42 protein-coding genes and 3 tRNA genes (1 of these 45 only partly in view) are annotated in these 57671 nt (G+C 57.8%); 21 read left to right on the plus strand and 24 right to left on the minus strand.

All coding sequences use genetic code 11. From position 1 onward, the window contains the following. Positions 1–2622, plus strand: partial view of a beta-glucosidase gene (locus RYC18_RS22910; RefSeq protein ID WP_316886895.1) — the 3' portion only. It extends 69 nt beyond the left edge of the window; only the last 2622 of its 2691 coding nucleotides appear in the window; its start codon lies off the left edge, out of view; its stop codon occupies positions 2620–2622. A gap of 74 nt (positions 2623–2696) precedes the next feature. Here RYC18_RS22910 and RYC18_RS22915 read toward each other — a convergent pair whose 3' ends face one another. Further along, on the minus strand, positions 2697–3350 hold the full coding sequence (locus RYC18_RS22915) for a TetR/AcrR family transcriptional regulator (protein ID WP_039847339.1): 654 nt from the start codon (positions 3348–3350) through the stop codon (positions 2697–2699). A gap of 342 nt (positions 3351–3692) precedes the next feature. Here RYC18_RS22915 and RYC18_RS22920 point away from each other — a divergent pair, with 342 nt between their 5' ends. From RYC18_RS22920 to RYC18_RS22945, 6 genes are all read left to right on the plus strand, one after another. Next, positions 3693–6563, plus strand: a complete 2871-nt coding sequence (locus RYC18_RS22920) for a PAS domain-containing protein (protein WP_044317495.1) — start codon at positions 3693–3695, stop codon at positions 6561–6563. A 106-nt stretch (positions 6564–6669) separates the two neighbouring features. Further along, complete coding sequence (locus RYC18_RS22925) at positions 6670–7278, plus strand: TetR/AcrR family transcriptional regulator (protein WP_005744274.1); 609 nt, start codon at positions 6670–6672, stop codon at positions 7276–7278. Between the two features lie 355 nt (positions 7279–7633). Then, positions 7634–9265, plus strand: coding sequence for a methyl-accepting chemotaxis protein (locus RYC18_RS22930; protein WP_080164716.1), 1632 nt, complete (start codon positions 7634–7636; stop codon positions 9263–9265). Between the two features lie 103 nt (positions 9266–9368). Continuing rightward, the gene (locus RYC18_RS22935; protein ID WP_004660705.1) at positions 9369–10190 is read left to right on the plus strand and encodes an aldo/keto reductase; all 822 of its coding nucleotides are present in this window, start codon (positions 9369–9371) and stop codon (positions 10188–10190) included. Between the two features lie 170 nt (positions 10191–10360). Continuing rightward, positions 10361–11380: a transporter gene (locus RYC18_RS22940; RefSeq protein ID WP_002552763.1), complete on the plus strand. Its 1020-nt coding sequence runs from the start codon at positions 10361–10363 to the stop codon at positions 11378–11380. 116 nt (positions 11381–11496) lie between these two features. Then, positions 11497–13113, plus strand: a complete 1617-nt coding sequence (locus RYC18_RS22945) for an inorganic phosphate transporter (RefSeq protein ID WP_005744270.1) — start codon at positions 11497–11499, stop codon at positions 13111–13113. 449 nt (positions 13114–13562) lie between these two features. Here the strand turns inward: RYC18_RS22945 and RYC18_RS22950 are convergent, their stop codons facing one another. Next, positions 13563–14720 carry an HlyD family secretion protein gene (locus RYC18_RS22950; protein WP_005743899.1) on the minus strand — a complete coding sequence of 386 codons (1158 nt, stop codon included), beginning with the start codon at positions 14718–14720 and terminating at the stop codon, positions 13563–13565. Then, positions 14717–16396, minus strand: coding sequence for an MFS transporter (locus RYC18_RS22955; protein ID WP_002552759.1), 1680 nt, complete (start codon positions 16394–16396; stop codon positions 14717–14719). Before RYC18_RS22955 ends, RYC18_RS22950 begins: the two co-directional genes overlap by 4 nt. A gap of 278 nt (positions 16397–16674) precedes the next feature. On the opposite strand from RYC18_RS22955, the gene RYC18_RS22960 reads away from it, so the two are divergent. Both RYC18_RS22960 and RYC18_RS22965 read left to right on the plus strand, forming a co-directional pair. Then, positions 16675–17772 (plus strand): enoyl-CoA hydratase/isomerase family protein, encoded by a 1098-nt coding sequence (locus RYC18_RS22960; RefSeq protein ID WP_046835003.1) that lies wholly within the window; start codon positions 16675–16677, stop codon positions 17770–17772. 3 nt (positions 17773–17775) lie between these two features. Continuing rightward, positions 17776–18927 carry an acyl-CoA dehydrogenase family protein gene (locus tag RYC18_RS22965; RefSeq protein WP_004664374.1) on the plus strand — a complete coding sequence of 384 codons (1152 nt, stop codon included), beginning with the start codon at positions 17776–17778 and terminating at the stop codon, positions 18925–18927. Positions 18928–18970: 43 nt separating this feature from the next. Here the strand turns inward: RYC18_RS22965 and RYC18_RS22970 are convergent, their stop codons facing one another. Together RYC18_RS22970 and RYC18_RS22980 are read right to left on the minus strand one after the other, a co-directional pair. Further along, positions 18971–24196, minus strand: a complete 5226-nt coding sequence (locus tag RYC18_RS22970) for a dermonecrotic toxin domain-containing protein (protein WP_005743894.1) — start codon at positions 24194–24196, stop codon at positions 18971–18973. A gap of 137 nt (positions 24197–24333) precedes the next feature. After that, positions 24334–24903 carry an NADPH-dependent FMN reductase gene (locus tag RYC18_RS22980; RefSeq protein WP_004660698.1) on the minus strand — a complete coding sequence of 190 codons (570 nt, stop codon included), beginning with the start codon at positions 24901–24903 and terminating at the stop codon, positions 24334–24336. A gap of 211 nt (positions 24904–25114) precedes the next feature. On the opposite strand from RYC18_RS22980, the gene RYC18_RS22985 reads away from it, so the two are divergent. Further along, positions 25115–25330, plus strand: coding sequence for a hypothetical protein (locus tag RYC18_RS22985; RefSeq protein WP_005743892.1), 216 nt, complete (start codon positions 25115–25117; stop codon positions 25328–25330). A 46-nt stretch (positions 25331–25376) separates the two neighbouring features. Here RYC18_RS22985 and RYC18_RS22990 read toward each other — a convergent pair whose 3' ends face one another. After that, on the minus strand, positions 25377–25931 hold the full coding sequence (locus tag RYC18_RS22990; protein ID WP_004664371.1) for a GNAT family N-acetyltransferase: 555 nt from the start codon (positions 25929–25931) through the stop codon (positions 25377–25379). A 21-nt stretch (positions 25932–25952) separates the two neighbouring features. Further along, complete coding sequence (gene dnaQ / locus RYC18_RS22995; protein ID WP_002552751.1) at positions 25953–26732, minus strand: DNA polymerase III subunit epsilon; 780 nt, start codon at positions 26730–26732, stop codon at positions 25953–25955. A gap of 260 nt (positions 26733–26992) precedes the next feature. Between dnaQ and epsC the strand changes: the two genes are divergently transcribed. Further along, positions 26993–27757 (plus strand): serine O-acetyltransferase EpsC, encoded by a 765-nt coding sequence (gene epsC / locus RYC18_RS23000; protein WP_316886885.1) that lies wholly within the window; start codon positions 26993–26995, stop codon positions 27755–27757. A 15-nt stretch (positions 27758–27772) separates the two neighbouring features. Then, positions 27773–28678 (plus strand): VOC family protein, encoded by a 906-nt coding sequence (locus RYC18_RS23005; RefSeq protein WP_316886886.1) that lies wholly within the window; start codon positions 27773–27775, stop codon positions 28676–28678. 21 nt (positions 28679–28699) lie between these two features. Here RYC18_RS23005 and rnhA read toward each other — a convergent pair whose 3' ends face one another. Both rnhA and RYC18_RS23015 read right to left on the minus strand, forming a co-directional pair. Further along, positions 28700–29149, minus strand: a complete 450-nt coding sequence (rnhA, locus tag RYC18_RS23010; RefSeq protein ID WP_002552748.1) for a ribonuclease HI — start codon at positions 29147–29149, stop codon at positions 28700–28702. Between the two features lie 46 nt (positions 29150–29195). Then, the gene (locus tag RYC18_RS23015) at positions 29196–29957 is read right to left on the minus strand and encodes a methyltransferase domain-containing protein (RefSeq protein WP_316886887.1); all 762 of its coding nucleotides are present in this window, start codon (positions 29955–29957) and stop codon (positions 29196–29198) included. 81 nt (positions 29958–30038) lie between these two features. Here RYC18_RS23015 and gloB point away from each other — a divergent pair, with 81 nt between their 5' ends. From gloB to fabI, 8 genes are all read left to right on the plus strand, one after another. Beyond that, positions 30039–30818 (plus strand): hydroxyacylglutathione hydrolase, encoded by a 780-nt coding sequence (gene gloB / locus RYC18_RS23020; protein WP_005782266.1) that lies wholly within the window; start codon positions 30039–30041, stop codon positions 30816–30818. Positions 30819–30916: 98 nt separating this feature from the next. Then, on the plus strand, positions 30917–32503 hold the full coding sequence (locus tag RYC18_RS23025; protein WP_002552745.1) for a lytic transglycosylase domain-containing protein: 1587 nt from the start codon (positions 30917–30919) through the stop codon (positions 32501–32503). Between the two features lie 137 nt (positions 32504–32640). Then, positions 32641–34470, plus strand: a complete 1830-nt coding sequence (locus RYC18_RS23030; protein WP_029241053.1) for an extracellular solute-binding protein — start codon at positions 32641–32643, stop codon at positions 34468–34470. Continuing rightward, positions 34467–36323 carry an extracellular solute-binding protein gene (locus RYC18_RS23035; protein ID WP_016982405.1) on the plus strand — a complete coding sequence of 619 codons (1857 nt, stop codon included), beginning with the start codon at positions 34467–34469 and terminating at the stop codon, positions 36321–36323. Before RYC18_RS23030 ends, RYC18_RS23035 begins: the two co-directional genes overlap by 4 nt. 1 nt (position 36324) lies before the next feature. Further along, positions 36325–37398, plus strand: coding sequence for a microcin C ABC transporter permease YejB (locus RYC18_RS23040; protein WP_005733152.1), 1074 nt, complete (start codon positions 36325–36327; stop codon positions 37396–37398). 1 nt (position 37399) lies between these two features. After that, the gene (locus tag RYC18_RS23045) at positions 37400–38419 is read left to right on the plus strand and encodes an ABC transporter permease (RefSeq protein WP_002552741.1); all 1020 of its coding nucleotides are present in this window, start codon (positions 37400–37402) and stop codon (positions 38417–38419) included. A gap of 1 nt (position 38420) precedes the next feature. Further along, complete coding sequence (locus RYC18_RS23050; RefSeq protein WP_005743883.1) at positions 38421–40031, plus strand: ABC transporter ATP-binding protein; 1611 nt, start codon at positions 38421–38423, stop codon at positions 40029–40031. 18 nt (positions 40032–40049) lie between these two features. Further along, on the plus strand, positions 40050–40844 hold the full coding sequence (fabI, locus tag RYC18_RS23055; protein ID WP_004660733.1) for an enoyl-ACP reductase FabI: 795 nt from the start codon (positions 40050–40052) through the stop codon (positions 40842–40844). Between the two features lie 110 nt (positions 40845–40954). Here fabI and RYC18_RS23060 read toward each other — a convergent pair whose 3' ends face one another. The 9 genes from RYC18_RS23060 to RYC18_RS23100 all read right to left on the minus strand — a co-directional run bounded on the left by RYC18_RS23060 (position 40955) and on the right by RYC18_RS23100 (position 50230). Beyond that, positions 40955–42838 (minus strand): SurA N-terminal domain-containing protein, encoded by a 1884-nt coding sequence (locus RYC18_RS23060; RefSeq protein WP_004667782.1) that lies wholly within the window; start codon positions 42836–42838, stop codon positions 40955–40957. 205 nt (positions 42839–43043) lie between these two features. Then, positions 43044–43316, minus strand: coding sequence for an HU family DNA-binding protein (locus RYC18_RS23065; RefSeq protein WP_002552737.1), 273 nt, complete (start codon positions 43314–43316; stop codon positions 43044–43046). Positions 43317–43462: 146 nt separating this feature from the next. Beyond that, entirely contained in the window at positions 43463–45859 is a 2397-nt protein-coding gene (gene lon, locus RYC18_RS23070; protein ID WP_005782258.1) for an endopeptidase La, read from the minus strand. Positions 45860–46069: 210 nt separating this feature from the next. Next, a complete protein-coding gene (clpX, locus tag RYC18_RS23075) occupies positions 46070–47353 on the minus strand; it encodes an ATP-dependent Clp protease ATP-binding subunit ClpX (protein WP_002552735.1) in 1284 nt (427 codons plus the stop codon). Between the two features lie 106 nt (positions 47354–47459). After that, on the minus strand, positions 47460–48101 hold the full coding sequence (gene clpP / locus RYC18_RS23080) for an ATP-dependent Clp endopeptidase proteolytic subunit ClpP (RefSeq protein WP_002552734.1): 642 nt from the start codon (positions 48099–48101) through the stop codon (positions 47460–47462). A 91-nt stretch (positions 48102–48192) separates the two neighbouring features. Continuing rightward, positions 48193–49503: a trigger factor gene (gene tig / locus RYC18_RS23085; RefSeq protein ID WP_002552733.1), complete on the minus strand. Its 1311-nt coding sequence runs from the start codon at positions 49501–49503 to the stop codon at positions 48193–48195. A gap of 382 nt (positions 49504–49885) precedes the next feature. Continuing rightward, positions 49886–49970 (minus strand) — tRNA-Leu (locus RYC18_RS23090). A gap of 56 nt (positions 49971–50026) precedes the next feature. Beyond that, positions 50027–50102, minus strand: a tRNA-His gene (locus RYC18_RS23095). A 51-nt stretch (positions 50103–50153) separates the two neighbouring features. Next, positions 50154–50230: transfer RNA gene (locus RYC18_RS23100), tRNA-Arg, on the minus strand. A gap of 293 nt (positions 50231–50523) precedes the next feature. Between RYC18_RS23100 and folD the strand changes: the two genes are divergently transcribed. Beyond that, positions 50524–51378, plus strand: a complete 855-nt coding sequence (folD, locus tag RYC18_RS23105) for a bifunctional methylenetetrahydrofolate dehydrogenase/methenyltetrahydrofolate cyclohydrolase FolD (RefSeq protein WP_005743880.1) — start codon at positions 50524–50526, stop codon at positions 51376–51378. 61 nt (positions 51379–51439) lie between these two features. Here the strand turns inward: folD and RYC18_RS23110 are convergent, their stop codons facing one another. The 6 genes from RYC18_RS23110 to RYC18_RS23135 form a co-directional block, all read right to left on the minus strand. Continuing rightward, complete coding sequence (locus RYC18_RS23110; RefSeq protein ID WP_044321923.1) at positions 51440–53212, minus strand: ABC transporter substrate-binding protein; 1773 nt, start codon at positions 53210–53212, stop codon at positions 51440–51442. An 85-nt stretch (positions 53213–53297) separates the two neighbouring features. Continuing rightward, a complete protein-coding gene (locus tag RYC18_RS23115) occupies positions 53298–53570 on the minus strand; it encodes a DUF2160 domain-containing protein (protein ID WP_002552730.1) in 273 nt (90 codons plus the stop codon). Between the two features lie 12 nt (positions 53571–53582). Next, the gene (locus tag RYC18_RS23120; RefSeq protein ID WP_003315280.1) at positions 53583–54383 is read right to left on the minus strand and encodes a carbohydrate ABC transporter permease; all 801 of its coding nucleotides are present in this window, start codon (positions 54381–54383) and stop codon (positions 53583–53585) included. 10 nt (positions 54384–54393) lie between these two features. Next, complete coding sequence (locus RYC18_RS23125) at positions 54394–55260, minus strand: carbohydrate ABC transporter permease (protein ID WP_002552729.1); 867 nt, start codon at positions 55258–55260, stop codon at positions 54394–54396. Then, complete coding sequence (locus tag RYC18_RS23130) at positions 55253–56368, minus strand: ABC transporter ATP-binding protein (protein WP_316886888.1); 1116 nt, start codon at positions 56366–56368, stop codon at positions 55253–55255. Before RYC18_RS23130 ends, RYC18_RS23125 begins: the two co-directional genes overlap by 8 nt. Next, positions 56368–57462, minus strand: coding sequence for an ABC transporter ATP-binding protein (locus RYC18_RS23135; RefSeq protein ID WP_002552727.1), 1095 nt, complete (start codon positions 57460–57462; stop codon positions 56368–56370). Before RYC18_RS23135 ends, RYC18_RS23130 begins: the two co-directional genes overlap by 1 nt. Positions 57463–57671 lie beyond the last annotated feature (209 nt).

Below are 57671 nucleotides of genomic sequence, written 5' to 3' on the forward strand. Positions count from 1 at the left end.
GTGACGCCGATGACAGGCAATGAAGTCGAAGCGCGCGTAGGCGCAATGCTGGACAACATGACGCAATCGGAAAAAATCAATTTCTCGCGCGTTGACGACGGCCGGATGATTCCGAAGCTGGACAAGTTCAACCTGCAGGGTACGGTCGCCTATGATTCGGCGATGGGCGTGCTGGTCGGCGGCAAGACGTTCGGTGCGCAGTACCCTTCCCCGTCAGCACTCGCAGCCACCTGGAGCATCAATCGGGCCAAGGAATTCGGTCTGGCTATCGGCTACGAAACCCGGATAGCGGGCGGGCAGCAAATGCTCTCGCCAGCCATCAACCTCTACCGTACGCCTTTCAACGGGCGAGCGGCTGAGTACATGAGCGGCGAAGACCCGTTTCTCGGTGCCGTATTGGCGCCTGCCGTGACCAACGGCATTCAGGTTCAGGGCGTCCAGGCGGCCGCCAAGCATTACCTGATGAACGAGCAGGAAGCGAACCGTCATTATCTGGATGTGAAGATTGACGAGCGAGCGATGCAAGAACTGTATCTGCCTGGCTTCGAGTCACTGGTCAAGAACGCCAATATCGCCTCGATCATGTGCGGCTACAACAAGATCAACGGCGAATACGCGTGTGAAAACCATCACCTCATCACCGACATCCTGAAAGGCCAATGGGGCTTTCAAGGTAACGTCATGAGCGATTTCAACTCGGTTCAGGACGCCTTCAAGGGTGCGTGGGCGGGTACCGATATCGACATGCCCAGCGGACTCCAGTTTACTGAAGCCAAACTGCTGCCTTATGTCTGGAATGGTCAACTGCATCAGAACGTGATCGACGACAAGGTGCGCAGAAACCTGAGAGCACTGGTCAGCTACGGCTTTGACAAAGGGATCAACAAGGCGCAGCCACTGGAGCATCGTGAGTACGGGCAACTGGCCGCATTGAACGTGGCCAGAGAGTCGATAGTTCTGCTGCGCAACCAGCCGGTAGACGGAAACAAGCCTCTGCTGCCACTGTCCAGAAACGCAAAGATAGCGGTCATTGGTGATCTGGCCATGCAGCCCCCGACCGCGCCGTTCGGTACGGCTTATTCGGCACCCGCAAGCTATGTCACTGAACTGAGCGGCCTCAAGCAACTGGCGTCGAATACATCCAACGTGGAATACCTTTCACAGATGAGCCTGAACCCGAAGTCGTCGGTCTGGTATCAGCCCGCTAAAGACCAACAGGCCATCAGCAATACCGGTGTAAAAGCCGAGTATTACGCCAATACCTCGCTGTCCGGCGACCCGGTTGCAACCCGCGTCGAACCCGGCATCAATCTGGACTGGATTACCAACACCAACCAGACCGATAACGGCACCAGCACAGTCAACGGCTATACCCCGTCAGCAGGCTCGTTCTCGGCGCGCTTCACCGGCAAGATCAAACCGACGATCAGCGGCCCTCAGGTGTTCAAGGTACGGGCGGACGGTGCCTATAAACTCTGGATCAATGACGAGCTGGTGCTTGAGGATGAGGGCTCGCAAGTCTCGTTCGACCTGATTCCAGTGGTGCCGCGCACTGTCAAAACGGCCAGTCTCAAGGCCGGTACCGAGTACAACGTGCGCCTGGAATATCGCCGGCTTAAAGGCAACTTCACTCCGGTGCTGGGTGGCATGAACGGTGTGCAGATGAGCTGGGCAGCGTTGCGTCCACCGAAGAACCTGGGGGATTACGACGCTGTCGTGGTAGCCGCCGGCAATAACTTCGAATACGAGGGTGAGTCGCTTGATCGGCCGTTCGAACTGCCGCAATTCCAGTCCGAGTTGATCAGCTTCATTCAGAAAGCCAACCCCAAAACCATCGTCGTACTGCACGGTGGCGGTGGTATGGATATGCAGCCCTGGGCTGACAAGGTAGCTGCGTCTCTGCACGCATGGTATCCGGGGCAACAGGGTGGTCAGGCACTGGCCGAAATTCTGTATGGCAAGGTCAACCCGTCGGGCAAGCTTCCGATCACCCTGGACAAGAAGGCGCAGGACAACCCCAGCTATGCTTCCTACTCGAACCCGGTGCCGTACTATTTCAGCAGCGCCAACCCTCCAGTTGAAATGACCTACAGCGAAGGCCTGTACCTGGGCTATCGCGGTTACGACAAGAAGCACACCAAACCGCTCTATCCATTCGGTTTCGGGCTTTCCTATACCACGTACGAGTACAGTGATCTGAAACTGTCGAGCAACGTATTGGCTCCGGGCGCGACCATTCAGGCCTCTTTCAAGGTCACCAATACTGGCGACAAGGCAGGTTTTGAAGTTGCTCAGCTTTATGTGCAGCCATCCAGGCCTCAGGTTGATCGCCCGGAGAAAGAGTTGAAGGGCTTTACCAAGGTTTACCTGAAGCCAGGCGAAAGCAAAACCGTCACGATTGCACTGGACTCGCGTTCTTTCGCTTATTACTCACCCGATTCGGTGAGCTGGAACGTCGACCCTGGCAAGTTCAAGGTCCTGGTGGGCAAGGACTCGGAAAACCTGGCACTCGACCGCACGGTAGTAGCGCTTTATCCGGAGCAACTGACCACACGAGATTCAAACCCCCTTCCAGTCCCCCTGCGCAAGGCAGTACAAGTCAAGGCAGAGCAGGCTTACTAAGCAACAGCCATTCTGAGTAGCGGTAATCGGTGGTCGATGCGACCACCGATTACTCTCATGCGATTGATCGTTGATCAGCGCCCTGCCAGTTCCTGCGCCAGTCGTTCGAGAAACCTGGCAAATGCGCTGTCTATCTGCACGTCTGCTGGCGATCGAAGCCACTGAATCTGCATGCCATCCATCATCGCAACTATCTCAAGGCTGATTTGCCTGACATCAACGTCCTGGCGAATTTCACCTGCCTGAGCCAGCACATTCAGATGCGTCTGAAGATGACTGTGCACAATCTGGAAACGCTCACTGAACCAGCGGTGTGCAGGGTGCGTGACCGACAGACTTTCAGTGTTGATGATCATCAGCGCCTGGCTGACGGAGGCGTCTTCGATGCTGAAACTCATGACCTGCTTCAGAAAGGCCATGAACCCCTCCAGCGAAGCGACTTGCCCGGCGTCCTGCAACCTGGCAGCAACGTACTGATCCCTATGTTCAAGAACAGCTTGCAACAACACCAGTTTGGTCGGGAAATGATGCAGCAATCCGACCTGAGAGAGACCTGCAACCTTGGCAATGTTAGACAACGAGGCCCCCGCATAGCCATCCCGGGCGAAGATGGTCATGGCTGCCTGAATGATCTCTGCCTTGCGCACCTCCCCTTTGGGAAGACGTCGCTTCACCGCAGGCTGCTTGACTGTGGCGGGTGTATCAGAACTGTTTGAATTCACGGACATACGAAGGGCACTGTTCGCACAACGAAAGGATAAATCGTAGCATGCGACCGGAAGAAACCCGGAAAAAAGGCCTGAGCACCGATATTGACGCCCTTTAAAGAAACCCGCACGCATGCCGATGCATACCGAAGCCCGACTGTATGTCGATAGCCATAGAGAGACATATCCAAAGTACGGCACCTGACACCCGGACGCTGAGGGGCACTGGCAAGCGTCGACCTCGACAGTGAGATTGCAGTGCGAAAAGCAGCCACGGGCAGCTGCCCGACCATGCAGACAATTAACGTGTGAGCCGGAGGCGCTCTGAAATACCTGACAAGAGAAGAGCTGGAAGCACAGGTCGTGCACCTGCGCGCAGCACTTGAAGAAGCCGGTATCGACGCCGGGCCGGAAAACGGCGCAGCAGCACTGCCCAGCCGGGAGGCGCGCAAGCGTGCGGCTTTTGACAGCGCGTTGGACTTTGCCATGATCCTCACGGATCCAGACGGCATCATTACCGACTGGAATCCGGGTGCAGAACAGGTGTTAGGCTGGTCCGCTGCACAAATGGTCGGGCAGGATGCGGAGTGTTTCTTCACGCCGGAGGACCGCGCCTGCGGCCGGATCGAACATGAAATGCAACTCGCTCTGAGCGTCGGCCGAGCGTCGGACGAACGCTGGCACCTGCGCAAGGATGGTCAGCTGTTCTGGGCGTCTGGCGAAATGATGCCGCTGTATGACGAGGAAAATACTCACCTTGGCTTCGTCAAGATCCTGCGCGACCGCACCCGGGAGCATCTGGTGGCACGCGCAACCGAAGAAGCCCAGGAACGTTACCGGTTGGCCGCCAAGGCTACCAATGACGCAATATGGGATTGGGATTTTACCGCCAACCACGTGCTCTGGAATGACGCACTGGAACAGGCATACGGCCACCCCCTGGCGACACTGGACACCTCCGGTAACTGGTGGATAGCCCAGATCCATCCCGATGACCAGACACGCATTTACCACTCTATCCATGCATTGATTGACGGCAGCGGCACTGCCTGGACCGATGAATACCGTTTTCGCCGATTCGATGGTACTTATGCCAATGTTCTGGACCGTGGTCATGTGATACGCAACAACGAGGGCAAAGCCGTACGCATGATCGGCGCGATGCTCGACATGTCACAGATGCAACAGGCAGAAAACGCGCTGCGCCAGAGCGAAGAGCGCTCCAGAGCCATGCTGGAGACCATCGAAGCAGCGTTCGCCATCATTCAGGTCAAGTTCGATGCAGACGACAGCCCGGTAGACTACCGGTTCATCGAGGTCAATCCTGCCTTTGAACGTCAGGCCGGTGTCGATTTGCGTGGCAAGTGGGTGACCGAGTTTGCTCCAGACCTGGAGCGTTTCTGGTTTGAAGCTTATGGCCATGTCGCCAAAACCGGCGAACCTGCCAATTTCGAGAATTACGCCAAGGCGTTCGAGCGCTGGTTTGAAGTCAGAGCGGTGCGTGTCGGTGAACCGGCTGATCGACAGATTGCAGTCATCTTCAGTGACGTGACGGAAAGACGCAACGCCGAGGAGCGATTGCGCACCAGCGAAGCCGTCGCACGCGCGAACGTCGACCGCGTTCAGCTCGCCCTCGCCGCGGGTGCGATTATCGGTACCTGGCATTGGGACTTGACGGCCGACCGCTTTACCGTCGACGAAGCCTTCGCCAAGGCGTTTGGTCTTGACCCCGCTCTGGGCTTCGATGGTTTGAGTCTGGAACAGGTCATTGCCACTGTTCATCCCGAAGACAAACAAGGCTTGATCGATGCGATCAACGCGGTCATCACCAGTGGGCGTGTTTATGCCCACCAGTATCGGGTCCGCCGTGCCGACGGCCTCTACTACTGGATCGAGGCGAACGGCCGCGTCGACCGTGCCGATGACGGCACTCCACTGAGCTTCCCGGGCGTGCTCATCAACGTCGATGAACGACGTGCTGTGGCGGCCGAGCGCGACCGGGCCACTGCAGCGCTGCGCTCGCTCAACGACACGCTTGAACAGCGCGTGGCAGCACGCACCGCGGAACTGATGCAGGCTGAAGAAAAGCTGCGTCAGTCGCAGAAAATGGAAGCTGTGGGGCAACTGACTGGCGGTCTCGCCCATGATTTCAACAACCTGCTGGCGGGCATTTCCGGTGCTCTGGAATTGATGAACACCCGTATTGCACAGGGGCGCTGGAACGATGTAGACAAATACATCGTCACCGCACAGGGCGCTGCCAAGCGCGCCGCGGCCTTGACGCACAGGCTTCTGGCCTTCTCCCGACGCCAGACACTGGACCCACAGCCGACCGACGTGAACAGGCTGATGAAAGGCATGACAGACCTTATCCAGCGCACGGTAGGCCCCAGCATCGTGGTCGAAACCATTGGCACCATAGGTCTATGGCCAACGCTGGTCGATGCAAGCCAGCTGGAGAACGCGCTGCTGAATCTGTGTATCAACGCCCGCGACGCGATGCCGGACGGCGGGCGCATCACGATCGAGGCCGACAACCAATGGATAGAAGGTGATGTGGCGCGGATGCACGATATGCCTGAGGGTCACTATCTGTCGCTGTGCGTGACCGATACCGGCACAGGCATGACGCCCGATGTCATCGCCAAGGCATTCGACCCTTTCTTCACCACCAAGCCCATTGGTCAGGGCACCGGTCTTGGTCTGTCGATGATTTACGGGTTCGCCAATCAGTCCGGCGGTCGGGTGCGCATTCAGTCGCAGGTGGGCAAAGGAACCTCGATATCCCTGTATCTGCCACGTTACGACGGTACAGCGACAAGAGACGAGAGCGATGTGCACCAGGCGCCGTTCGAGTTTACCCAGTCTGGAGAGACCATTCTGATCGTGGACGACGAACCGACGGTACGCATGCTGCTCACCGACGCGCTCGGGGATCTGGGTTATACCCTGATCGAGGCGGCCGACAGCCTGGCCGGCCTCAAACTGCTGCGCTCGGACGTGCATATCGATCTGCTCATCACCGACGTGGGCTTGCCCGGTGGCATGAACGGGCGACAGATGGCCGACGCGGGACGCGAAGTACGTCCGCATCTGAAAACCCTGTTCATCACCGGTTATGCAGAAAACGCTGCCATTGGTGACGAGCAGCTCGGGCCAGGCATGCGGGTACTGACCAAGCCGTTTGCGATTGATGCTCTGGCTGCCCGAGTCCAGGAGTTGATGAGCGCCTGATGCAACCGGCTCGTTGCGATCCTGCTTCGGGCCTTCAACATTGAGCGCTGCGCGAACCCGGTGCTAACATGCGCGACCGCCATGCAGGCAAGGGAATAACCGGGTCATGAGCAGTATCCGCGAGCGCAACAAAGAACTCATCCTGCGCGCTGCCAGCGAAGAATTCGCCGACAAGGGCTTCGCCGCCAGCAAGACCAGCGATATCGCGGCCAAGGCCGGTGTCCCCAAGCCCAACGTCTATTACTACTTCAAATCCAAGGAAAACCTCTATCGCGAGGTGCTGGAAAGCATCATCGAGCCCATCCTGCAAGCATCGACGCCGTTCAATCCTCAAGGTGTACCGGCCGACGTACTGAGCAGCTACATCCGTTCGAAGATCCAGATTTCCCGTGACCTGCCCTTCGCCTCAAAAGTGTTCGCCAGCGAGATCATGCACGGCGCCCCGCACCTTACGTCAGAGCAGATCGAACAGCTCAATGGGCAGGCGCGGCACAATATCGAATGCATTCAAGCCTGGATCGACAGCGGGCAGATCGCCCCGCTCGATCCCCATCACCTGATGTTCACCATCTGGGCCGCGACCCAGACCTACGCAGATTTCGACTGGCAGATCGCAACCGTTACCGGCAAGGCGAAACTGGAGGACGCTGATTACGAGGCCGCGACCCGGACCATTCTCAGGCTGGTGCTCAAGGGTTGCGAGCCGGACAGCTGAACCCCACCCCGCTTTGCTGCAGACGCAAAAAACCCGCCGAAGCGGGTGGTTTTGCAACATGACCATTCCAACATCCTGTCAGTAGCCTCCTGGCAATGGTCGATCTTCCCTGATCGCTGCGGCGTTCCTTCGCTGCAGCTGTTGAATTGGATCCTACATTCACTGAGGGTCCGTCGATAGAGCCAATCGCGTCTGTTGCTGTAAGCCTTTCGCCATAGCGATGTACGCCGTTAAAAAGTGTGACCGGCCGCTCATGTTTGGTCAGGATGCGCCGAGATGCTTAAAAGGCTCTGAATCGCGCGTTGCGCGGATCGGAGTCATCAGAAGAAAAAAAATAATGCATGGGATGCCAATCATGAGTATGCGCAGTTTGTCCATCAGTCGCCGTCTGTGGCTGATTCTTGTCGTTTCAGTGCTGATGCTCTTCGTCCTGTCGGCGACGCTGCTCAGGCAGCTGCATAACGACCTGTATCAGGCCAAGGCCGAGAAAACCATGCATGTGGTGCAGACTGCCAGCGGCATCCTCTCGTTTTATCAGGGGCTTGAAGCTGCAGGCGGCATGACACGCGAGGCTGCGCAACAGCAGGCCTTGAAAGAGATAAAGAGCCTGCGTTACAGCCAGAGCGACTACTTCTGGATCAACGACCTGCGCCCGGTGATGATCATGCACCCCACCAACCCCAAACTTGAAGGCCAGGACATATCGACCATCAAGGACCCGGACGGCTTTGCGGTGTTCAACGAAATGGTCACGCTGGTCAAAGCCCAGGGTGCCGGGATGGTGAATTACCGCTGGCCCAAGCCCGGTGCCAGCGAGCCGGTGAAAAAAACTTCTTACGTGCAGCTTTTTCAGCCCTGGGGCTGGATTCTGGGGTCGGGCGTATACGTCGATGACGTAGCGGCAGAGTTCAAGGCACAGCTATGGAACGCCGGCATCTTCATCGCAGGCATCGTGCTGGTCATGGTCCTGCTACTGGTCATGATTGTGCGCAGTATCGTGCGACCGCTGAGAGCGGCGGTCGGTGCAATGGCCAGCATCGCCAGTGGCGAAAGTGACCTGACCCGTACGCTGGAAACCCACGGCAAGGATGAAATCACCGAGCTGGGCGTTCACTTCAACGCCTTTGTCGCCAAGCTGCGCAATGTCGTCGGCCAGTTGCAGAATTCGGCAGTAGCACTGGGCCAGGCCTCAACGGATCTGGGCAGCAATGCCGGGCAGGCGCAGAAACGTAGCGAGCAGCAGTCCCAACAAATGGACCTGGTTGCCACCGCGATCAACGAAGTGACCTATGGCGTACAAGACGTGGCCAAGAACGCCGAGCAGGCCGCCAACGAAATGCGTGATGCCGAGTCACAGGCGCAGCAGGGTCAGGTCAACATCGATAACAGCCTGCGCCAGATCGAACACCTGTCCGCCACCATCGGCCAAGCCGTTGAAGTGATGCAGAGTCTGGCCAGCGAGAGCACGCAGATCGGCAGTGTACTGGAAGTCATCAGTTCGATTGCCGAGCAGACCAACCTGCTGGCACTGAACGCCGCCATCGAAGCGGCACGCGCAGGTGAACAGGGTCGTGGCTTTGCCGTAGTGGCTGACGAAGTACGTCTGCTGGCCCAGCGCACCCAGAAGTCGACTGCAGAAATCCAGGCCATGATCGAACGCCTGCAAAAGCATTCCGACGCGGCGGTCAAGGTAATCGGCGACAGCAGCCGTTCCTCGCAACTGACTATCGAGCAGGCCAACCAGGCAGGCCAGAGCCTGACGTCCATCAGTCAGGCGCTACGCAACCTCAATAGCCTGAACACCTCCATTGCCAGCGCTACTCTGCAACAGACGCATGTGGTAGACGACATCAACCAGAACGTGACCCAGGCCGCGCAACTGTCCCAAAGCACTGCACTCGCCGCTGAACAATCGACTTCGGCCAGCCTGCACCTGCGCGACTTGAGCGAAGAACTGAACGGGCTGCTGAAGCAGTTCCGGGTTTAAATCTGCATTGCGATGGGGTGCACGGAACCTAGTGCGCCTCTTGTTGCCTGACACCTGCTTAATCAATCGCTCATTTAGCTGCTTATTTATTGCAGGGGGTCACATGCGCACACTGGAATTGGCAGGCAGAACTGTACCAGTGCTGGGTCAGGGCACCTGGCACATGGGTGAAAAAGGGCACCTGCGCTCGGCAGAAATTGCTGGCCTTTGCCTGGGTATCGAACAGGGCCTGACCCTGATCGACACCGCCGAGATGTACGCCGACGGCGCTGCCGAAGAGATCGTCGGGCAAGCCATCGCCGGGCAACGCGACAAGGTATTCGTGGTCAGCAAGGTCTACCCGCACAATGCCAGCCGCAGCGGTATCCCGGCCGCGTGCGAAGCAAGCCTGCGAAGGATGAACACCGACTACATCGACCTTTATCTGTTGCACTGGCCGGGCCAGTACCCACTGACCGAAACCGTCGAAGCGTTCGAACGCTTGCAGGAAGCGGGTAAAATCGGCGCCTGGGGTGTTTCCAACTTTGATGTCCCGGACATGATCGAGCTGAACAACCCGCGTTGCGCGACCAATCAGGTGCTGTACAACCCGGAACAACGCGGCATCGAGTTCGACCTGATGCTGTGGAGCGCTGATCGCCACCTGCCATTGATGGCGTACTGCCCGATTGGCCAGGCAGGCGATCTGCTCTATCACCCTGCCCTGCACGAAATCGCCAAACGCCATGACGCAACACCGGCGCAGATTTCCCTGGCGTGGGTGCTGCGTCAGGACAACATGATCGCCATTCCCAAGGCGACCAACCCGGAGCATATTCGTCTGAACATCGCTGCCGAGCAGATTCGCCTCACCGAGCGCGACCTGGCCGACATTGACCTGGCCTGGCCAGCGCCGACTCGCAAAGTACCGCTGGCAATGGTCTGACCGGTGTCGATGCAGTCGCAGCTGTCGATTGACTGAACGGCCGCCAATGCGGCCGTCTCTTCATGTGACAGATGACACACCTGGCAACAAGCTGTCACAAATATGAAATAACGCCTTGTCATCATGCGGCCTTCGCCTCCCTGCCCGGGCCAGGCCGCACGTGGACAGCCATGAACCACAGTATTGCTCACCACCATCAGGACTCCGACCTTTTCGGTCTGCTCTACGGCTTCCGTTTTCGCCACGCCGAAAGTGGTCAGGAAATCGGCTCAGCCGCCGCGCTGGATTACCTGCAAAACCCTCCCGAAGAGAACGACTTCATCTGGCTGCACCTGAACCTGTCGCACGCAGCCTGCGAGCGCTGGATGAAAACCCATCTGGACCTTCCGGAAGAGTTTTTCGAGGCCCTGCACGAAGGTTCGCGCTCCACCCGAATCGAGCACGTCGACGCCACGTTGCTGGCGGTAGTCAACGATGTGGTGTTCGATTTCAACAGGCTCTCGACCGACATCTCGACCTTGTGGGTCTGCGCCCGCCAGCGCTTGCTGATTACCGCCCGGCTGCAGCCACTACGCTCGGTAGACAAGTTGCGCTCAGCGGTCAAGCGCGGCGAACAGTTCGATTCACCGCTGGAACTGCTCGCTCACCTGCTCAGCGACCAAGGCGAAGTGCTGACCCAGTTTCTGCGCAAGACCAGCGTCAACGTCGACCGCATTGAAGACCAGTTGCTTTCGCAGCGACTGAGCAACAATCGCTCCGAACTCGGCGCCATGCGCCGGGTGCTGGTACGTCTGCAACGCCTGCTGGCGCTGGAACCGGGTTCGTTGATGCGGTTGTTGCACAAGCCTCCGCAATGGCTACGCGAGCAGGATGTCCAGGCGCTGCGCCAGTCCATTGAAGAGTCCTCGCTGGTGATCAACGACCTCACGGCACTGGGCGAGCGCATCAAACTGTTGCAGGAAGAAATTGCCGCCAACCTTAATGAACAGAGCAGCAGAACCCTGTTTACCCTGACCGTGGTAACGGTTCTGGCATTGCCGATCAACATTGTCGCGGGCTTTTTCGGCATGAACGTGGGGGGTGTACCACTGGCGTCCGACCCTGAAGGCTTCTGGATTCTGGTGGCACTGGTCGCGACGTTTACGCTGGTCGCGGGACGCTGGGCATTTCGCAAACGTGGCGATTATTGACCCGGCCTGCCGGTTGTCAGAAATCTGGCGCAAAAGGCCACTGATTACTCGCATGTCGCATCTCTGTCACATTTTGCAATGACCATGTCAATATTCTTTCAATCAGGATTGCGAACATGGCTATAAACGCACTTTCTCCCGATGCGACGGGCCGGGCGGGCCTGTCGGCAACTCACTTCGGGCGCAAACCGGGTCGACTGACCATGGTCATTTTCTTCGCGATACTCATCGCCGGCCTGCTATTTACTGGTTACAGCCTCAAGCAGGATGTCGATGACATGGGCACGGTGGTTACCACCTGGACCCCGTTCGTGCTGCTGGGCGTGGCGTTGCTGATTGCACTGGGGTTTGAGTTCGTCAACGGTTTCCATGACACCGCCAACGCAGTCGCAACCGTGATCTATACCCATTCCCTGCCACCCGGCTTCGCGGTGGTCTGGTCGGGGTTCTTCAACTTTCTCGGTGTGATGCTCTCCAGCGGTGCAGTAGCGTTCGGCATCATCGCACTGCTGCCGGTGGAGCTGATTCTGCAAACCGGCTCATCGGCAGGCTTCGCCATGATCTTCGCCCTGCTGATCGCGGCGATCATCTGGAACCTGGGCACCTGGTGGCTGGGCTTGCCAGCGTCCTCGTCGCATACGCTGATCGGCTCGATCATCGGTGTCGGCATCGCCAACGCCTTGATGCACGGACGGGACGGGACCAGCGGCGTGGACTGGTCTCAGGCGACCAAAATAGGCTACTCACTGTTACTGTCGCCGCTAGTGGGTTTCGGCTGTGCCGCCTTGCTGTTGCTGGCCATGCGCATGTTCATCAAGAACCGCGCGCTGTACAAGGCACCAGAAGGCAATGCACCGCCACCGCTGTGGATTCGCGCCATGCTGATTGTGACCTGCACTGGCGTTTCATTCGCTCATGGCTCCAACGACGGGCAGAAAGGCATGGGGCTGATCATGCTGATTCTGGTCGGCACCCTGCCGATGGCCTATGCGCTCAACCGCACCATGCCAGCCGATCAGGCCACTCAGTTCGGTGCGGTGGCAGAGGTCACCCAGCAGGCACTGATGCGCAGTGCTCCCCTGCCTGCCCCGGCTGATTCGCGCCAGACCCTGTCGGATTATCTGGTCAGCAAACAGGCAGGCCCCGACCTGATCCCTGCGCTGGCGGTCATGACCGGCAAGATCGGCAATCAGGTCGCCAGTTACGGCTCGCTCTCGAAGGTGCCTGCGGAAGCGGTGACCAACGTTCGAAACGACATGTACCTGACCTCGGAAACCATTCGGGTGATGGATAAGAACAAGGTAGGCAATTTCGACGCCGATACCCAGACCAAGCTCGATGCGTTCAAAGGGCAGATCGACAGCGCGACGCGTTTTATTCCGACCTGGGTCAAGATTGTGGTCGCTATCGCCTTGGGGCTGGGCACGATGGTCGGCTGGAAACGCATCGTCGTGACGGTAGGTGAGCGCATAGGCAAGACGCACATGACCTACGCACAAGGCGCGTCGGCAGAAGTCGTGGCGATGTTCACCATAGGCGCGGCGGACGTGTACGGGCTGCCAGTATCAACCACCCACGTGCTGTCATCCGGGGTAGCGGGGTCGATGGTCGCCAACGGTTCAGGCCTGCAAATGCGCACCTTACGCAACCTGGCCACCGCCTGGGTGTTGACCCTGCCGGCTGCCATCCTGCTTTCGGGTTCGCTGTACTGGGTGTTCAGCAAACTGTTTTGAGGTCTTCGGCGAGCGGTGCCTGCTGCCATCAAGTCTTGGTGCAGGTCGCAAAGAGGACGCGGAGCGTCCAGAAAGGCATGCGACGCGGAGCGTCGCACGATAGTTGCGATGATCGTTCCGCACGCTCCAGCGTAGGAATGCAGGTCTCGACGCGGAGCGTCGCACGATAGTTGCGATGATCGTTCCGCACGCTCCAGCGTGGGAATGCAGGTCGCGACGCGGAGCGCCGCACGATAGTTGCGATGATCGTTCCGCACGCTCCAGCGTGGGAATGCAGGTCGCGACGCGGAGCGCCGCACGATAGTTGCGATCATCGTTCCTCACGCTTCAGCGTAGGAATGCAGGTCGCGACGCGGAGCGCCGCACGATAGTCGCGATGATCGTTCCGCACGCTCCAGCGTGGGAATGCAGGTCGCGACGCTCTGCGTCGCACAATAGGGGTGGCGAGATTATCGTGCCTCGGGACCCGATGGTTCATCACCCTCTACGCTGGTGTCGATACTCACCACCACCGACATGCCCGGCCGTAAATGCTCGAGCATTGGCTGATCGGCATCGACCACGATGCGCACCGGGATGCGCTGGGAAATCTTCACAAAGTTGCCGGTCGCGTTATCGGCAGGCAGCAGGCTGAATTCAGAACCTGCGGCAGGCGAAATTCGTTGTACGTGGCCGTGCATCTCGTGACCGTCGAGCGCATCGACGGTAAAGCTTACCGGCTGGCCAAGGCGCACATGGGCCATCTGGGTTTCTTTCATGTTGGCAACGATCCAGCGCTGCTCGGGTACCAGCGCCATCAATTGTGCACCCGAGTTGACGTAGGCACCCAGGCGCACGCCGATCTGCCCCAACTGCCCGTCACGCGGGGCGACAATGCGGGTGTTGTCCAGGTCGATGCGCGCCAGTTCGATGGCCGCCTGAGCATTGGCCACTGAAGCTTCCAGTGAGCCACGGTTGACGATCACCGTTTGCAGATCCTCGCGGGCGATCTGCAATACCGCCCTGGCTTCAGCGACCGCGGCATTTGCCTGCGCATCGGCAGCACGGGTCACATCAAGCTCGCTTTTCGATACCGAGCCATCGGTCACCAGTGCCTGATTGCGGCGCAGATCGGCAGCGCTCTTGCGGCTCTGGGCGATACTGTTCTGCAGTTCAGCCTCTCGCTGGCCGATGGTCGCTTCGGCACTGCGTCGCTGTTGCAGGTTATTAGCCAGCGAGGCTTTCTGTACCGCCAGTTGCGCAATGGCCTGATCCAGGCGCTGGCGATAAATACGATCATCCAGACGCACCAGCAAGTCGCCGGCCTTGACGAACTGGAAGTCCTGAACCGGCACTTCGTAAACATACCCGCTCAACTGCGGCCCGATCAGCGTGGTCTGGCCCTTTACCTGGGCGTTCTCGGTGCTCTCGATCGGACTTGCGAACGGTGGCAGTTGCCAGGCGTATAGCACAACCAGCACCCCGACCAGCGCGACGGCAGCGAAAATCACCGAAGACACGACTCGCTTGCGGGTCGAGCGCGGCTTGCTGGTCACCGGCGACGTCAACGGTGCAGGTGGCGGCGCGCTGCGGGTTGCTTCTGTATCTGAGGTCGTGGATTCGTTCATGAAGATTTAACGCCGGAATTGGATACGGAAGGCGAAGCGGCAGGTGCTACAGGTGCCAACGCCAAAGGTTGAGTGGTCATTTTCAGCCACAGGACCCGGGCTGAAATCCAGATCATGGTCAGTACGGCAATCAGGGCGATCAGCATGAACACATCGTTGTAGGCCAGCACATTGGCTTCTCGGGTCGCAGCCGTAGCCATCGCGCGCATGCCTTGAGTGTTGCGCAGCGACGGGTCGGCAATCACTGAACTGTAACTGGCGCTGTAGCTCTGCAATCGCGCCTGAACCAGCGGGTCGATAAGGGTCAAGTGCTCAACGATGTGACTGGAGTGAAACTTCTCGCGCACGATCTGAAAAGTGCCCAGTGCAGCAGACCCGATCAGGCCGCCAATGTTTTGTGTGATCCCGAACAACACCGAAAAACTCACCATGTTGCGCGGGTTGGCCAGTACACCACTGATCCCCAGCACCAGCGTCGGACCGAGAAAAAACGTACCGCCGAATGCCAGCAGGAATTGACTGAGGTACATGTTCGACTGACGGGTCAGATTGGTCGAATGACTGTCCATCCAGGCACCGACTGCCATCATCGCCAGAGAAATCAGCAATGGCTTGATCAGGTGCGCAGGGTTGATGGTCAGCGCACTGACCGCCAACCCGGCCACACTGCCCAGCAACATCACCATGTACAGCGTGTGCAGTTGCTGACTGCCCATGTTCAGCGCCTGAAGAAAGCCTACGGCGCCCACTGACTGCTCGGACAGCACCACGCGAAACAGGATAACGGCCAGCCCTAGACGCAGAATCGCCCCGCTGCCGAGCCAGCGCGTGATCAGCAACGGATTGCTTCGGTTATGCTCGATGGCCAGTCCGGCGCAGATCAGCACAATGGAGGCCGCCGACGCCAGACCTATCCACTGCGCCTCCAGCCACCATTCAATGCGCCCCAGCGAGAGAACGGCACAGAGCAGCGCAAAACCACCAGCCAACAGGCCGAAGGTCAGGAAATCCAGCTTTTCGAACGCCTTGAAACGATCACCCGGTGGTAGCTTGAGCAGCAGTACGCAACCCAGCGAGAGTAGCGCCATACCCAGTTCAAACAGGTACAAACCGCGCCATTGAGCGATCTGCAACAAGTCTTCTGACACCAGGCGGGCCAGCGGCGTCGCCAGCTGGGCGGTGCCAAGCCCGAGCACCAGCGCCTTGAGCCGCCATTTCTGCGGAAACGCCTGAATCATGTAATACAGCCCAAGGGTACTGAGCGCAGCACCAACCATGCCGTGCGCCGCACGCACGGCGATGGCTGAATCAATATCGTTGACGAACAGGTGCGCCAGCGTCACCAGTGCATAAAGCACCAGAAACAGTTCGGTGAACGCGCGCAAACCGAACTGCTGACGAAACTTCACCAGCAGCAGATTCATCGACACATTGGTCATGATGTACGCAGCCGGCAACCAGGCGATGTCCTGCGACGTCGCACCCAGCGCACCCTGCAAATACGGCAGGTTGGCAACCACCAGCGCGTTGCCGAGCCCACCAGTCAGCGCGACGATCACCCCCACCAGCGCAAATGCCCAGCGCCGCGCATCGGAATGCAGAGGCGTCGAAGGCGAGCCGGGCATGGTTGGACGCTCATGGGCGGCCCACTCGCGCGGGGCATATTTATCAGTCATAGAGAACGGTCATGGAGACTTTCATGGGTGCACCCGAGGAATTCCCTTTTGTGACACTAATGACAGTCATAATACTCATCAGCCAGGCAATGATTCACCCCGGTCAGCCCGGCGCATTAAACTCAGTCTCCCCGCAAACGCTCTAAATAGTGGCTTTGTAAAACTTCAGGCTATGCTTAAACGCAGTTTTGCTTTGCACATTTGCGCTGCTAGGATCTTCTGCGACGCTCCAACAAGACTCGAACAAGAAGAAAGCGCAACCGAACAAGGAGTTCAGAATGAGTTCACAGGTTTCATCGGCCCGCCCGGTTCGGCAACCCTCCAGCCGGGATTCGATCGTTGTCGAGGTGCGTAACCACATGGGTCACCTGACCCTCAATCGCCCGGAAGGCCTGAACGCAATCGATCTGGATATGGTCCGCACACTTCGCCAGCAGCTTGACCTCTGGGCTGACGACCCGTCTGTTCATGCAGTGGTTCTGCGCGGCGCAGGTAGCAAAGCATTCTGCGCTGGCGGCGATATCCGTTCACTGTACGAAAGCCATCAGAACGGCCAGGACCTGCACTACACATTCTTTGCCGAAGAGTATGAGCTGGACCTGACCATTCACCGTTACCGCAAACCGATACTGGCCTTGATGGACGGTCTGGTGCTGGGCGGCGGCATGGGCCTGGTCCAGGGCGCTGACCTGCGCGTGGTAACCGAACGCAGCCGGCTAGGCATGCCGGAAGTCGCCATTGGCTACTTTCCGGATGTCGGTGGCAGTTATTTCCTGTCGCGTCTTCCAGGCGAGCTGGGCACCTGGCTGGGCGTGACCGGGTCCCAGATCGGCGCTGCCGATGCCTTGTACTGCGGGCTTGCCAACTGGTCGATGAACAGCGAAATGCTGCCGCGCCTCGACCATATGCTCGACCACCTGAAATGGAAGTCGACGCCGCTCAAGGACCTGCAGGGTGCCCTCGCCAAGCTGGCGACCCAGCGCCTGCCCTACCCGCCTCTGGAAACCCTGCGCCCGGCGATTGATCATTTTTTCGGCTTGCCGGATATCCCCAGCATACTCGAGCAGTTGCAAGAGGTGGTCATCGGCGACACCCGCGAGTGGGCGCTGGATACCGTCGGCCGCATGAAGCGTCACTCGCCGCTGGCGATGGCCGTGACCCTGGAAATGCTCCGTCGTGGCCGTCACTTGCCACTACAGGATTGCTTTGCCATGGAACTGCACCTGGACCGCCAATGGTTCGAGCGTGGCGACCTGATTGAGGGCATACGCGCCCTGATAATCGATAAAGACAAGAAGCCGCAATGGAAACACGCCAGCGCGCAGGACGTCAGCAGCGCGCATGTGCAGGGTTTCTTCAGCGGTCTGGAGAATTAAGTCGTGCACGACCTTGAATTGACCGAAGAACAGGTAATGATTCGCGACATGGCGCGCGACTTTGCCCGCAACGAAATCGCCCCGCACGCCCAGGCCTGGGAAAAGGCTGGCTGGATCGATGATGCGCTGGTCGCCAAACTTGGCGAGCTGGGCCTTTTAGGCATGGTGGTGCCGGAGCAATGGGGCGGCACTTACATCGACTACGTCGCCTATGCGCTGGCGGTTGAAGAGATCTCCGCTGCCGACGCAGCTACCGGCACGCTGATGAGCGTACACAGCTCAGTCGGCTGCGGGCCGGTGCTCAATTACGGGACTGATGAGCAGAAACACACCTGGCTGGAAAAGCTCGCCACCGGTCGGGCGATAGGCTGCTTTTGCCTGACCGAACCGCATGCGGGCTCCGAAGCACATAACCTGCGCACTCGTGCCGAGTTGCAAGGTGATGAGTGGGTCATCAATGGTGCCAAACAGTTCGTCAGCAACGGCAAACGCGCACAACTGGCCATTGTGTTTGCCGTGACCGACCCGCAGCTTGGTAAAAAGGGCCTGTCAGCGTTTCTGGTACCCACCGAAAACCCGGGGTTCGTGGTTGACCGCAGCGAACACAAGATGGGCATCAGGGCGTCCGACACCTGCGCCGTCACCTTGAACAACTGCCGAATCCCGGCGGCCAACCTGCTGGGCGAGCGCGGCAAGGGGCTGTCCATTGCCCTCTCCAATCTGGAAGGTGGCCGTATCGGCATCGCGGCGCAGGCCCTGGGCATCGCCCGCGCCGCGTTTGAGGCCGCGCTGGCCTATGCGCGTGAACGCGTGCAGTTCGACAAGCCGATCATCGAGCACCAGAGCATCGCCAACCTGTTGGCCGATATGCACACCCGCATCAATGCCTCGCGGCTGTTGATTCTGCATGCCGCGCGCCTGCGCAGCGCCGGGCAGCCCTGCCTGTCCGAAGCCTCGCAAGCCAAGCTGTTCGCTTCGGAGATGGCCGAGTGGGTGTGTTCCAAAGCCATCCAGATTCATGGCGGCTATGGCTACCTGGAAGACTACCCTGTCGAAAGGTACTACCGCGACGCGCGCATCACCCAGATCTACGAAGGCTCCAGTGAGATCCAGCGTCTGCTGATTGCCCGCGAACTGCGTCACTACCTGGTCTGATAAACGCGACTGCCCCGGCGATGCCTGTCGCCGGGGCATGCTGTCAGCGCGTCATGAATCGCTCCCGCCCAAGCAGTGTCACCAGCAACGCGACCGAGTCGGCGTTTTTAAGCGTGATGTCGATACGCTTGCGAACATCGTCGTAAAACACGTCTCGAGCCTCATCAAGGGTCTTCTTACCCGCTATCCGCAGAATCGTCTGCTTACCATTACCGTCCGTTCGCCTCAAGTCGCGCCACACGTCTTCATCCAGCTGCCTGAACAGTTTGTCGCGGTCAGTGTGGTAGGACAGGGTCTTCTGCTGTTGATAGGTCAGCTCGTTTCTGATGCGCAGTCGATACTCCGATGCATCATCCAGCAAATCAACAAACGGCGCCTGAGATTCGAGATAGGCAATGTCGTCAGTCTTGAGCACCAGGTGAGATAACTCATGAATCAGGATCGTGGCGCGATAATGCGGACCATGCTTGAATTCACCCGAGCGAATGACGTTGAGCTTGAAACGGTAGGTAGGCAAACGAAAGAACTGCTCAGTCAGAAAAACCCGCCTTAATGGGTCAGCTTCGAAGATAAACGCACTGGCGGACTCGTTGCCCACCCGGTTAATGCCGACCACGTAACGCTTGGAGTCGATAGGCGACATCGAAGGGCTCATCAACTCCTCGTAAATCTTGGTAACGGCCTTTTTGGTGACTTTATACACATGCTCATCCGGGACCTTCTGAGCAAAAAAATCAGCCAGTATCTTTTCCGTCCGTGGATCTGGCTTTCCGTCCGGCAATCGCCTGGTCAGGTTGGCCAGGCAGTTTTCCAGATAATGCTGAGCCTGAACATATGCATCTTCGATGGCCTGGGCCATTTCTCGATAGGAATGTCGAATCTCGGACATACCTCGAGCATTGATGACTATCAGGTCGTCAACCAGATCATCAATGACGCTGCCTTCAATACGGGTAAGCGCACCACCGCCACCTTTTAGTCCGCCCTGAATATCGAGTTTCCATTGCTGATCGGCATCAAGACTGACCGAGGGGCCAATCTTCTTGCCCGCAATAATGAACCAACCGTCCTCATCGGACTGCAATTCATAGGTCTTACCACCAATGGCTGCATACTTTCTATCGGTGGCCGGATCGCGGTAGACACTTAACAGCTCATCCCTTTGCAGCGTGTCCAAGGCGATCTCATGAGCTTCGAATTCGCGCAGGCGGTCTCTTATCTGCTGCGTCAGTGAGCTATTGCTCCAGGAAAACCCGGACTCATTGGGCTCATCTTCCAGTTGCAAAAGCGTGTCGGACAGAGCAGCGTCGTCCGGTAACGTGCTGGTCTCGTCAACCGTACGTGATGTGAATGCCGAAGAGTTCTGCCCGGAAGAGATCATTACGCTCAAGGCAGCCATGAACTCCGACAGGGCCTTGCCCCAGTGCTGCCCCCCGGCCGAGATGACCGACAGATTCAATAGCGCCTGCCCCTGGATGATACCAACCAATGCACCCAGACGCCCCGGCATCAGTGCCATGACTTGCTCGGCCCCCAGAGTGAACAGGTACCGGGAAGCAGCGCGGCGCTGTTCGGCATTAGTGACGCTGTGCTGTTGCACTTGTAACTTCAGGGTATCCAGAGCGCCCTCGAACATCAGCAGCAGACAGTTACCGTTATAGGGATCGATTTGCACGGTCACCGGTGCAGGAGTATCAAAGGGCACGTCAAAAGAAAATTCTGCACTGAAAGGTAGATGCGGCTCCACGAAGCCACCTTTGTCATAGACTTTGCGCAGATGGGGATCAACACGATCCAGAATGTACGCTTGAAGATAGGTAGAGGTATGGATGTCCCTCAACAGCGCAGCCTGGTCCGGGTACTCCTTGAAAACAAATTCGTCGTGCAGTGGCGCGTAAAGCACCCACGGTCCCGATTGGCTTTCATGCGGCCCCATCAGATACGTATTGAGTACGAGGGTCGGCTCCCAGCCTTCCTTGGCAGGGAGCAACTGCAGGGGGCTGAATACCATCTTGCAGCCGTTGACGGGAAGGCGTGCAATGGCATCAGGCATATCAAGAACGTTTTCGATAACCGTATAAGCTTGCTCGGACAACTCATTCTTGAGCCTGAGCGCAAACGCTCGCAGTATATCCAGCGAAGGGATCTGATCGACGAACAGTTTGCGTCGCTTAAGGTAATCAGGAGCAGTCGCGGCAAGGATCGGCTCGAGCATGCTCCGGTAACCCGCAGCGATGTCCAGCGACCTCACCAGATCACGAACGTAAGCCGGAGTGAGCGACGCGTTCAGTGGCTTATCGTCCGCTGATGAGAGAAGGATGACCCCGTCCTGCCTGGACAGGAAACGGTCGATGGCATATTCCACAAGGGTTTCGCTGACTGATTGTGTGGCCGCCGGTATCGACTGGGGTGTCTGCCCCGGTGCGACCGGGACGGGAATGTAATGCGCCATTGTCACCCGGACGCTTTCAGGGTCAGGGCGAGGCTCGGTGAAATCGGTGTTGAACCTGCTTTTCAGTCGCTCGCAGGAGTAGTCATAGAGACTGGGTATATCAAACAAAAAATCTTTCTGGCCGACACAGGTCACATAGAACCGCTGCAGGGCATTCACCAGCGTAATCTGATCAGTCCCCGACGCTTCGCTGACCCATGAAGGGACGATGGCTTTGTAGATGATGAACTGGATGGCAACGCCCAGATAGCCAAGAGCCTGGCGATTTCGGTCATCGCGCTCTCCTGCACTCAGCAGGTTGACGAAAAGTTCTGACGGTACCCGCCAAGTCACGGCCTGCTGATAAAGATACGCCACGGTGCTTCGCTGACGTTCCACCTCGCCACGTTGTAACGTTTCGATGAAATGCTCTTCAATGCGTTGCAGTTTTACCTTGAGATCCAGCGTGCCAGTCCGGGTACGATGATCAAGCAGCCTCTGCCTGTCCGGCTCGGCAAGAACCCCCGACAAGTGCGAAACCAGTTCGAAACCTGTCAACCGCGCAGCAACATAGTCTTTCAGTGCCTGCAGGGTTTCGAAACTTACAAGTCCCTTGCTCAGTACCCACAGAGCGGGCGAGCTGTGAGCAAGCCTGTTATTGATCACGAACGCGTTGGGCACCTGGATTGCAGGTGATTCAGGATCGAACTGAACAGAAACGGTGAACGCATCGACCTGTGACTCACCCAGCGCCTCCCTGAGACCAGGCAGTGGCCGGTCCAGTAATTGCTGAACGCTCTCGATGACCGACTCGGGAAGCAAACCTGTACGCTTTTCAACAAGCAATTCCAGGCGCAGTGCATACTCGCGGACCAGGCCGGATATCACACCGGGGCGCTCGCTGCTATCCAGCTGACGAACCGTACGTGAATAGAATTGGCTGATTTGCTCTTCGAAGCGGCGAGGAAACTCCTCCTGTACACAGACCAGTATGTGTTCGAGCAATGCCAACGGCAGGCGTTGCAATGGCCGATTCAGAACCGGAGTTATCAGCCCTGCCACCACCACGCTGTCTGACAGGGGGTCCTGCGTGTAGCCGCAAACGCGGTCAAGCGCCAACGAAAGCAGCCGCACAGGCACCGCATCCATGGCAGCCGGCAAGATCCAAAGGGCGCGGGCATCCAGAGGTGGTCCTCCAATTACAGCCAGGTAACGGTTCAGCGCGTGACGCATGCAGCCCTCAACACCGGCATGCAGAACATCAACGCGCTCAAGCAACACATCAAGCTTCTTCAGTTTGCCAATCCAGTTGTAAGAAGGCTCGGAAACAAGCTTCGGATGCTCCCCCACGCTAGCCTGGATCGAGGCTCCCCAGGTTTGGCCAAAGGGCAGCACTTCCGGACGCCAGCGCCCTGAGTCGTGGAGGTTTGATAGCCGGCCATCCAGGAGTCCGCGAATATCCAGTGCATCATCAACCCGAACCGGATTTTTTTCATATTGGATCGGTGGCAGGCCCAGGACATAACGCAGATTGCGCTTTTGCAGAGCGATCACAGAGTCAGCGAATTCACTGAAAAACACGTTGGCGAACGCATCCTGATACGACTCGACCTTACCCTTCTCTTTAATGGCAAGGTGATCGTTCAAGGATGAATAAAACAGCAGCTCGGCACGTGAGGGGTCGCTCAGTACGTGCGCTATTGCACGAGCCGGATCATCAAAGCGCAAGAAGCCCGACAGCGAGAAGTAGAGAAACGCACTCGACGGCTGTTCTGCGGGAAAATCAATCAGGAACACGCCCACCAGCTTGACAGGCTCCTGTCCCGCAACGGTGACTGACAACCGTTGAACGCGTATCGACTGTGCATTGCCAGGTTGCGAGGGTAACAGGCTGAGCAAACAGCGATACTCTGCCTCAGTCATCGTGCCATGTGCCCGGCTCGATAAAAGATGCTGAAGAAAACACTCAGCGAGCGCATGACCAATAAAGTCTCTTACTGTACGGCCGTCCTGTCGTTTTGACATCCAGTAGTCAGACAGCAATTGCTCGTATGCATCGCGAACTCCCGAAACCACGTCAGCCAGCGCCAGCTCGAAAAGCTCGCTCTGCGCTTGCGGCAAGACAAGGCCCCGCGCATCCAGAAATTGCCGTATCAGACCCGTCGGAAGAACGTTCAGGGAAAATGCCTGCACAGCAGCATCAGCCAGATACTGAGTGCCCACTACCGATGACACCACCGGATTGGCTCCGGGATCAGTGCCCAGAATCTGCACCACCTGACTGAAAACGTCGACGCTGTCTGCGACGCCTCTCTGCACTAACGCCGTCTGCAAGGCCTTGCCTGCCGCAGCTCGCAGGTCCGGCAGCTCCTGCAACTGGACCAACAGGCGTTCCAGATGCCCGGCCTGCTGGCGCATGATCGCCAGCGTACGCGCTTCGAAGAGCGAGCCCTCGACACGCTCTGCCTCGATAGTCGATATATCGCTGACGTCGCCAAACCGCTGCTGCAAGGCAATTAGCAGCGAAGTGCGGCTCTCGAATCGCTCAACCCCGAAGGTCAGGGTACTCAAAAAGACTGGCGCGACACCTGGCGTGGGGTCGCTGATTAACAAGGCACCCGCAAGTTCGGCGTTATCGGGCGAATTGTCGCCTATGATCAGCCGATCAGCTCTTGGACGGGGTGCATCGCTGTTGGGCTCGACACTTACTCCGACCAATAATTGCAGCCACTTGCCATCTTCACTGCTGATGCGTGAGCTGCCGACTGCGTCATGAATGTCCTGTGTGAATCGGCTGCGCAGAGAGTCGCTGAAAAAATAGGGAAGTACTGTTGGCATGTGCTGTTTCCTTTGAATAGCCCTCATCGCTCACTGCGCCGGGGCACGTGGCAGAGGAAAAGGAAACAGCTTATTGAGGTAGCACGACGCGCCTGCGTTACATAAAGCAATGGGTCCGCAGGCGCACGTCGCTCACATCAATTAACGGAAGGCTGGACGTTCTTTTCAACCCATGCAGCGAAGGCGTTGATGAACTTCTCCAGAAATGGCCGTGTCTTGTCGGACAGTGCGCCCGCTTCATCGAAAAAGCTTCCAGCGCCACCCAGGTATGCCTCAGGCTGCTGAAGGCACAGCACGTCCAGAAATACCAGAGACTGGCGCAGGTGATGGTTGGCACCAAAGCCACCGACAGCACCCGGAGAAGCGCTTATGACCGCGCCGGGTTTGCCGCTAAAAGCGCTTTTGCCGTAAGGACGCGAGCCCACATCAATGGCATTTTTCAGGGCACCCGGCACCGAACGGTTGTATTCCGGTGTTACAAAAAGCACGCCGTCGGCAGCGCCCAACTGGTCGCGAAATGCACTGTAGGCTGGCGGCGGAGAAGCGCCATCAATGTCTTCGTTATACAGAGGCAAATCGCCAATTTCGACGATATTCAGTTTAAGGCTGGCAGGTGCCAGCTCCGCGAGGGCAAGCGCAATTTTTCGGTTGATGGAGTCTTTTCGCAGACTGCCGACCAATACGGCAATGGTATGAACCTGGCTCATGAAAATATCCGTCATCTGATTAATAGGGAAGATCAGGTATACAACAACAGCCGCCTTTAGACGACCATTGCCCTGGTCAATTCCCCGACGCGCCACAACCGCCCGGATTATTTTTTTCCTGCCGGCAAACTCACCTATAGATCAGTGGTCTACTAGCCTCGATGGATTCGTAAACCAGCAGTTATATTCAGTTTCAGAGGTTACAGAGCAAATGGCTTCAGTTCTCGTCGGACAATTTCATGCCAGAGACGCCGAAGGTCGCGTCTACCCGGTCCATGAATTCCAGGAATCGCAGCCGGGTGAGGTGCAGGGCGGGCAGCCGGTAATCACTTACAGACTGGCAATTGGTGACCGGGTCAAGCATCTGGGTGGTGAAGACTTTCAACTGGTGCAATCGGGCGTAAAAATCACCCGTACACCGTCGTAATACAGGCAGAACTCCCGCTCGAGCTGCCGCTGCCAGCGGGAAGTTGCTAGTCAGAAAAGATCAGATACCAGAAAATCGCCGTTTCACGTGTGTTGGGATCTATGCCTCTATAGCGCATATGATCCACCCCGCCTACCACGTATCCACAACGCTCATACAACCTGCAGGCACCCAGGTTATTGTTCTGGGTTTCCAGAACGATGCCGGGCAGATTGCGCTTGCGGCTCCAGAATTGAGCGACATCGAGCAATGAGCGCGCGACCCCATGACGACGCGCCGACTCGTCTACCGCCAATTCATCGATGTAGGCGAACCCGCTCCAGTGAGTGCTCATCACGATATGGCCAACCGGGCGGTCATCCAGCCAGGCCACCATCACCGAACTCGTGGCGGCATCGCGATGATCGGCAAACTCCTGAGAATCGATACCATAATTCTTGCTGTACGGCTCGACCAACTCAACCTGCCATGAATCAACGCTTTCGCCGATACGCGGTTGGGCATAGCCAAGCACTGTAAACGTGAATTCGCTATTGAGAATGTAGTCCTCGAAGCATTCGTCTGCGATCCGAATGCTCAAGGCAGGGTTTGCCACGTTCATGTCACCACTCGCTGGTTGCTGTCAGGAGGACGTCTGCGCTGCGGCTTCCAGCATTTGTACCCACAAAGCAGGTGCACCGGATGCCTTGGCAATGGTGCTCATACGGACTTCATGCTCGGCCAGTTCACTTTCCGAAGCACGAATGATGCGGCAAGGTTTGCGATCGGCAGGCAAACGGCGGATTTCGCTGCCTCGGTTGCCAGAGCCTTCACCGGAGCCGTTGCCGTCAGAGGCATTACCAGCCAGCGACAGGCTGGTCTGCCCGCCGGTCATCGCCAGGTAGACGTCGGCCAGAATTTCAGAGTCGAGCAGTGCGCCGTGCAGCTCGCGGCCCGAGTTGTCGACGCCGTAGCGCTTGCACAGGGCATCCAGACTGTTGCGCTGCCCCGGATGGCGCTCGCGGGCCATCATCAGGGTGTCGAGGATCGAACAGTGCTGGGTAATATCAGCCCTGTCCTGCGAACCCATCAAGGCAAATTCGTTGTTGATGAAGCCAACATCGAACGCTGCGTTGTGAATGATCAGTTGCGCGCCTTTGATGAATTCGAAAAATTCATCGGCGACTTCGGCAAACCGGGGCTTGCCGACCAGAAATTCGTTGGTGATACCGTGAACGCCAATCGCGCCTTCGTCACTTTCGCGATCAGGTTGCAGGTAAACGTGAAAATGCCGACCGGTCAGGCGCCGGCCAATCAACTCGACACAACCGATCTCGATGATCCGGTGACCATCTGTCACCGGCATACCGGTGGTTTCGGTATCGAGAACGATTGATCTGTTATCCAGGTTTTGTAATGCCATTGACTGTCGCCTCATCTACAGGCCGCGATTCTAACACGCCATGGAAGCTGCGAGCCTGTCGGATCCATCCGCAATTGAAAGGGATAAACGTCAGCAGGCGCTGCAGGGATACAACGGATGCGGCGATTTTACCCGGAACTCGCACGCCTCCCGAGTTGCACCATGAGTTGCGATAAAGGCAACAGAGTTCCGAGTTTGCGATGATTGCTGACGCGTCTGCCGCGTGTCCATACTCGACCCATCGGCAACAGGAGATCGATATGAGCCCTCTCTGGCAGCGCCTTCGCGATCAAGCCCGGCAACTGACCGAGCGCAACCCGGTACTCGGCGATTATGCGACAAGCCACCTGCTGGCCTATTCGACTTTCGAGGATGCACTCGCTGCGAACCTTGCCCGACAGATGCAGGCCCAAGCGAGTAACGTGGCGCTGGAAGACTGGTTCAAGGCGATCATAAAGGCCAGGCCGTCCATCGCTCAGGCAGCAGCTGCCGATATCAACCATCTGGAAACAGTCAATCCTGCCTGCCCGGATCACCTCACGGCCTTTCTGACCTTCCGTGGCATACAGGCCGTTCAGGCATACCGCATCGCCCATGCACTGTGGGCTGAGGGCGATGAGCAAAGCGCGGTGCTAGTACAGAACTGGGCGGCCAACACCTGGAGCATCGATATTCACCCGGCGGCACGCCTCGGCAAATCCTTGTTTGTCGACCACGGCATCGGCCTTGTCATCGGGGAAACCGCAGTAGTCGAAGATGAAGTGAGCCTTTGGCACGGTGTCACGCTGGGCAGCACTCTCAACGAAGCAGGCGACCGACACCCGAAAATCCGCAGAGGCGCACTGATTTGCGCCGGAGCAACCGTTCTGGGGAACATCGAAGTAGGGGCCAATGCCATTGTGGCGGCCAACTCGGTCGTACTCAAAGCCGTGGCGGCTGAAACGGTCGTCGCCGGCACACCGGCAAAGGTGGTGGGTAATGCCCCTGCTTTTCTGGCGACCTTTACGACAAAATCCAAAGGCTAATCAGGAGCTATTACCATGACAGCCGTTGCTCAATTTGCGCAGGGTATCGATCATCCTCTTGTCACCGTGCGCAATCATGCCGAGGCTCTGGAGCTGTATCGCAGAATCGGCTTCGCACCTTCGCCGGTCAGCTACCACCCTTGGGGAACCGTCACCTCGTTGATGATGTTTCCCAGTAACTTCATCGAATTGATCGGCGTCGAAGATGCTTCGAAATTCGGCACCCACTCGGTAAACGGTTTCTGCTTCGGACGTCAGCTGGGTCAATTCCTCGACCGCGGCGAAGAAGGCGTTTCGCTGGTGGCGCTGCACAGTAAAGATGCCGACGATGACCACGCGCGTATGGCGGCTGCAGGGCTTGAAAGCCAGGGCCGTATTGATTTTCGCCGAAAAATGACGCTTCCCGATGGTCGCGACGATGAAGCTGTTGTTTCGTTGGCGCTCTTCATCGACCCGGAACTCCCGGACGCCTCCAATTTTATCTGCCATCAGCATCGTCCTGAACTGATCTGGGTGCGCGGCTGGCAGAACCACCCCAATGGCGCAGACGGGATTCTGGCAATCACTTATCTGGCAGACCCCAAACGGCTTGAACCCCGCTGGCGAGCTATCTACGGCAATGCGGTGACATACAACGGTGCCGCCCTGGAGGCTGATACCCGATGCGGCTTATTGCGAGCGATTGACGCCGCTACAGCTGCCCTGGAATTTCCGGGCGTCGAACTACCTGCAATTACCAGGGAGCGCCCCCATGCGATTTCCATCCGGCTGCGCACCACGAGCCTCATCGATCTGCGCGCAATACTGGCGCGTAATGACGTGGCTCATCATGAAATACGGGGTCATGAAATACCGGACCGCGTCCTCGTGGCGCCGCACGCGGCAGGCAATGTCATCCTCGATTTCGTACAGAGTGTTTGACTGAACGTCGACTGACGACTATCAGCTTTTTATGCCACGCACTTCGTCAACACCACGGTTGGCGAGCTGGTCGGCACGCTCGTTGCCGGGATGGCCGATATGGCCTCGTACCCACTGCCATTTCACGTTATGCCGGCTGACCTGTTCATCGAGCAGCTGCCACAGATCGGCATTTTTGACCGGCTCCTTGGCCGCGGTTTTCCAGCCGCGTTTCTTCCAGTTGACCATCCACTCGGTAATGCCTTTCATCACGTACTGAGAATCGGTCACCAGCGTCACTTCGCAGGGACGCTTGAGCTCTTCGAGCCCGCGAATGGCACCCGTCAGCTCCATGCGGTTGTTGGTGGTGTTGGCCTCGCCACCCCACAGCTCTTTTTCGACACCCTTGCACACCAGCAGGGCACCCCACCCGCCCGGGCCAGGATTGCCCTTGCAGGCACCGTCGGTGAAGAGTTCAACGCTATCGCTCATTACGACCTTTCCAGAATGATGGGCTTCATGTGCAGCAGGGCATTGCTCAGGAATGATCCTGAGTGTTGCGACTGACCTTGGCCATCGGCATGGGAATCAGCTTGCCGATAGGGTCGCGGCGTACCTGACGTACAGGCCTCAGGCCTACCACCAGTTTACGCGCCACCAGAAGGTAGAAGCCGCCACCGGGGCTCTGACGTCCTTCGCCGAGGCTTTCGAGCCCAGCAAGACGTGACTGCCATGCCGCTGAAGCAAGGGGCGGACGATAGCATCCGAAGCGCCGTTTCTCCAGCGCGAAGCCCAGCAGGTTCAGCCAGTCGGCGACCCGCGAGGATGAGATGCAGCGCGCCTTGCGCAGCGCATCCCGAGCGAACACGTGACGCATGCCCCAGGCGCTCCAGGGGTTGATGCCGATAATCAGCAAGTGCCCGCCCGGCCGAACACTGCTGGCTGCTTCACGAAGTAGCCCGTGGGGCGACAGGCAGAAATCCAGGCCGTGTTGCAGTACCACGACATCCGCCGCGTGTTCGCTCAATGGCCAGGCCTGCTCTTCGCAGACAATCTCGACGCCCGGCAATGGTGCTCCGAGCCGCACATTGCGTTGCACCTGCGGGGCAATCGGCGGCGCTTGCGCCGACGGGCCGTAATGCACCAGATAGCCGCCGAAATACCGCCCCAGCTCTTCGTCGAGAATGCGCCGTTCCTCTTCGAGCAGAAGCTGCCCCAGCGGCCCGGAAAGCCATTCACGGGCAGCGCGGATCAATGCAAGCCACTCAGGATCAGCCTGAGCGAACGCTTCATCGGTCATGAGTTCTCCTCCAGAGGTGCTCGCTTACAGCGGCAACAGACCCTAAGATGCACCATTGTCCGCCGCTATGCGAACTGCGCCATGATACAGATCCACGCCCTTCCTGCTTTCAATGACAACTACATATGGTTGTTACAAGACCTTTCGAGCCAGCAATGCGCTGTGGTCGATCCTGGCGACGCGAAACCGGTGCTGGGCTGGCTGGCGGAGCATCCTGACTACCAGCTGGCCGATATCCTCATCACCCACCACCACAATGATCATGTCGGCGGCGTGGCGGAACTCAAGCAGGCGACCCGGGCACGCGTACTCGGCCCTGCGGCAGAGACTATTCCGGCACGCGATATCGCACTGGTCGACCATGACCGACTGACAGTGCTCGGTCTCGAGTTTGTGGTGCATGCAGTTCCCGGCCACACGCTCGGTCATATCGCCTTCTACCATGAAGACGCTACAACGCCCTTGCTGTTCAGCGGCGACACGCTGTTCGCAGCAGGCTGTGGACGTCTGTTCGAGGGTACGCCAGAGCAGATGCATGACTCCCTCGAGCGTCTGGCCAAACTGCCGGACAGCACGCTGATTTATTGCGCCCACGAATACACGCTGAGTAATCTGCGCTTCGCCCAGGCCGTCGAGCCCGATAATCAGGATATTGCCCAACGCCTCGCCGAAGTCACCCGCTGGCGTAGTGAAAATCGCATCAGCCTTCCTTCAAACCTGGCTCTGGAAAAACGCACCAACCCGTTCCTGCGAACCCGGGAAACATCTGTTAAAGAAAAAGCGGACGAACGGAGCGGCGGGCAAAACACCTCGCAGAGTGCGGTCTTTGCCAGCTTGAGGGCATGGAAAGATAAGTTCTGACCGACCATAAAACCGCAATAAAATTCTGAAAGGTTGACCGACGGCAGGCTGCTTCCTAGAATCGCCCGACATTTTCGTCTGGATGTACCCCCCGAACAATGTCGTCATCTATCAGCAAGCCTTCACATTCGGACGCATTGACTCGGTTGGCTCAGGCCATGGCTGTCACCGCGAGTGCGCTTCTGGCCGGTTGCCAGAGCACTGCCAGCGTCGACCCGGTCAGCAGCCATCGCACGCCTAATCTGGCCGCCGGCATCAAGCAAAAACCGATTTTCCTGTCTCACAAGCCCGTCACTCCCCTCGCCCCGCCACAAGATGTGTGGGAGCGCATGCGTCAGGGCTTTCAACTGCAACAAGGCAACGATCAAAACCCCCGTATCGACCAGCAGCGCCTGTGGTTCGCCAACAACCCTTCCTTTCTGGAAAACGCTGGCGAGCGTGGCAGCCTGTATATGCATTACATCGTCGAGCGTCTTGAAGAACGCAACATGCCGCTGGAGCTGGCTCTGCTCCCTGTCATCGAAAGCGCCTACAACCCGATGGCCGTTTCACGCAGCCAGGCTGTAGGTCTATGGCAGTTCATCCCCTCGACCGGGCGTTATTTCAATCTGCGTCAGACCAGCTTTTACGACGGACGTCGTGATATCCAGGCCTCGACTGTTGCCGCACTGGATTACCTGACCCGCCTCCATGACATGTTCAACGGCGACTGGTTGCTGGCCCTGGCGGCCTACAACGCGGGCGAAGGCACAGTGAGCCGTGCCATCGAGCGCAATGACAAGCTCAACCTGCCGACCGACTACTGGAACCTGCCACTTCCGCAGGAAACACGGGACTATGTGCCCAAGCTGCTGGCCTTGTCCCAGGTAGTACTGTCGCCGGAAGCCTATGGCGTCAACCTCAATCCGATCGCCAACCAGCCCTATTTCGAAGTCGTCGAACTCAACAAGCGCGTCGATCTGTCCAAAGTGGCCAGCGCTGCCGATATTGACGAAGATGAGCTTATCCAGCTCAACCCTGCCTACAAGAAGCGCCTGACCGTCGATGGGCCTCAGCATCTGCTGGTGCCAACGTCCAAGGCGCAACTGCTGACTGCCAGCCTGCTGACCATGAAACAGGAAGAGCTGGTCGCCTGGCAGCCTTACCGCGTACGCAAGGGCGATACTCTGGAAAGCCTGGCGAGTCGCTATCAGGTCACGGTCAGCTCGCTCAAGGGCAATAACAAGCTGTCCGGCAACCGCCTGAAGGTCGGTCAATCACTGAGCATACCGGTCAAGCCGGGCATGCAGAATTCACAGCCCGTGTTCGAAGCGTTGGCCAGCAACGACAAGCCGTCACGTACCCGAAGTTACAAGGTGCGCAGCGGTGACAACCTGACCACCATCGCGCAAGCCAACAAGGTGGATGTCGAAGACCTGCAACGCTGGAACAAGCTGACCGGCAAGAAGCTCAAGGTCGGCCAGACGCTGGTCATGCAGGACACCAGCAAATCCAGCAGTAAAACGGTCGCCAGCGCCAAAGACGGCGAAAAGAAATCCATGCAGTACAAGATCCAGAAAGGCGACTCGATGTACCTGGTCGCCAAGCGCTTTAACGTCGAGATGCAACATCTCAAGCGCTGGAATCCACGTAGCGGGCAGGCCCTCAAACCCGGTCAGACCCTGACCGTTTACCTGCCGCACTGATGACCGCGGCCACTTGCCCTTCGATAACCTTGGGGCGGGTGGCCGATGCAGCCCCGGCGGCGCAGTCACCTGCAGTCTTTTTCCAGCTGGAACAAGCTGTTACTGTTAGCGACCCGAAAGCCCAAGTCGCCTGGATCGTGATACGTCCCTTCCTGCTAACCATCAGCCTGGCCTTGAGCTTCTGCGCCAACGCAGCCATCACAGAAAGTCATGGCTATGCGCAGTTTGGTGTTCTCAAGTACCCGGCCAGCTTTACTCATTTCGACTGGGTCAATCCCGAGGCGCCGAAAGGGGGCACCTTGAGAATGATGGCGTTTGGTACGTTCGACACGCTCAATCCTTACACATTCAAGGGCAGCAGCCCGGTCTCGACCGGAAACTTCCTGCAATACGGCGTCAATGAACTGAACGAGCCGTTGATGGTGGGCACAGGGCAGTACGACCCGTCCGGCGATGAACCGACCTCCAGTTACGGGCTGATCGCCCAGTCCGTTGAATACAGCGAGGACCGCAGCTGGGTGGTGTTCAACCTGCGCCCGCAGGCGCGCTTTCACGATGGCAAGCCCATCACCGCCTACGACGTCGCGTTTTCCTACCGAACGCTGCTCAAGGACGGTCATCCTCAATACCGCACCGCCTTGCAGGAAGTGCAGCGCGTCGACATCCTCAATCGTCATCGCATCCGGTTTGTCTTCAAGCGCTCTGGCAATCCGTTGCTGATTCTGCGTCTTGGGGAACTGCCAGTGCTGCCCCAGCATTACTGGAAGAACAGAGACTTCAAGGCGACTACCTTCGAACCGCCGCTGGGCAGTGGTCCCTACCGCATCACCCGCGTGCAGCCCGGACGTCAGCTGGTGTTCGAGCGGGTCAAGGATTACTGGGGCAAGGACCTGCCGGTCAACCGCGGCAAATACAATTTCGACCGGGTGGAAGTCGAGTTCTACCGCGACAGCGATGTGGCGTTCGAAGCATTCAAGGCGGGCGAATTCGATATCTACATCGAGCATCAGGCCAAGAACTGGGCCAATGGCTATAACTTCCCGGCAGTGGCAAACGGTCAGGTAATCAAGGCGCAGATTCCGCACCGCATACCGACCCAGACCCAAGGCCTGTTCATGAACACCCGGCGCGCGGCCTTCGCCGATATCCGCGTACGCGAAGCACTGGGGCTGTTGTTCAATTTCGAATGGACCAACCGCACACTGTTCAGCGACGCTTATGAGCGTTCGACCAGCTATTACCCCAACAGCGAGTTTTCAGCGACGGGCCTGCCGAGCGGGGCTGAATGGTTATTGCTGGCGCCTTATCGCGATCAGTTGCCCGCCAGTCTGTTTACCCAGCCATTTGCCCCATCGAAAACCGATGGCGGCGGCATCCCGCGCGATACTCTGCGCAAGGCCTTGAAACTGCTTGCCGATGCTGGCTGGACGCTGTCGGACAAGGGCTTGCTCAACGCCGACAAGCAACCGCTGCGCTTCGAGATCCTGCTGGTCAACCCCAACCTCGAACGCATCCTGCAGCCCTACATTGAAGACCTGCGACGCCTGGGTATCGATGCAGGGCTGCGCACCGTCGATCGCGCCCAGTACAAACAACGCCTGGACCGTTTCGACTTCGACATGATTCTCATGACCCTGCAACAGACGCTGAGCCCTGGTCTTGAGCAGTGGCAATATTTTCATTCAAGCCAGGCCGCGATCAACGGCAGCAAGAACTACGCCGGCATTGCCAACCCGGTGGTCGACGCCCTGCTGAACAAACTGCTCGGCGCGCAAACCCGCGATGAACAGGTCGCGGCTGCGCGAGCGCTGGACCGCGTGCTGCTGGCTCAGCACTACAGCATTCCCAACTGGTATCTGAACAATCATCGGCTTGCCTATCGCAACCGATTCGCCATGGTCACCACCCCGCCCTACACCCTGGGGCTGCGTGCGTGGTGGCTCAAGACTCTGGAGAAGCCCCGATGAACCCATTGCATTCCCTGCGCGCGCAAGCGGCCGGCCTGCTGTTGGCCAGCCTCGCCTGCACGGTACAGGCTGCGCCTCAGCATGGCGTGACGCTGTACGACGAGCCGCCCAAGTACCCGGCCGACTTCAAGCACTTCGACTACGTGAACCCGGATGCGCCCAAGGGTGGCACGTTCCGCCAGGCAGGCTTCGGCGGTTTCGACAGCCTCAACCCGTTCATCAACAAGGGCGTGCCGGCAGATGACATCGGCCTGATCTACGACACCCTGGCCCGTGCAAGCCTGGATGAACCGTTCAGTGAGTACGGGCTGGTTGCCGGTAAAATCGAGAAAGCCCCGGACAACAGCTGGGTACGCTTCTACCTGCGCCCGGAAGCGCGCTTTCATGACGGCCACCCGATGCGTGCCGAAGACGTGGAGTTCAGCTTCAAGACACTGATGGAGCACGGGTCGCCCATGTACAAGGGTTACTACGCCGACGTCGATCAGGTGGTCGTCGAAGACCCGCTGCGCGTGCTGTTCAAATTCAAGCACAAGGGCAATCGGGAGATGCCGCTGATTCTTGGCCAGTTACCCGTGCTGCCCAAACATTTCTGGGCAGATCGCGACTTCAGCAAGGGCAACCTGGACTTCCCGCTGGGCAGCGGGCCGTACAAGGTCGCCGATGTAAAAGCCGGGCGCTCGGTGCGCTATGAACGGGTCAAGGATTACTGGGCCAAGGACCTGCCGATCAATAAGGGCTTCTACAACTTCGATGTGCTGAACACCGACTACTATCGCGACAACACCGTCGCGCTGGAAGCGGGCAAAGCCGGGCAGTTCGATTATTGGGTGGAAACCAGCGCCAAGAACTGGGCAACTGCATATGACACGCCAGCAGTCCGGGATGGCAGGCTGATCAAGGAAGAGCTGCCCAATGGCAATCCGACGGGCATGCAGGGTTTTGTCTTAAACCTGCGCAAGCCGGTGTTTCAAGACGTCAGGGTCCGTGAGGCGCTGACTCTGCTGCTGGACTTCGAGTGGACCAACAAACAGCTGTTCAACGGCTCGTACAGCCGCACCAAAAGCTATTTCGACAACTCGGAAATGGCCGCCAGCGGTCTGCCGTCTGCCGAAGAACTGAAAATTCTTGAACCGTTGCGCGGCAAGATTCCGGATCGAGTGTTCACCGAACCCTTTACGCTGCCGGTAACCGATGGCAGTGGCATGATTCGTCCACAGCAACGCCGGGCCTTCCAGCTGTTGCAGGAAGCGGGCTGGAAGATCGTCGACGACAAGATGGTAGATGCACAGGGCAACCCGGTGAAGCTGGAGTTTCTGATCGCCCAGACCGAGTTCGAGCGCATTCTGTTGCCTTACAAACGTAACCTGAGTGATCTGGGCATCGAGCTGGTGATTCGCCGCGCCGACGTGTCGCAATACATCAACCGCCTGCGCTCGCGAGACTACGACATGATCGTCACTGGCTATCCGCAGTCCAGCTCACCCGGTAACGAGCAGCGCGTGTATTTCGACTCATCCAGCGCCGACAACCCGGGCAGCCGCAACTTCATGGGCCTCAAGGACCCGGCGGTAGACACGCTGGTCAACGGGCTGATCAACGCCGACTCCCGGGAAAGCCTGATCACCCATACCAAAGCGCTGGACCGCGTATTACTGTGGGGTTTTTACGTTGTACCCAACTGGCACATCAAAACCTGGCGGGTGGCTTACTGGAATCACATCGACCATCCCAAGGCCAAGGCGCTTTCCGATATCGGCCTGATGACCTGGTGGGCGAAGCCGAATGTCAAACCCGCCACCGCGACCCCGTCAGCCACTGATCAGGCCAAGCCTGCGAACGCGGAGCAATAACATGCTGGCTTATATTCTGCGACGGCTACTGCTGATCATCCCTACCCTGCTCGGCATTCTGATCATCAACTTCGTCATCATTCAGGCCGCACCCGGTGGACCGGTCGAGCAGATGATCGCCAAGATCGAAGGCTTCGATGGCGCTACCAGCCGAATTGCGGGTGGCGGCGCCGAGGTATCGGTGGCGGGCTCCAACTACCGTGGCGCACAGGGCCTGGACCCGGCACTGATAAAAGAAATCGAACGCATGTACGGTTTCGATAAATCGGCACCGGAACGCCTGTGGATCATGATCAAGAACTACGCCACGCTGGATTTCGGCGACAGCTTCTTTCGCGATGCCAAGGTGATCGACCTGATCGTCGAGAAGATGCCGGTCTCCATCTCTCTGGGGTTATGGAGCACGCTGATCATGTACCTGGTGTCGATCCCGCTTGGGATCGCCAAAGCCACTCGCCACGGCAGTCAGTTCGACGTGTGGACCAGCTCGGCGATCATCGTCGGCTACGCCATCCCGGCGTTTCTGTTCGCGATTCTGCTGATCGTGGTGTTTGCCGGTGGCAGCTACTTCAACTGGTTCCCGCTGCGTGGGCTGACCTCGAACAACTATGACGAACTGAGCACCCTGGGCAAGATCTTCGACTACTTCTGGCATCTGGTGCTGCCGGTCACCGCGCTGGTGATCGGCAACTTCGCCACCATGACGCTGCTGACCAAGAACAGCTTTCTCGATGAAATCAGCAAGCAATATGTCACCACCGCCAAAGCCAAGGGCCTGAGCAACCACAAGGTGCTCTACGGCCATGTGTTTCGCAACGCGATGCTGCTAGTGATCGCCGGCTTCCCGTCGGCGTTCATCGGTATCTTCTTCACCGGCTCGCTGCTGGTGGAAGTGATCTTTTCGCTGGACGGCCTGGGCCTGATGAGCTTTGAAGCCGCTATCAACCGCGACTACCCGGTGGTGTTCGGCACCCTGTTCATCTTCACCCTCCTGGGGTTGGTGGTGAAGCTGATCGGCGACATCACCTACACCCTGGTAGACCCGCGCATCGACTTCGAAAGCAGGAAGCATTGATATGAAGCTGTCTCCTCTCAATCGCCGTCGCTTCGAACGCTTCAAAGCCAACCGACGCGGCTGGTGGTCACTGTGGCTGTTCCTCATCCTGTTCGGCCTGAGCCTGGGCGCCGAACTGATCGCCAACGATAAACCGCTCGCCGTGCGCTACGACGGTCACTGGTACTTCCCGGTGCTGGAGCGTTACCCGGAGACCACCTTCGGCGGCGAATTCCCGCTGGAAGCCAATTACAAGAGCCCGTACATCAAGGAATTGCTCGCGGCGAAGGATGGCTGGACCCTGTGGGCGCCCATCCCGTTCAGTTACCAGAGCATCAACTACGACCTGAAAGTCCCCGCCCCTGCGCCACCGTCCCGGGAAAACCTGCTGGGCACCGACGATCAGGGCCGTGATGTATTGGCACGAGTGATCTACGGCTTCAGGATTTCCGTGCTGTTCGCCCTGACCCTGACCATCCTCAGCTCGATCATCGGCGTCATCGCCGGTGCCCTGCAGGGTTTCTATGGCGGCTGGGTCGACCTGCTGGGCCAGCGTTTTCTGGAAGTGTGGTCGGGCCTGCCCGTGCTGTATCTGTTGATCATTCTCGCCAGCTTCGTGCAACCCAACTTCTGGTGGCTGCTGGGCATCATGCTGCTGTTCTCCTGGATGAATCTGGTAGACGTGGTGCGTGCCGAGTTCCTGCGTGGCCGGAATCTGGAATATGTAAGAGCCGCGCGAGCGCTGGGCATGGAGAACGGCGCGATCATGTTCCGCCATATCCTGCCCAACGCCATGGTATCGACCATGACCTTCATGCCGTTCATCCTCACCGGGGCCATCGGCACCTTGACTGCACTGGACTTCCTGGGCTTCGGCCTGCCCGCCGGATCACCTTCGCTGGGCGAACTGGTAGCGCAGGGCAAATCCAACCTGCAGGCACCCTGGCTGGGCATCAGCGCGTTCGCTGTGCTGGCCATTATGCTGAGCCTGCTGGTGTTCATCGGCGAATCCGCCCGCGATGCTTTCGACCCAAGGAAATAAGATGAGCAATGACAATCTGATCGAAATCCGCGATCTGGCAGTCGAGTTCGTGACGGGCGACTCACGGCAACGGGTGGTCGAGAACATCAGTTTTGACATCCGTCGGGGTGAAACCCTCGCACTGGTCGGCGAAAGCGGCTCGGGCAAATCAGTTACAGCGCATTCGATCCTGCGCCTGCTGCCCTACCCCATTGCCAGTCATCCGAGCGGCACTGTCCGCTACGGCGGTGAAGACCTGCTGAAAGTGGAAGAGAAAAAGCTGCGCTCGATCCGTGGCAACCGTATCGCCATGATCTTCCAGGAACCGATGACCTCGCTGAACCCGCTGCACTCGGTCGAAAAACAAATCAACGAGGTACTGGGCCTGCACAAGGGCCTGACCGGCAAGGACGCCACCAAACGCACGCTGGAGCTTCTTGAGCTGGTAGGCATCCCAGAGCCACACAAACGGCTCAAAGCCTTGCCACACGAGCTGTCAGGCGGCCAACGCCAGCGTGTAATGATAGCGATGGCACTGGCCAACGAGCCGGAGCTGCTGATTGCCGACGAACCGACTACTGCACTGGACGTCACGGTACAGCTGAAAATTCTTGAATTGCTCAAGCAATTGCAGGCTCGCCTGGGCATGGCATTGCTGCTTATCAGCCACGATTTGAACGTGGTGAGGCAAATAGCCAACCGAGTATGTGTCATGCAGCGCGGTTGCATCGTCGAACAGGCATCGTGCGAAGAATTGTTCCGTTCGCCGCAACACCCTTACACCAAAGTGTTGCTCAGCGCAGAGCCCAGCGGCGGTCCTTCGACCAACCCGGCCGGCGCCCCGCTGCTTGAAGTCGAGGACCTGAAAGTCTGGTTCCCGATCAAAAAGGGCCTGCTCAAGCGCACGGTCGACCACGTCAAGGCGGTGGACGGCATACGCTTCAGCCTGCCGCAAGGGCAAACACTGGGCATCGTGGGTGAAAGCGGGTCGGGCAAATCGACGCTGGGGCTGGCGATTCTTCGGCTGATCGGCAGCCAGGGCACCATACGTTTCAAGGGCAACGCGCTAGAATCTCTGTCGCAACAGCAGATCCGTCCGCTGCGCAGGCAGATGCAGGTGGTGTTCCAGGACCCGTTTGGTAGTTTGAGCCCGCGTATGTCAGTGGGTGAAATAGTTGGCGAAGGCTTGCGAATCCATGGCATGGGCACGGCCGCCGAGCAACAGACGGCGATCATCGAAGCACTCAGGGAGGTTGGTCTGGATCCGGATACCCGGCACCGCTACCCTCACGAGTTCTCCGGTGGCCAACGGCAGAGGATCGCCATTGCACGTGCGCTGGTATTGAAACCGGCGCTTATCTTGCTGGACGAGCCGACGTCAGCCCTCGACCGGACCGTACAGCGTCAGGTCGTCGAGCTGCTTCGCTCGCTGCAAGCCAAGTACAATCTGACGTATTTGTTCATCAGCCATGACCTGGCTGTCGTCAAAGCGCTGAGCCACCAGCTGATGGTGGTCAAGCAAGGCCAAGTGGTCGAACAGGGTGCAGCGCAGGACATCTTCGCCGCACCGCAACATCCTTATACACAGCAGCTGCTGGAAGCCGCCTTTTTGGCGCCGGTAGCTGTCGATTAACCTGAAGAGGAACAACACATGGGTTTTCTCGCCGGTAAGCGCGTCCTGATCGTCGGTGTCGCCAGTAAACTGTCCATCGCATCCGGCATTGCTGCCGCCATGCATCGTGAAGGTGCAGAGCTTGCTTTCACCTACCAGAACGACAAGCTCAAGGGCCGTGTCGAAGAGTTCGCCGCAGGCTGGGGCTCAGGTCCTGAGCTGTGCTTCCCTTGCGATGTGGCCAGCGACGAAGAGATCACCAAGGTCTTTGAAGAGCTGAGCAAGAAGTGGGACGGCCTGGACGTGATCGTTCACTCGGTCGGCTTTGCTCCGGGTGACCAGCTCGACGGCGACTTCACCGACGCTACCACTCGCGAAGGTTTCCGCATCGCTCATGACATCAGCGCCTACAGCTTCGTGGCCCTGGCCAAGGCTGGTCGCGAAATGATGAAGGGCCGCAATGGCAGCCTGCTGACCCTGTCGTACCTGGGCGCAGAGCGCACCATGCCCAACTACAACGTCATGGGCATGGCCAAGGCCAGCCTGGAAGCCGGCGTTCGTTACCTGGCCGGCAGCCTCGGCCCGGAAGGTACTCGCGTCAATGCTGTATCGGCCGGCCCGATCCGCACACTGGCGGCTTCGGGTATCAAGAACTTCCGCAAAATGCTGGCTGCCAACGAGGCACAGACTCCTTTGCGCCGCAACGTGACCATCGACGAAGTCGGCAATGCCGGTGCGTTCCTGTGCTCTGACCTGGCGTCGGGCATCAGTGGTGAGATCATGTACGTCGACGGCGGTTTCAACACCACCGCGATGGGCAGCATGGAAGAGTAAGACGGCAAGCGCCGCTCCTCGCGAGCGGCATTTTTCCGGCAGGCAACTTTCCTGCACTCAAAAAGAAGGCCGCTCAGTGAGCGGCCTTCTTTTTTGTGCGGGTTTCGAGCTTAGAACTTCTCGATCTTCGCCTTGCTTTCCAGCTGTGCACGGTACGCAGCGAAATCCTGCTGACCCGCACGCGACGCGAGGAAGCGACGGTATTGCGCCTTTTCCGCGTCAGTCGGCGCAGCAGCCTGATTCACGCCATTGAGGCGCACAATCACGAAGCTGCCATCGGCTGCAGTAATGCTGGCGAATTCCGGCTTGCCCTTGCCATCAGGCTTGGGCATGCGGAACAGCGTCTGCAGTACTTGAGGATCAACGCCCTCCTGACTGCGAGTGACTGCTTCCATCGATTTCCAGTCACGTCCATCCTGCTTCGCAGCCAGCGGGATCTTGCCATCACGCAGCCCGGCCAGCAGAGCCTCGCCCTTGGCCTTGGCAGCGGCCGTGGCGTGCTCCTTGACCAGTTGAGTGCGAATCGAGCTGGCAACGCTCTCAAGCGGCAACTGCTGAGGTTGCAGATGCTCTTTGGAGCGCACCACCACGACGGTCTCCGGATCCAGCTCCAGCGTGTTGCTGTTGGAGCCTTCTTCCAGCACTTCCGGGCTGAACGCAGCCTGGATAACCGCACGGTTGGCTGTAATACCCTCACCGCCTTCACGACCGAATGGCGCAGTGGTCTGAACCTTCAGGCCCAGGTCCTGTGCCGGTTGAGACAGATCGGACGATTCAAACGCAGAATCTTCCAGCTGCTTGGTCACTTCGACAAATTTCTGCTCGACCAGCTGCGATTTCAAATCCGTGGTCAGCTTGTCTTTCAGACTGGCGAAGGTCGGCACCGATGGAGCCTCGACGCCCAGCAACTTGATCAGGTGCCAGCCGAAGTCGGTACGCACAGGCTGCGATACCTGGTCCTTGTTCAAGGCATACAATGTGTCTTCGAACGCAGGGTCATAGACACCCTTGCCTGCGTAACCAAGATCACCGCCCTTGCTGGACGAACCAGGGTCCTGCGAATATTCCTTGGCCAGCGCCGCAAAATCTTCACCCTTGGCCAGACGCTGTTGAATTTCTTCAATCTTCGCCTTGGCCTGCTCGTCGTTCAGTTTGTCGTTCACCTCGATCAGGATGTGCGCAGCACGACGCTGTTCGGACAGATTGGCGATTTCCTTCTGATAAGCCGCCTGCAAGTCCTCATCCTTGACCTGCACCTTGTCGAAGAAAGACGACTTCTTCAATTCGATGTAATCAAGCACAACCTGCTCAGGGCTCATGAACTCCTTGGCATGCTGGTCGTAGTGAGCCTTGACTTCGTCGTCCGTCACTTTGACCGCCGTGGTATCGGCGGGCAGGGTCAGCGACGCGAAATCACGGGTCTGCTTTTCCAGACGGGCAAAAGCGTCAACCTGTGCATCGGTTACGAAAGCACTGCCGGCAACCCCCGCACGCACCTGACCGATGAGCATTTCCTGGCCAAGCATCTGGCGGAACTGCAGACGGCTGTAACCCAGCTGGCGAATGACCTGATCGAAACGGTCAGCACTGAACTTGCCATCGACCTGAAACTCAGGCGTCTGCAAAAGCTGCTGATCCAGTGCCGCGTCGGAAAACGAGAATTTCGCATCCGTTGCACCTTGCAGCAGCAGCTTGCGGTCGATCAGGCCTTTGAGGGCTGATTCACGCAACAGCTTTTCATCCAGCATCGCAGGATCGAAATCCTTGCCCAACTGCTGCGCGAGCTGCTGAGCCAACTGACGCCGCTGCATGTCGACGGCCTGGCTCAACTCATTCTGAGAGATGTCCTCGCCGTTCACTTCAGCCGCGTTCTGCTTATTGCTGGTAGCGGTAAACAACGCCTCGATGCCGGTGAAGGCCATCAAAGCGATGATGATTCCGATAATTGTCTTGGCAATCCAGCCTTGTGAATTGTCCCTGATGTTCTGCAGCATTGCGTCCCCCAAAACGGTTGAACTGACTAACCAACCGCGGAGCGTGGGTAGAAAGCGGATAGAAGAAAGGCGCATCCGAGGATGCGCCTTCTCGTAACTGACGGAGCGGTAGGGCTCGAACCCCTCGGTGTTGCAACCGAATGCACCACCGCTCCGCTACTGGATCAGGACAGACCCGACCCAGCGGGCAAAGGCATCGAGAGGCTTAGTTGACAGCTTCTTTGAGGGCTTTACCAGCTTTGAAACCTGGTTTTTTAGCAGCAGCGATTTCCAGCGTCTTACCAGTCTGAGGGTTGCGACCGATGCGAGCAGGACGATCAGTCACGGAGAACGTACCAAAGCCAACCAAAACAACCGAGTCGCCAGCCTTCAGAGCGCCAGTGACGGATTCGATCACTGCGTCCAGCGCACGGCCAGCAGCAGCTTTCGGGATATCAGCAGATGCAGCGATAGCATCAATCAGTTCCGACTTGTTCACTCTAAGTCCCCTTATCTCTATATTGAGTATGTTTCTAAGTTTTAGGTGTTAAGCAAAACGAGCGCTGGAAGGCTTGCTGGTGCTTGCTTTAAAGAGCCGCTTTATAACAAGGGCTCTAAAAAGCTGTCAAGGAAGCCTACCCAGTCTTAATGCGTGCTAATTCTGTCCTTAGAGTCAGACTCGCGTTTTTCTTCCTTTGCGACCAGATCTGTAGCCACGTCCGGCAACGGCTCCGGCGCGTATTGCAGCGCAATTTGCAGGACTTCGTCAATCCATTTAACGGGCTTGATTTGCAGATCCTGCTTGATATTGTCAGGAATCTCCTTCAAATCACGCACGTTTTCTTCCGGAATGATCACCGTCTTGATTCCGCCGCGATGCGCAGCCAGAAGTTTTTCCTTCAGACCACCAATCGCCAGCACCTGCCCGCGCAAGGTAATCTCGCCCGTCATTGCCACATCGGCACGTACCGGGATCTGTGTAAGCGCTGATACCAGAGCAGTACACATGCCTACGCCAGCGCTTGGTCCATCCTTGGGCGTCGCGCCTTCCGGCATGTGGATATGCGTGTCGTGTTTCTCGTGGAAATCGGCTGGAATGCCCAGACTACGGGCACGACTGCGCACCACGGTCTGCGCGGCTGTAATGGATTCGACCATGACATCACCCAGCGAACCGGTCTTGATCAACTGGCCCTTGCCCGATACAACCGCAGCCTCGATGGTCAGCAATTCACCGCCCACCTGAGTCCACGCCAGGCCTGTGACCTGACCGATCTGATCCTGTTGCTCGGCCAGTCCGTAGCGGAATTTGCGCACACCCAGGAAGTGTTCGAGCATCTCGGCAGTAACCTGCACGGAGAAGCGTTTTTCCATGGCGTGTTCTTTGACCGCCTTGCGGCAAACCTTGGCAATCTGGCGCTCTAGACCGCGTACGCCCGCTTCACGGGTGTAGTAGCGAATGATGTCGCGGATTGCTTCATCGTCGAACTGGATCTCGCCTTTCTTCAAGCCATTGGCCTGAATCTGCTTGGGCGAGAGGTATTTGACGGCGATGTTGATCTTTTCGTCTTCGGTGTAACCCGGCAGGCGAATGACTTCCATCCGGTCCAGCAAGGCTGGCGGAATATTCATCGAGTTCGACGTGCACAGGAACATTACGTCGGAAAGATCGTAGTCGACTTCGAGGTAGTGATCATTGAAGTTATGGTTCTGCTCGGGGTCCAGGACCTCAAGCAATGCCGACGCCGGATCGCCGCGCATGTCACTGCCCATCTTGTCGATTTCATCAAGCAGGAACAGCGGGTTGCGGACGCCCACTTTTGTCATCTTTTGTATCAATCTTCCTGGCATCGACCCGATGTAAGTCCGGCGATGACCACGAATTTCAGCCTCGTCACGCACCCCGCCCAGCGCCATTCGCACAAACTTGCGATTGGTTGCATTGGCGATAGATTCTGCAAGGGAAGTTTTACCCACACCTGGAGGCCCTACCAGACACAGCACAGGGCCACGAATCTTCTTCACGCGCTTTTGCACGGCGAGGTATTCGAGAATGCGTTCCTTGACCTCATCCAGACCATAATGGTCGGCATCAAGGATCGCTTCGGCGCGCGCAAGGTCCAGACGCACCTTGCTCTGAGCCTTCCACGGCACCTGAACCAGCCAGTCGATGTAGGAGCGCACCACAGTCGCCTCGGCCGACATCGGCGACATCTGCTTGAGCTTGTTCAGCTCGGCAGTCGCCTTTGTCAGAGCGTCCTTGGGCAGCCCGGCAGCGTCGATGCGCTTTTTCAGCTCTTCAATTTCGTTATGGCCTTCGTCGCCATCGCCCAGTTCTTTCTGAATGGCCTTCATCTGCTCATTCAGGTAGTACTCGCGCTGGCTGCGCTCCATTTGTTTTTTCACACGACCGCGAATGCGCTTTTCAACCTGCAGCAGGTCGATTTCGGCATCCAGCAAGGCCAGCACGTGCTCGACACGGGCCGACAGGTCGATAATCTCGAGAATTTCCTGCTTCTGCTCGATCTTGAGCGCCATGTGCGCTGCCATGGTGTCAACCAGGCGACCGGGCTCATCGATGCTGTTGAGCGACGAGAGGACTTCTGCGGGGACTTTCTTGCCAAGCTGCACATACTGCTCGAACTGAGCCAGCAGGCTGCGCACAAATACTTCGGACTCGCGATCCGGCGCATCGACTTCGTCGATCAACGCGACGTCGGCGCGGTAATGGCCATCGACTTCGATGAAACGCTCTACCGAACCACGCTGCTCACCTTCGACCAGCACCTTGACGGTGCCGTCAGGCAGCTTGAGCAACTGCAATACGGTGGCAATAGTGCCGACGTTGTACAACGCCTTTTCATCAGGATCGTCGTCAGCCGGGTTTCTTTGCGCCAGCAGCAGAATCTGCTTGTCGCCCGTCATTGCCGCTTCAAGGGCTTCGATAGACTTCTCGCGCCCCACGAACAGCGGGATAACCATGTGCGGATAAACCACGACATCACGCAATGGCAAGAGAGGCAACTCAATAGTGGTCTTCATGATTTCGCCTCTACGGCGGCCAATTGGCCGGGACAGATGGAATTAGCTTGAAGCCAAGATGGGGGTAGCGTCCAAAAAAAACAAGCTCTAGAGCCACGACCCGCCAAGATCAATTTCTTCATACAAAACGAATGAACGGCTGAAAAATGCAAAAGGGGGCCAAAAAGGCCCCCTTCCGTATTACTTCACACGCCCATACACCTGCGTGTGTTACGCGTCAGGGGCAACCTTGGCAGGCGGCTCACTGTTTTCGTAGATCAGTAGCGGCTTGGACGTACCATCGATAACGCTCTCATCGATCACCACCTTGCTCACGTCACTTTGCGAAGGAATTTCGTACATGGTGTCGAGCAGCACGCCTTCGAGGATGGAACGCAAGCCACGGGCACCGGTCTTGCGCTCCAGCGCGCGACGGGCAACCGACTTCAACGCGTCGGTGCGGAACTCGAGGTCCACGCCTTCCATCTCGAACAGCTTGGCATACTGCTTGGTCAGCGCATTCTTCGGCTCGGTGAGGATCTGTATCAAAGCAGCCTCATCCAGCTCGTCCAGCGTTGCAAGCACTGGCAGACGGCCCACGAACTCGGGGATCAGACCGAACTTGACCAGATCGTCAGGCTCGACTTCACGCAGGGACTCGCCAACCTTCTTGCCCTCCTCCTTGCTGCGAACCTCGGCGTTGAAGCCGATGCCGCCACGGGTGGAACGGTTCTGAATGACCTTTTCCAGGCCCGAGAAGGCACCACCGCAGATAAAGAGGATGTTGCGTGTGTCCACTTGCAGGAATTCCTGCTGCGGATGCTTGCGACCACCTTGCGGAGGAACGGAAGCCACGGTGCCCTCGATCAGCTTCAGCAAGGCTTGCTGCACGCCTTCGCCGGAAACGTCACGAGTGATCGAAGGGTTGTCGGATTTGCGCGAAATCTTGTCGATTTCATCGATGTAGACAATGCCCATCTGGGCCTTCTCGACATCGTAATCACATTTCTGCAACAGCTTCTGGATAATGTTTTCAACGTCCTCACCCACATAACCGGCTTCGGTCAGGGTGGTGGCGTCAGCGATGGTGAACGGCACATTGAGCAGACGGGCCAGTGTTTCGGCCAGCAGCGTCTTGCCGGAGCCCGTAGGGCCGATCAGCAGGATGTTGCTCTTGCCCAGTTCAACGTCGTCGTTCTTTTTGTCGCGCTGGTTCAGACGCTTGTAGTGGTTGTACACCGCTACTGCGAGGACCTTTTTGGCACGTTCCTGACCGATTACATACTGGTCAAGGATGCCGCTGATTTCTTTAGGCGAAGGCAATTTATGCGCGCTGCTTTCGGCCTGTGCTTCCTGCACCTCCTCGCGGATGATGTCGTTGCACAGGTCGACGCACTCGTCGCAGATAAAGACCGAGGGGCCGGCAATCAATTTGCGCACTTCATGCTGGCTTTTGCCACAGAAGGAGCAATAGAGCAATTTGCCGTTGTCCTCGCCGTTGCGGGTGTCAGTCATTCGATCGATCCAATCCGGTAGGCTTGCAACACAAGATGAAGGCTATTGCGGGCTTTTTCAAGTCCGCAGGCGGTCGGTTGTGCCGACCCCCTACATTTTGAGCCGCTTAGGCAGGCATTTGACGCTTGTTGATCACGGAGTCGATCAGGCCGTATTCAGCCGCACGCTCTGCGCTCATGAAGTTGTCACGCTCGGTGTCGCGCTCGATGGTTTCGAGGCTCTGGCCGGTGTGATGCGCCAGCAGCGAGTTGAGACGATGACGAATGTGCAGGATTTCCTTGGCATGGATGTCGATATCCGACGCCTGACCCTGGAAACCGCCCAGCGGCTGGTGAATCATCATCCGCGAGTTGGGCAGGCAATGACGCTTGCCTTCTGCACCACCGGCCAGCAGGAATGCACCCATGCTGCAAGCCTGACCGATACAGATAGTCGAAACGTCCGGCTTGATGAACTGCATGGTGTCGTAGATCGACATGCCTGCTGTCACCGAACCGCCCGGCGAGTTGATGTAGAGATGGATATCCTTGTCCGGGTTTTCCGCTTCAAGGAAGAGCAGTTGTGCCGCGATAAGGTTGGCCATGTAGTCCTCTACCGGACCAACCATAAAGATGACTCGCTCCTTGAGAAGGCGCGAATAGATGTCATAGGCGCGTTCGCCACGGGCGGACTGCTCGATAACCATCGGGACCAGGCCGCCAGCGGCCTGGATGTCAGAGTTCTGCTGAATATAAGAATTGCGGGACATGTCCTGCATTCACTCCCAAATAGTCGAGTCTTGAATACGCACAAGCCAGCGCGAAGGCTGGCTTGTGGGTGTTTTCGCACGAAAAGAGAAATCAGTCGGCTTTTGGAGCTTCCACCGGCTTGACAGCTTCTTCGTAGGAGACCGATTTGTCGGTCACGCTAGCTTTCTGCAAAACAGTATCTACAACTTGCTCTTCAAGCACAACAGAACGTACCTCGTTCATTTGCTGCTCGTTCTTGTAGTACCAGGCAACAACCTGCTCAGGCTCCTGATAGGCGGATGCCATTTCCTGAATCATTTCACGTACGCGAGCATCATCAGGCTTGAGGTCGAACTGCTTGACGACCTCGGCAACGATCAGACCCAGCTCGACGCGACGCTTGGCCTGCTCTTCGAACAGCTCAGCCGGCAACTGGTCTGGCTTGATGTTGCCGCCGAACTGTTGAACAGCCTGGACGCGCAGACGGTTGACTTCGTTTTCCAGCAGCGCTTTAGGCACTTCGATCGGGTTGGCAGCCAGCAGACCGTCCATGACCTGATTCTTGACCTTGGACTTGATCGCCTGACGCAGCTCGCGCTCCATGTTCTTGCGAACCTCGGTGCGGAAGCCTTCGATACCGGTTTCCTTGATACCGAACTGCTTGAAGAACTCTTCGTTCAGCTCAGGCAGCTTTGGCTCGGAAACGGTATTGACGGTCACGGTGAACTCGGCAGCCTTGCCGGCCAGCTCAAGGTTCTGATAGTCCTCGGGGAAGGTCACGTTCAGAACGCGCTCTTCGCCAGCCTTGGCGCCAACCAGACCGTCTTCGAAACCAGGAATCATGCGACCGGAACCCAGCACCAGCTGGGTAGCCGTAGCAGAACCGCCAGCGAACACTTCGCCGTCGACCTTGCCCACGAAATCGATGTTCAGCTGGTCTTCGTTCTGAGCAGCACGGTCGGCCACTTCAAAACGAACGTTCTGCTTGCGCAGTACTTCCAGCATGTTGTCCAGATCGCTGTCCGCCACGTCGGCAGACAGGCGCTCTACGGCGATGGTGTCGAAACCGGCAACGGTGAATTCCGGGAATACTTCGAAAGTAGCCACGTATTCCAGGTCTTTGCCTTTTTCGAAAGATTTCGGCTCTACAGCAGGAGCACCGGCCGGGTTCAGCTTCTGCTCAACCACAGCTTCGTAGAAAGTAGCCTGAATCAGATCGCCCAGTGCTTCCTGACGTGCGCCGTCTTCATAACGCTGACGGATCACGCTCATAGGCACCTTGCCTGGGCGGAAGCCCGGGATCTTGGCTTTACGTGCGGTCTGCTGCAGACGCTTGTTGACTTCAGTCTCGATGCGTTCGGCAGGCACGCCAATGGTCATGCGGCGCTCAAGAGCGGAAGTATTTTCAACAGAAACTTGCATGGATATTCCTCGTTGCACAGACGTTAGCCGGCCGTTTCCGACCCCAGAATCAAGGGCATGCATTCTAGTGGGTCAAACTCAAGAAGTCACCCTACTGAAAAAGGGCGGGTTAACAAGAAGGAATCGGACTACAGCCGGAGGAGAAAGGAAAACACCTCGCATCACTCGCGACGTGTCTGGCACGGCCCCTATATAAGGAAACCTCTGCGCCGGACGATGACCGAATCCATCTACATAGCACGCCCCACTCGACCGGCGGCAATAGGGCCGCCGGACCCGCGAGGCGATGGAACGAATACGCCAAAACAAAAAAAGCCGCACTAGGCGGCTTTCTTTTTGTAGCTTTTGCAACCGAAGCGTTACCACTCGACTACAGTTATCCTGGTGCGGACGGAGAGACTCGAACTCTCACACCTTGCGGCGCTGGAACCTAAATCCAGTGTGTCTACCAATTCCACCACATCCGCATTTCAGACTTTTAAAGCAAAGGCGCCAGACTATAAATCTGGCGCCCTTCTTAATATGGGGTGGACGATGGGGTTCGAACCCACGACCGCAGGAGTCACAATCCTGTGCTCTACCAACTGAGCTACGCCCACCATATTGCGCGTGACGATAAAACTTACTTGCTGTGCCAAAGCTGCCTTGAATGGCGCACCCGGCAGGACTCGAACCTGCGACCATCCGCTTAGAAGGCGGATGCTCTATCCAGCTGAGCTACGGGCACTTATATAATTTGTATTCTTGCGATAACAAACTAAAAGGCTTTCAATCACACCGAGCTGATTTGCAACTCTGCCTGACCTAATCAACCAGTGCTAGCTTAACCAGTGCTGGGCTCTGCCCGGCAAGTGCGACGAATCTTATAGACGGCCCCTGGGGTCGTCAACCTTTTTTTGAAAAAAATTCAGCTAGATAAAGGAGTTAGCGGAATATCCACAGCATGCGCCTTTGCCCTCGCGCCATGTCATGCGAGAATGCGCGCTCATTTTATTTCCTCTCGATGGTTAATCACGCGTCATGACTGCAAAACTAATCGACGGCAAGGCGATCGCCGCCAGCCTGCGCCAGCAGATCGCCAAACGTGTCGCCGAACGTAGCCAGCAAGGTCTGCGCACGCCGGGCCTCGCGGTGATTCTGGTCGGCAGCGACCCTGCCTCTCAGGTCTATGTCTCTCACAAGCGCAAGGACTGCGAGGAAGTCGGCTTTATCTCCCAGGCCTATGACTTGCCCGCTGATACCACTCAGGTTGCGCTGACCGATCTGATCGACCGCCTCAATGAAGACGCCGCTGTCGACGGCATCCTCCTGCAATTGCCTTTGCCAGCCCATCTGGACGCATCGCTGCTGCTCGAGCGCATCCGCCCGGACAAGGACGTGGACGGTTTCCATCCTTATAACGTCGGCCGTCTGGCCCAGCGCATTCCCCTGCTGCGACCGTGCACACCCAAAGGGATCATTACCCTGCTGGAAAGCACCGGAGTCGATCTGTACGGTCTGGATGCTGTGGTGGTTGGCGCGTCGAACATTGTCGGCCGCCCCATGGCGATGGAATTGCTGCTGGCGGGCTGCACCGTCACCGTGACCCACCGTTTCACCAAGGATCTGGCAGGCCATGTGAGCCGTGCCGATCTGGTGGTGGTTGCCGCTGGCAAGCCCGGCCTGATCAAGGGCGAATGGATCAAGCCCGGCGCGATTGTCATCGACGTCGGCATCAACCGTCAGTACGATGGCAAGCTGGTTGGCGACGTGGTTTACGAGACTGCCCTGCCCCGCGCCGGCTGGATCACCCCTGTCCCTGGCGGCGTTGGTCCCATGACCCGTGCCTGCCTGCTGGAAAACACGCTGTACGCCGCAGAAACCCTGCACGACTGATCAGCCTGCAGCAATAAAAAACGGCACCCTCAAGGTGCCGTTTTTTTACCTCGACAAAACCTTACTTCTTGCCAGCCTCCCAGCTCTTCAGCAGGTCAGCGTAAGCGATGGTTTCACCCTTCGGTTTCTCGTTGGCCAGCTTGCGTTGCGGTGCGAGGAATTTGCCACCGCTTTGCTCAGCCTTGGTATACCACTCCTCGGCAGAGGTCTCGGGATTCATCTTCGGCGCACACTTGCTGGCTTCCTGAACCTTGGAACGTTCGATGCGCGTCATGATGGCATCCTGATCCTTGGCCAGACCATCCAGCGCCTGCTGTGCTGTCTTCTCGCCGGTGACCGCCTCGGCAACGTGGCTCCACCACAACTGTGCCAGTTTCGGATAATCAGGCACGTTGGTCCCGGTAGGCGACCATTGCACACGTGCCGGGCTGCGATAGAACTCCACCAGACCACCCAGTTTCGGTGCCAGCGCGGTCATCTCCTTGGAGTTGATGTCGGACTCGCGAATCGGCGTCAGACCGACAATGGTCTTCTTCAGCGAAACGCTTTTCGAGGTCACGAACTGCGCATACAACCAGGCCGCCAGGCGCTTCTTCTCGTCGGAAGATTTCAGGAAGGTCCATGACCCCACGTCCTGATAACCGAGCTTCATACCTTCTTTCCAGTAAGGTCCTTTTGGCGAAGGTGCCATGCGCCATTTCGGCGTGCCATCGGCGTTCATGACTGGCAGGCCGGGCTTGGTCATGTCGGCAGTAAAGGCGGTGTACCAGAAGATCTGTTGCGCGACGTTACCCTGCGACGGAACCGGCCCGGACTCCGAAAAGGTCATGCCCGCAGCTTCAGGCGGTGCGTAGGCTTTCAGCCAGTCGATGTATTTCTGGGTCGCGAACACCGCCGCTGGCCCGTTGGTATCGCCACCGCGGGTAATGCTGGAGCCGACCGGATGGCAATCCTCTACACGGATGCCCCACTCGTCAACCGGCAAACCGTTAGGCAAGCCCTTGTCGCCACTGCCGGCCATGGAGAACCAGGCATCGGTGAAGCGCCAGCCCAGCGACGGGTCCTTCTTGCCGTAATCCATGTGCCCGAAGACTTTCTTGCCGTCGATCTCCTTGACGTCTTCGCTGAAGAATTTGGCAATGTCTTCGTAGGCCGACCAGTTGACCGGGACGCCCAGCTCATAGCCGTACTTGTCTTTGAACTTCTTTTTCAGGTCGGGACGTTCGAACCAGTCGGCACGGAACCAGTACAGGTTGGCGAATTGCTGATCAGGCAGCTGGTAAAGCTTGCCGTCCGGCGCGGTAGTGAACGAGGTGCCGATGAAATCTTTCAGGTCCAGAGTCGGCGAGGTGACCTTGCTGCCTTCCGGACTGGCCATCAGGTCGGTCAGCGACAGTGCCTTGCCGTAGCGGAAGTGTGTCCCGATCAGGTCCGAGTCGTTGACCCAGCCGTCGTAGATACTTTTGTCCGACTGCATGGCGGTCTGCAGTTTTTCGATCACATCACCCTCTTGCAGCAGGTCATGGGTGACTTTGATACCAGTGATTTCAGTGAAGGCCTTGGCCAGGGTTTTCGATTCGTACTCGTGGGTGGTCAGGGTTTCCGACACCACCTTGATGTCCATGCCACGGAACGGCTCGGCGGCCTTGATGAACCACTCCAGCTCTTTCAACTGTTCTGCATCGGAAAGCGTACTCGGCTTGAATTCACTGGCCGCCCACTTCTTCGCCGCATCTTCGTACTGATCTGCCCACGCCGAAACACTCAACCCGCTGAGCATCATCATGGTCGCCAGCGTCACGCTATGTTGCAGCTTGTTTTTCTTATTGAACATAGTCATCTCCAATGTTGCTTTTATGTAGTCCCGCTTTTCGAATATCGCCGACCGGATCACCCCGGCAATCGCGCCCGGCCGCCCTCTAACCCCAACGCATCACCACCAACAGCCACACCAGGGAGGCCCCTGAAGCGATCCAGACACTCCAGTCGGTCGCGCCTATCACCAGCAAATGCAGGTAAGCGCTACCCAGAAGCCCAATGAACAAACGGTCGCCACGCGTGGTGGCAATCGGCAGAAAACCACGGCGCTCGATACTTGCCGAGCGCAACTCCCATACGGTCATCCCCGCCAGAAGCAATGCGATGCTGATGAAAAAGGCCGCAGTGGGCAGTGTCCAGGACATCCACTCCATTTTTTCGACTCCTCAGACACGACCAAGAGCAAAGCCCTTGACCACATGGTTGCGAACGAACCAGATCACCAGCATACCCGGCAGGATAGTCAACACCCCCGCCGCCGCCAGCACTCCCCAATCGATACCCGACGCCGAGACCGTGCGAGTCATTACCGCAGCAATCGGTTTGGCATTGACCGATGTCAGGGTGCGCGCCAGCAGTAGCTCGACCCAGGAGAACATGAAGCAGAAAAACGCGGTAACACCGATACCCGAGCCAATCAGCGGAATGAAAATCTTCACGAAAAACTTCGGAAAGCTATAACCGTCGATGTAGGCCGTTTCATCGATTTCCTTGGGAACGCCGGACATGAAGCCCTCCAGAATCCATACCGCCAGCGGAACGTTGAACAAGCAATGCGCCAGTGCAACGGCGATGTGCGTGTCAAACAGGCCAATGGACGAGTAGAGCTGGAAAAACGGCAGCAGGAACACGGCCGGTGGTGCCATGCGATTGGTCAGCAGCCAGAAGAACAGGTGCTTGTCGCCGAGAAAACGATAGCGAGAGAACGCGTAGGCTGCCGGAAGCGCAACGCTCAGCGATATCACGGTATTGAGGCACACGTAGTACAGCGAGTTCAGGTAACCGCTGTACCAGCTTTCGTCGGTGAAAATCACCTTGTAGTTGGCCAGGGTAAAGTCCTGCGGCCACAGGGTCAGGCCACCGAGGATCTCGGTATTGGTCTTGAACGACATGTTGATCAGCCAGTAAATCGGCACCAGCAGAAACAACAGGTAAATCCACAGCGGTATGATTTTGCGCAGACTCATGACCAGCCCCTCAATTCTTTTCGCTGTGAGTCATGGCGGTGTAGAACACCCATGACACCAACAGAATGATCAGGAAGTACACCAGCGAGAACGCCGCCGCAGGCCCCAGGTCGAACTGCCCGAGCGCCATGGTGGTCAGGGTCTGACTGAGGAAGGTGGTGGAGTTGCCAGGACCGCCACCGGTGAGCACGAACGGCTCGGTGTAGATCATGAAGCTGTCCATGAAGCGCAGCATTACCGCGATCAGCAGCACGCTTTTCATCTTCGGCAGCTGGATGTGCCGAAAGATGGCCCAGCCGGAGGCACGATCAATCCGCGCCGCCTGATAGTAGACATCCGGAATGGCTCGCAGCCCTGAATAGCACAGCAAAGCCACCAGCGAAGTCCAGTGCCAGACGTCGATGACCAGCACTGTCACCCAGGCATCCGAAGCATTGGCGGCGTAGTTGTAGTTGATGCCCAGCACGTTGTTCAACGTGTAACCCAGCAAGCCGATATCGCCACGGCCGAAGATCTGCCAGATGGTACCGACCACGTTCCACGGAATCAGCAACGGAATGGTCATCACAATCAGGCACAGCGAAGACCAGCGGCCTTTGGTGGGCATGGTCAGGGCAATCGCGATACCCAGCGGGATCTCGATCAGCAGTACACAACCCGAGTAAATGAACTGGCGCAGCAGCGAATCGTGCAGGCGCGGGTCCTGCAAGACCTGACGGAACCAGTCAGTACCAACAAAATAGCGGCTGGACTGGTCGAAGATGTCCTGCACCGAGTAGTTGACCACAGTCATCATCGGGATAATCGCGCTGAATGCCACCAGCAAAAACACCGGCATCACCAGCCACCAGGCTTTGTTGTTCTGCACCTTACGCATGGGACACCTCACTGGCCGGGCCGGCTTCAAGCAGGTAATCGTCGGCATAGAGCATCAGCCATTGCCCTGGAAAGCTGATCCAGGCCTGGCCGTGCGGCACCGGTTTGTCTTCCTGCAAACGAACCTTGAGCAGTTGCCCGGCCAGTTTCAGGGTAATGATCTTGTAGGTACCGAGGTCTTCCACATAGGTCACGTCGGCGCACATCGCATCGTCGTAAGGCCCGTCCCAGACATGCACGAACTCTGGACGAATGCCCACTTTCAGGCTTTTCCACGGTGTACTGGCAAGCTTTTGCTGCAACGACTCAGGCAGCGGCAGATGAATGTCGGCAAAACCGACACCGCCCGGTTGAGGCGTAACTTCAATCAGGTTCATGCCAGGGCTGCCGATGAAATAGCCGACAAAGGTGTGCGAAGGCTTTTCAAACAGCTCCCGCGGCGTGCCAAACTGCACAATCTGTCCGCCATACATCACGGCGATCTTGTCGGCGAAAGTCGACGCCTCCAGTTGATCGTGGGTGACGTAAACCATGGTGATATTGAACTGCTCGTGGATCTGCTTGAGCTTGCGCCGCAGCTTCCACTTCAGGTGCGGGTCAATCACGGTCAGCGGTTCGTCGAAGAGGATCGCCGACACGTCATCGCGCACCAGCCCGCGACCCATGGAGACTTTCTGCTTTTCGTCCGCGCTGAGGTTGCGCGCTTTCTTTTTCAGCAGCGGCTGCAGGTCCAGGACATCGGCAATTTCATTGACCTTGATGAGAATCCGCGCCTCGTCCAGGCCCTGATTGCGCAACGGAAAGGCCAGGTTATCGAACACGGTCATGGTGTCGTAGATCACTGGAAACTGGAAAACCTGAGCGATGTTGCGACGCTCCGGGGGCAGCTCATTGACCACTTTCGAGTCGAACAGCACTTGCCCTTGAGAGGGACTGAGCAGCCCCGAAATGATATTGAGCAAGGTGGACTTGCCGCAGCCGGACGGCCCGAGCAGCGCGTAAGCCCCGCCCTGCTCCCAGATGTGGCTCATCTCGCGAATTGCATAATCGTCAGGACCAGGCGTGGCGCTGTAACTGTGCGCCAGGTTCTGCAAGCGGATCTCGGCCATCAGGCAACCCTCGCCATGCGCAGGCCCGGCGCCTGAATCAGGCCGCCCTGCTGATCGAATACAAATAATTTGTGAGTCGGGATGTACACCCGAATCGATGCGTCAACGTCGTAGGCATGCACGCCCGGCAGGTGCAAAACCAGTGAAAACAGCTCGTTGCGCACATGCAGAAAGGTTTCCGAGCCGCTGATTTCTGCCAGCTCGACGGTGACCGCCAGCTCCAGATCATCATCGTTGGAAGGCACAAGGCTCAAATGGCTGGGGCGCACACCAAAGCGGTACTCACCATCCCCGACGGCCCGCAGGTCGACGTTGAGCGGGAAATGCACAAAGTTGGCGAAGCTGACCTCATTGCCGTCTATTCGACCCGGCATCAGGTTGATCGGCGGTTCAGAGAACAGCTCGGCCGCCAATACCGTGCTCGGCCGGTGATAGACCTCGGGAGTCTTGCCGCTCTGCACCACCCGCCCTTCATGCAGAATGGTGGTGGTGCCACCCAGCGCCAGCGCTTCATTGGGCTCGGTAGTGGCATAGATGGCAATGGTATGGCGGGCTGCAAACAGCTCGCGCATTTCCTGACGCAGCTCTTCACGCAGCTTGTAATCAAGGTTGACCAACGGCTCGTCGAACAGGATCAACTCGGCGTCCTTGACCAGCGCTCTGGCCATAGCGGTGCGCTGCTGCTGCCCACCGGACAGTTCGAGGGGATGGCGTTGCAGGAATTTTTCGATGCGCAGCATCTTCGCGGTTTCCTGCACACGGCTGTGGATAACATCCTTGGACAGACCGGCCTGACGCAGCGGCGAGGCGATGTTTTCGAACACCGTCATGCTTGGGTAATTGATGAACTGCTGATAAACCATCGAGACGTTGCGCAGACGAACCGGTCGATTTGTAACGTCGACCCCGTTCATCAGCACCCGCCCGCTGTCAGGCTTGTCCAGCCCGGCCATCAGGCGCATCAGGCTGGTTTTGCCGGACAGGGTTCGCCCCAGCAGAACGTTGAAAGATCCTGGCTCAAAGCTCAGGGAAGCGTCGTCGATCCAGACCTGACCATCGACCGCGCGACTGACGTGCTCCAGCGTGAGAGACATGGCGTGCCCTTTGTTGTTTTTTTCTTAAGGGTGAATGCGTGACTGTTTGCAGATAGCGACATTCGTGCCAGCTCGGCCAGACTGCTTGCGAGCCGCGAAACAGAGCCTTCCCCTGTATTCATGGGGCAAAAGCGCTTTCACAGCTGAACAATAATGAACAGTAAACACTGAACACTTGAACAAAATGAACATTGACTTTGAACAAAACT

This window comes from Pseudomonas syringae group sp. 247E2, assembly GCF_032587795.1.
GTDB lineage: Bacteria > Pseudomonadota > Gammaproteobacteria > Pseudomonadales > Pseudomonadaceae > Aquipseudomonas > Aquipseudomonas amygdali.

What these genes read in the sequence shown, in the direction of transcription:
- RYC18_RS22915 (WP_039847339.1), bottom strand. Translation starts at nt 3,350, where the DNA reads ATGTCCGTGAATTCAAACAGTTCTGATACACCCGCCACAGTCAAGCAG.
- RYC18_RS22925 (WP_005744274.1), top strand. Translation starts at nt 6,670, where the DNA reads ATGAGCAGTATCCGCGAGCGCAACAAAGAACTCATCCTGCGCGCTGCC.
- RYC18_RS22930 (WP_080164716.1), top strand. Translation starts at nt 7,634, where the DNA reads ATGAGTATGCGCAGTTTGTCCATCAGTCGCCGTCTGTGGCTGATTCTT.
- RYC18_RS22935 (WP_004660705.1), top strand. Translation starts at nt 9,369, where the DNA reads ATGCGCACACTGGAATTGGCAGGCAGAACTGTACCAGTGCTGGGTCAG.
- RYC18_RS22940 (WP_002552763.1), top strand. Translation starts at nt 10,361, where the DNA reads ATGAACCACAGTATTGCTCACCACCATCAGGACTCCGACCTTTTCGGT.
- RYC18_RS22945 (WP_005744270.1), top strand. Translation starts at nt 11,497, where the DNA reads ATGGCTATAAACGCACTTTCTCCCGATGCGACGGGCCGGGCGGGCCTG.
- RYC18_RS22950 (WP_005743899.1), bottom strand. Translation starts at nt 14,720, where the DNA reads ATGAACGAATCCACGACCTCAGATACAGAAGCAACCCGCAGCGCGCCG.
- RYC18_RS22955 (WP_002552759.1), bottom strand. Translation starts at nt 16,396, where the DNA reads ATGACTGATAAATATGCCCCGCGCGAGTGGGCCGCCCATGAGCGTCCA.
- RYC18_RS22960 (WP_046835003.1), top strand. Translation starts at nt 16,675, where the DNA reads ATGAGTTCACAGGTTTCATCGGCCCGCCCGGTTCGGCAACCCTCCAGC.
- RYC18_RS22970 (WP_005743894.1), bottom strand. Translation starts at nt 24,196, where the DNA reads ATGCCAACAGTACTTCCCTATTTTTTCAGCGACTCTCTGCGCAGCCGA.
- RYC18_RS22980 (WP_004660698.1), bottom strand. Translation starts at nt 24,903, where the DNA reads ATGAGCCAGGTTCATACCATTGCCGTATTGGTCGGCAGTCTGCGAAAA.
- RYC18_RS22985 (WP_005743892.1), top strand. Translation starts at nt 25,115, where the DNA reads ATGGCTTCAGTTCTCGTCGGACAATTTCATGCCAGAGACGCCGAAGGT.
- RYC18_RS22990 (WP_004664371.1), bottom strand. Translation starts at nt 25,931, where the DNA reads ATGAACGTGGCAAACCCTGCCTTGAGCATTCGGATCGCAGACGAATGC.
- dnaQ (WP_002552751.1), bottom strand. Translation starts at nt 26,732, where the DNA reads ATGGCATTACAAAACCTGGATAACAGATCAATCGTTCTCGATACCGAA.
- epsC (WP_316886885.1), top strand. Translation starts at nt 26,993, where the DNA reads ATGAGCCCTCTCTGGCAGCGCCTTCGCGATCAAGCCCGGCAACTGACC.
- RYC18_RS23005 (WP_316886886.1), top strand. Translation starts at nt 27,773, where the DNA reads ATGACAGCCGTTGCTCAATTTGCGCAGGGTATCGATCATCCTCTTGTC.
- rnhA (WP_002552748.1), bottom strand. Translation starts at nt 29,149, where the DNA reads ATGAGCGATAGCGTTGAACTCTTCACCGACGGTGCCTGCAAGGGCAAT.
- RYC18_RS23015 (WP_316886887.1), bottom strand. Translation starts at nt 29,957, where the DNA reads ATGACCGATGAAGCGTTCGCTCAGGCTGATCCTGAGTGGCTTGCATTG.
- gloB (WP_005782266.1), top strand. Translation starts at nt 30,039, where the DNA reads ATGATACAGATCCACGCCCTTCCTGCTTTCAATGACAACTACATATGG.
- RYC18_RS23025 (WP_002552745.1), top strand. Translation starts at nt 30,917, where the DNA reads ATGTCGTCATCTATCAGCAAGCCTTCACATTCGGACGCATTGACTCGG.
- RYC18_RS23035 (WP_016982405.1), top strand. Translation starts at nt 34,467, where the DNA reads ATGAACCCATTGCATTCCCTGCGCGCGCAAGCGGCCGGCCTGCTGTTG.
- RYC18_RS23040 (WP_005733152.1), top strand. Translation starts at nt 36,325, where the DNA reads ATGCTGGCTTATATTCTGCGACGGCTACTGCTGATCATCCCTACCCTG.
- RYC18_RS23045 (WP_002552741.1), top strand. Translation starts at nt 37,400, where the DNA reads ATGAAGCTGTCTCCTCTCAATCGCCGTCGCTTCGAACGCTTCAAAGCC.
- RYC18_RS23050 (WP_005743883.1), top strand. Translation starts at nt 38,421, where the DNA reads ATGAGCAATGACAATCTGATCGAAATCCGCGATCTGGCAGTCGAGTTC.
- fabI (WP_004660733.1), top strand. Translation starts at nt 40,050, where the DNA reads ATGGGTTTTCTCGCCGGTAAGCGCGTCCTGATCGTCGGTGTCGCCAGT.
- RYC18_RS23060 (WP_004667782.1), bottom strand. Translation starts at nt 42,838, where the DNA reads ATGCTGCAGAACATCAGGGACAATTCACAAGGCTGGATTGCCAAGACA.
- lon (WP_005782258.1), bottom strand. Translation starts at nt 45,859, where the DNA reads ATGAAGACCACTATTGAGTTGCCTCTCTTGCCATTGCGTGATGTCGTG.
- clpX (WP_002552735.1), bottom strand. Translation starts at nt 47,353, where the DNA reads ATGACTGACACCCGCAACGGCGAGGACAACGGCAAATTGCTCTATTGC.
- clpP (WP_002552734.1), bottom strand. Translation starts at nt 48,101, where the DNA reads ATGTCCCGCAATTCTTATATTCAGCAGAACTCTGACATCCAGGCCGCT.
- tig (WP_002552733.1), bottom strand. Translation starts at nt 49,503, where the DNA reads ATGCAAGTTTCTGTTGAAAATACTTCCGCTCTTGAGCGCCGCATGACC.
- folD (WP_005743880.1), top strand. Translation starts at nt 50,524, where the DNA reads ATGACTGCAAAACTAATCGACGGCAAGGCGATCGCCGCCAGCCTGCGC.
- RYC18_RS23110 (WP_044321923.1), bottom strand. Translation starts at nt 53,212, where the DNA reads ATGTTCAATAAGAAAAACAAGCTGCAACATAGCGTGACGCTGGCGACC.
- RYC18_RS23115 (WP_002552730.1), bottom strand. Translation starts at nt 53,570, where the DNA reads ATGGAGTGGATGTCCTGGACACTGCCCACTGCGGCCTTTTTCATCAGC.
- RYC18_RS23120 (WP_003315280.1), bottom strand. Translation starts at nt 54,383, where the DNA reads ATGAGTCTGCGCAAAATCATACCGCTGTGGATTTACCTGTTGTTTCTG.
- RYC18_RS23125 (WP_002552729.1), bottom strand. Translation starts at nt 55,260, where the DNA reads ATGCGTAAGGTGCAGAACAACAAAGCCTGGTGGCTGGTGATGCCGGTG.
- RYC18_RS23130 (WP_316886888.1), bottom strand. Translation starts at nt 56,368, where the DNA reads ATGGCCGAGATCCGCTTGCAGAACCTGGCGCACAGTTACAGCGCCACG.
- RYC18_RS23135 (WP_002552727.1), bottom strand. Translation starts at nt 57,462, where the DNA reads ATGTCTCTCACGCTGGAGCACGTCAGTCGCGCGGTCGATGGTCAGGTC.